The sequence below is a fragment of the Labilibaculum filiforme genome (genome assembly GCF_002843315.1).
GTDB lineage: Bacteria > Bacteroidota > Bacteroidia > Bacteroidales > Marinifilaceae > Labilibaculum > Labilibaculum filiforme.
In genome coordinates this window covers 1-57,671 of record NZ_MVDD01000024.1, presented here as the reverse complement: position 1 = coordinate 57,671, position 57,671 = coordinate 1, and the positions used below count along the sequence as shown (strand labels likewise).

The 57,671-nt window shown below is 34.5% G+C and carries 46 protein-coding genes, 2 rRNA genes and 1 pseudogene; 27 read left to right on the top strand and 22 right to left on the bottom strand.

From position 1 onward, the window contains the following. Positions 1 to 35 precede the first annotated feature (35 nt). The 10 genes from BZG02_RS19060 to BZG02_RS19015 all read left to right on the top strand — a co-directional run bounded on the left by BZG02_RS19060 (position 36) and on the right by BZG02_RS19015 (position 10,207). The gene (locus BZG02_RS19060; protein WP_101263343.1) at positions 36 to 1,061 is read left to right on the top strand and encodes an SIR2 family protein; all 1,026 of its coding nucleotides are present in this window, start codon (positions 36 to 38) and stop codon (positions 1,059 to 1,061) included. A gap of 9 nt (positions 1,062 to 1,070) precedes the next feature. Then, positions 1,071 to 2,819, top strand: coding sequence for an ATP-binding protein (locus tag BZG02_RS19055; RefSeq protein ID WP_101263342.1), 1,749 nt, complete (start codon positions 1,071 to 1,073; stop codon positions 2,817 to 2,819). 9 nt (positions 2,820 to 2,828) lie between these two features. After that, positions 2,829 to 3,320 (top strand): hypothetical protein, encoded by a 492-nt coding sequence (locus BZG02_RS19050; protein WP_101263341.1) that lies wholly within the window; start codon positions 2,829 to 2,831, stop codon positions 3,318 to 3,320. A 470-nt stretch (positions 3,321 to 3,790) separates the two neighbouring features. Further along, the gene (locus BZG02_RS19045; RefSeq protein WP_101263340.1) at positions 3,791 to 5,134 is read left to right on the top strand and encodes a hypothetical protein; all 1,344 of its coding nucleotides are present in this window, start codon (positions 3,791 to 3,793) and stop codon (positions 5,132 to 5,134) included. A gap of 1 nt (position 5,135) precedes the next feature. Then, the gene (locus tag BZG02_RS19040) at positions 5,136 to 5,546 is read left to right on the top strand and encodes a hypothetical protein (RefSeq protein WP_143470522.1); all 411 of its coding nucleotides are present in this window, start codon (positions 5,136 to 5,138) and stop codon (positions 5,544 to 5,546) included. Positions 5,547 to 5,549: 3 nt separating this feature from the next. Beyond that, on the top strand, positions 5,550 to 6,143 hold the full coding sequence (locus tag BZG02_RS19035) for a CHAP domain-containing protein (RefSeq protein ID WP_101263338.1): 594 nt from the start codon (positions 5,550 to 5,552) through the stop codon (positions 6,141 to 6,143). A gap of 593 nt (positions 6,144 to 6,736) precedes the next feature. After that, complete coding sequence (locus BZG02_RS19030) at positions 6,737 to 7,462, top strand: CPBP family glutamic-type intramembrane protease (RefSeq protein WP_101263337.1); 726 nt, start codon at positions 6,737 to 6,739, stop codon at positions 7,460 to 7,462. Between the two features lie 256 nt (positions 7,463 to 7,718). Further along, the gene (locus BZG02_RS19025) at positions 7,719 to 8,441 is read left to right on the top strand and encodes an SIMPL domain-containing protein (protein ID WP_101263336.1); all 723 of its coding nucleotides are present in this window, start codon (positions 7,719 to 7,721) and stop codon (positions 8,439 to 8,441) included. Further along, on the top strand, positions 8,423 to 9,424 hold the full coding sequence (locus tag BZG02_RS19020) for a hypothetical protein (RefSeq protein ID WP_143470521.1): 1,002 nt from the start codon (positions 8,423 to 8,425) through the stop codon (positions 9,422 to 9,424). Before BZG02_RS19025 ends, BZG02_RS19020 begins: the two co-directional genes overlap by 19 nt. Positions 9,425 to 9,508: 84 nt before the next feature. Further along, positions 9,509 to 10,207 (top strand): DUF5715 family protein, encoded by a 699-nt coding sequence (locus BZG02_RS19015; protein WP_101263334.1) that lies wholly within the window; start codon positions 9,509 to 9,511, stop codon positions 10,205 to 10,207. Between the two features lie 58 nt (positions 10,208 to 10,265). On the opposite strand, the gene hemN is transcribed toward BZG02_RS19015, so the two are convergent. Further along, positions 10,266 to 11,630, bottom strand: a complete 1,365-nt coding sequence (hemN, locus tag BZG02_RS19010; RefSeq protein ID WP_101263333.1) for an oxygen-independent coproporphyrinogen III oxidase — start codon at positions 11,628 to 11,630, stop codon at positions 10,266 to 10,268. 305 nt (positions 11,631 to 11,935) lie between these two features. Between hemN and buk the strand changes: the two genes are divergently transcribed. The 4 genes from buk to BZG02_RS18990 all read left to right on the top strand — a co-directional run bounded on the left by buk (position 11,936) and on the right by BZG02_RS18990 (position 18,959). Continuing rightward, positions 11,936 to 13,009: a butyrate kinase gene (buk, locus tag BZG02_RS19005; protein WP_101263332.1), complete on the top strand. Its 1,074-nt coding sequence runs from the start codon at positions 11,936 to 11,938 to the stop codon at positions 13,007 to 13,009. Positions 13,010 to 13,287: 278 nt separating this feature from the next. Then, a complete protein-coding gene (locus tag BZG02_RS19000; protein ID WP_101263331.1) occupies positions 13,288 to 13,653 on the top strand; it encodes a peptidase associated/transthyretin-like domain-containing protein in 366 nt (121 codons plus the stop codon). A 26-nt stretch (positions 13,654 to 13,679) separates the two neighbouring features. Beyond that, positions 13,680 to 15,989 (top strand): FISUMP domain-containing protein, encoded by a 2,310-nt coding sequence (locus BZG02_RS18995; protein WP_101263330.1) that lies wholly within the window; start codon positions 13,680 to 13,682, stop codon positions 15,987 to 15,989. Between the two features lie 189 nt (positions 15,990 to 16,178). Then, complete coding sequence (locus BZG02_RS18990; protein ID WP_101263329.1) at positions 16,179 to 18,959, top strand: PAS domain S-box protein; 2,781 nt, start codon at positions 16,179 to 16,181, stop codon at positions 18,957 to 18,959. Positions 18,960 to 19,054: 95 nt separating this feature from the next. Here BZG02_RS18990 and BZG02_RS18985 read toward each other — a convergent pair whose 3' ends face one another. Next, positions 19,055 to 19,744, bottom strand: coding sequence for a hypothetical protein (locus BZG02_RS18985; RefSeq protein ID WP_101263328.1), 690 nt, complete (start codon positions 19,742 to 19,744; stop codon positions 19,055 to 19,057). 376 nt (positions 19,745 to 20,120) lie between these two features. Next, positions 20,121 to 20,876 (bottom strand): lysophospholipid acyltransferase family protein, encoded by a 756-nt coding sequence (locus BZG02_RS18980; RefSeq protein ID WP_101263327.1) that lies wholly within the window; start codon positions 20,874 to 20,876, stop codon positions 20,121 to 20,123. Between the two features lie 595 nt (positions 20,877 to 21,471). Between BZG02_RS18980 and BZG02_RS18975 the strand changes: the two genes are divergently transcribed. Continuing rightward, on the top strand, positions 21,472 to 22,035 hold the full coding sequence (locus BZG02_RS18975) for a hypothetical protein (RefSeq protein ID WP_101263326.1): 564 nt from the start codon (positions 21,472 to 21,474) through the stop codon (positions 22,033 to 22,035). A gap of 194 nt (positions 22,036 to 22,229) precedes the next feature. Here the strand turns inward: BZG02_RS18975 and trpS are convergent, their stop codons facing one another. Both trpS and BZG02_RS18965 read right to left on the bottom strand, forming a co-directional pair. Next, a complete protein-coding gene (trpS, locus tag BZG02_RS18970; protein WP_101263325.1) occupies positions 22,230 to 23,219 on the bottom strand; it encodes a tryptophan--tRNA ligase in 990 nt (329 codons plus the stop codon). Positions 23,220 to 23,371: 152 nt separating this feature from the next. Beyond that, on the bottom strand, positions 23,372 to 23,818 hold the full coding sequence (locus tag BZG02_RS18965) for a YqaA family protein (RefSeq protein ID WP_101263324.1): 447 nt from the start codon (positions 23,816 to 23,818) through the stop codon (positions 23,372 to 23,374). Positions 23,819 to 24,027: 209 nt separating this feature from the next. On the opposite strand from BZG02_RS18965, the gene rbfA reads away from it, so the two are divergent. The 4 genes from rbfA (at position 24,028) to BZG02_RS18945 (ending at position 27,101) form a co-directional block, all read left to right on the top strand. Then, positions 24,028 to 24,363: a 30S ribosome-binding factor RbfA gene (rbfA, locus tag BZG02_RS18960; RefSeq protein WP_101263323.1), complete on the top strand. Its 336-nt coding sequence runs from the start codon at positions 24,028 to 24,030 to the stop codon at positions 24,361 to 24,363. A 126-nt stretch (positions 24,364 to 24,489) separates the two neighbouring features. Further along, entirely contained in the window at positions 24,490 to 25,632 is a 1,143-nt protein-coding gene (locus tag BZG02_RS18955) for an ABC transporter permease (protein ID WP_218972304.1), read from the top strand. A gap of 141 nt (positions 25,633 to 25,773) precedes the next feature. Then, positions 25,774 to 26,442 (top strand): hypothetical protein, encoded by a 669-nt coding sequence (locus BZG02_RS18950; protein WP_101263321.1) that lies wholly within the window; start codon positions 25,774 to 25,776, stop codon positions 26,440 to 26,442. Positions 26,443 to 26,453: 11 nt separating this feature from the next. Next, on the top strand, positions 26,454 to 27,101 hold the full coding sequence (locus BZG02_RS18945) for a hypothetical protein (RefSeq protein ID WP_101263320.1): 648 nt from the start codon (positions 26,454 to 26,456) through the stop codon (positions 27,099 to 27,101). A gap of 51 nt (positions 27,102 to 27,152) precedes the next feature. On the opposite strand, the gene BZG02_RS18940 is transcribed toward BZG02_RS18945, so the two are convergent. Beyond that, entirely contained in the window at positions 27,153 to 28,751 is a 1,599-nt protein-coding gene (locus BZG02_RS18940) for a sulfatase (RefSeq protein WP_218972303.1), read from the bottom strand. Positions 28,752 to 28,937: 186 nt separating this feature from the next. Next, on the bottom strand, positions 28,938 to 29,933 hold the full coding sequence (dusB, locus tag BZG02_RS18935) for a tRNA dihydrouridine synthase DusB (RefSeq protein ID WP_101263319.1): 996 nt from the start codon (positions 29,931 to 29,933) through the stop codon (positions 28,938 to 28,940). Positions 29,934 to 30,205: 272 nt separating this feature from the next. On the opposite strand from dusB, the gene BZG02_RS18930 reads away from it, so the two are divergent. Further along, on the top strand, positions 30,206 to 31,132 hold the full coding sequence (locus BZG02_RS18930) for a CPBP family intramembrane glutamic endopeptidase (RefSeq protein ID WP_101263318.1): 927 nt from the start codon (positions 30,206 to 30,208) through the stop codon (positions 31,130 to 31,132). Here BZG02_RS18930 and BZG02_RS18925 read toward each other — a convergent pair. Beyond that, positions 31,088 to 31,855, bottom strand: a complete 768-nt coding sequence (locus tag BZG02_RS18925) for a hypothetical protein (protein WP_101263317.1) — start codon at positions 31,853 to 31,855, stop codon at positions 31,088 to 31,090. The two genes, BZG02_RS18930 and BZG02_RS18925, sit on opposite strands and share 45 nt — an antisense overlap. A gap of 220 nt (positions 31,856 to 32,075) precedes the next feature. Here BZG02_RS18925 and BZG02_RS18920 point away from each other — a divergent pair, with 220 nt between their 5' ends. The 4 genes from BZG02_RS18920 (at position 32,076) to BZG02_RS18905 (ending at position 36,675) form a co-directional block, all read left to right on the top strand. Further along, entirely contained in the window at positions 32,076 to 32,879 is an 804-nt protein-coding gene (locus tag BZG02_RS18920) for an energy transducer TonB (RefSeq protein ID WP_101263316.1), read from the top strand. Positions 32,880 to 32,928: 49 nt separating this feature from the next. Continuing rightward, entirely contained in the window at positions 32,929 to 34,401 is a 1,473-nt protein-coding gene (locus BZG02_RS18915) for a hypothetical protein (RefSeq protein ID WP_101263315.1), read from the top strand. A gap of 599 nt (positions 34,402 to 35,000) precedes the next feature. Continuing rightward, positions 35,001 to 36,116 carry a hypothetical protein gene (locus tag BZG02_RS18910; protein WP_101263314.1) on the top strand — a complete coding sequence of 372 codons (1,116 nt, stop codon included), beginning with the start codon at positions 35,001 to 35,003 and terminating at the stop codon, positions 36,114 to 36,116. Positions 36,117 to 36,216: 100 nt separating this feature from the next. Then, positions 36,217 to 36,675, top strand: coding sequence for a septal ring lytic transglycosylase RlpA family protein (locus BZG02_RS18905; RefSeq protein WP_101263313.1), 459 nt, complete (start codon positions 36,217 to 36,219; stop codon positions 36,673 to 36,675). Between the two features lie 234 nt (positions 36,676 to 36,909). On the opposite strand, the gene BZG02_RS18900 is transcribed toward BZG02_RS18905, so the two are convergent. The 4 genes and pseudogenes from BZG02_RS18900 to BZG02_RS18885 form a co-directional block, all read right to left on the bottom strand. Beyond that, a complete protein-coding gene (locus tag BZG02_RS18900; RefSeq protein WP_101263312.1) occupies positions 36,910 to 37,671 on the bottom strand; it encodes a succinate dehydrogenase/fumarate reductase iron-sulfur subunit in 762 nt (253 codons plus the stop codon). A 45-nt stretch (positions 37,672 to 37,716) separates the two neighbouring features. Further along, positions 37,717 to 38,069, bottom strand: a pseudogene (locus BZG02_RS18895) (four helix bundle protein). Between the two features lie 49 nt (positions 38,070 to 38,118). Beyond that, positions 38,119 to 40,059: a fumarate reductase/succinate dehydrogenase flavoprotein subunit gene (locus BZG02_RS18890; protein WP_101263311.1), complete on the bottom strand. Its 1,941-nt coding sequence runs from the start codon at positions 40,057 to 40,059 to the stop codon at positions 38,119 to 38,121. Between the two features lie 22 nt (positions 40,060 to 40,081). Continuing rightward, positions 40,082 to 40,738, bottom strand: coding sequence for a succinate dehydrogenase cytochrome b subunit (locus BZG02_RS18885; RefSeq protein WP_101263310.1), 657 nt, complete (start codon positions 40,736 to 40,738; stop codon positions 40,082 to 40,084). A gap of 549 nt (positions 40,739 to 41,287) precedes the next feature. Between BZG02_RS18885 and BZG02_RS18880 the strand changes: the two genes are divergently transcribed. Further along, entirely contained in the window at positions 41,288 to 42,079 is a 792-nt protein-coding gene (locus BZG02_RS18880) for an alpha/beta fold hydrolase (RefSeq protein WP_101263309.1), read from the top strand. 171 nt (positions 42,080 to 42,250) lie between these two features. Here BZG02_RS18880 and BZG02_RS18875 read toward each other — a convergent pair whose 3' ends face one another. The 5 genes from BZG02_RS18875 to BZG02_RS18855 form a co-directional block, all read right to left on the bottom strand. Continuing rightward, the gene (locus tag BZG02_RS18875; protein WP_101263308.1) at positions 42,251 to 42,730 is read right to left on the bottom strand and encodes a hypothetical protein; all 480 of its coding nucleotides are present in this window, start codon (positions 42,728 to 42,730) and stop codon (positions 42,251 to 42,253) included. A gap of 246 nt (positions 42,731 to 42,976) precedes the next feature. Beyond that, on the bottom strand, positions 42,977 to 44,713 hold the full coding sequence (locus BZG02_RS18870) for a bifunctional metallophosphatase/5'-nucleotidase (RefSeq protein WP_101263307.1): 1,737 nt from the start codon (positions 44,711 to 44,713) through the stop codon (positions 42,977 to 42,979). Positions 44,714 to 44,834: 121 nt separating this feature from the next. Next, on the bottom strand, positions 44,835 to 45,701 hold the full coding sequence (locus BZG02_RS18865) for a periplasmic heavy metal sensor (protein ID WP_101263306.1): 867 nt from the start codon (positions 45,699 to 45,701) through the stop codon (positions 44,835 to 44,837). 185 nt (positions 45,702 to 45,886) lie between these two features. Then, positions 45,887 to 47,491 (bottom strand): S41 family peptidase, encoded by a 1,605-nt coding sequence (locus tag BZG02_RS18860; protein ID WP_101263305.1) that lies wholly within the window; start codon positions 47,489 to 47,491, stop codon positions 45,887 to 45,889. A gap of 17 nt (positions 47,492 to 47,508) precedes the next feature. Beyond that, positions 47,509 to 47,958, bottom strand: a complete 450-nt coding sequence (locus BZG02_RS18855) for a deoxycytidylate deaminase (RefSeq protein ID WP_101263304.1) — start codon at positions 47,956 to 47,958, stop codon at positions 47,509 to 47,511. 444 nt (positions 47,959 to 48,402) lie between these two features. On the opposite strand from BZG02_RS18855, the gene BZG02_RS18850 reads away from it, so the two are divergent. Further along, positions 48,403 to 50,406: a gliding motility-associated C-terminal domain-containing protein gene (locus BZG02_RS18850; protein WP_101263303.1), complete on the top strand. Its 2,004-nt coding sequence runs from the start codon at positions 48,403 to 48,405 to the stop codon at positions 50,404 to 50,406. Between the two features lie 18 nt (positions 50,407 to 50,424). Further along, entirely contained in the window at positions 50,425 to 52,002 is a 1,578-nt protein-coding gene (locus BZG02_RS18845) for a PorP/SprF family type IX secretion system membrane protein (protein ID WP_101263302.1), read from the top strand. Positions 52,003 to 52,102: 100 nt separating this feature from the next. On the opposite strand, the gene BZG02_RS18840 is transcribed toward BZG02_RS18845, so the two are convergent. The 5 genes from BZG02_RS18840 to rrf (BZG02_RS18820) form a co-directional block, all read right to left on the bottom strand. Continuing rightward, positions 52,103 to 52,549 (bottom strand): hypothetical protein, encoded by a 447-nt coding sequence (locus BZG02_RS18840; RefSeq protein WP_101263301.1) that lies wholly within the window; start codon positions 52,547 to 52,549, stop codon positions 52,103 to 52,105. Positions 52,550 to 53,096: 547 nt separating this feature from the next. After that, complete coding sequence (locus BZG02_RS18835) at positions 53,097 to 53,774, bottom strand: 4-hydroxythreonine-4-phosphate dehydrogenase (RefSeq protein WP_101263300.1); 678 nt, start codon at positions 53,772 to 53,774, stop codon at positions 53,097 to 53,099. A gap of 885 nt (positions 53,775 to 54,659) precedes the next feature. Further along, complete coding sequence (locus BZG02_RS18830; protein WP_101263299.1) at positions 54,660 to 56,198, bottom strand: hypothetical protein; 1,539 nt, start codon at positions 56,196 to 56,198, stop codon at positions 54,660 to 54,662. 1,126 nt (positions 56,199 to 57,324) lie between these two features. Beyond that, positions 57,325 to 57,435: ribosomal RNA gene (gene rrf / locus BZG02_RS18825) — 5S ribosomal RNA — on the bottom strand. Positions 57,436 to 57,565: 130 nt separating this feature from the next. Then, positions 57,566 to 57,671 (bottom strand): 5S ribosomal RNA (gene rrf, locus BZG02_RS18820); the annotation flags it as partial.

Genomic DNA, 57,671 nt, shown 5'->3' with positions numbered 1-57,671 from the left:
CAAAAATAAACCAGAGAACTAACGAAAAACATTGAATGGAAAAAGAAGCTATATATAAACAACTCCAAGCTTGGACAAATAATATTCCGCTGATAATTCTTGGAAGTGGAGCTTCTGTTCCTTTTAGGCTTCCTTCAATGTGGGTTTTAGGAGAACATATAAAAAACTCAATTAATTTTGTTGAGTCAAATGACCAAACGCAATTCGAAGAATTTATAGTAGAGTTTGATAAAACTGGTGATTTAGAATCAACACTTACAAAACTTCAACTAAGACCAAATGTACTTGCTGAAATTGTAAATAAAACATGGGGTTTAGTGAGCCAAGCAGATTTAGAAGCTTACGAACATTTCATTAAAAAAGATGTTGATTTCCCTTTAGCAAATCTTCTAAAATATTTTTTAAATACAGCAGGTAAAAAGGCTTCAATAATTACGACAAACTATGATAGATTGGCTGAATATGCGTCAAGTATAGCTAAGGCAATTATTTGTACTGGATATTCTCAAAACCTTATAGGGCATTTTTCTAATAGTATACAATCAAACAATTTAGCTTCTTTAAAAGGATATAAGGGACAAGTAAATATTTGGAAGGTTCATGGCTCGTTAGATTGGTTTAAATCAAAAGAAGATGATATTATTCAATTACCAAATAGACAAAATATTCCCCAAGATTATCGTCCTTTAATAGTTACGCCTGGTTTAAGTAAATATTCAGAAACACATAACGAACCCTACCGAACTATATTCACACAAGCTGACTCCGAAATTGAACAAGCTAATGGATTCCTATGTATTGGATATGGATTCAATGATATTCATGTGCAACCAAAATTAATTACACAAATCAAAAATAATAAGCCAATTATTGTAATAACGAAAGAACTTACTTCAAAAACAAAACAATCAATAATCGACAATAAATGTCATAACTATATGCTTATTGAAGAAGCAAATTCAAAAGACACAAGATTTTTTTCTTCTAAATTTGGAGAGGTTATAATTGAAGACACTTGCTATTGGGAATTGGGCGAATACTTAAAATTAATAATATCGTAAAACAACGTTATGGCAATATTTACATTTGAAGAATCGGCAACAATCGGCACTGTTTTTAGCGTTGATACTGCCACAATTATTGTAAAAGTTGACGAATTAGACAAACTTCGTAAACTTCAAGTAAATCATTTAATTGCAGTAAAAAGCTCAAAAGCAGGACAACACTTAATTGGTATAATAAACCGAATTACAAGAAAAGTTTCGGATGACGAAAATCCTGTAACTGAAGATTTAGGAATATCTAATTTCTTGCTAACAGAGAATATTGTAAAAGTAAATTTAATTGGAACTTTAATTGACAAACACGGAGAAAAAGAAAATGTATTTAAACGCACTTTAGATACAGTACCAGAAATTGAGGCAAATTGTTTTCCTATAGACGGAGAAAACATTACAAAATTTATGCGTACCATATCTTCACAAGAAAATTATGCAGTGCCACTTTCTTTGGGTAAATACTCAATTGATGAAAATGCAGAAGCATTTTTAGATGGAGACAAACTCTTTCAAAGACATGCGGTAATTGTTGGTAGTACTGGTTCAGGAAAATCTTGGTGTGTTGCAAAATTAGTTGAGCAGATTGCAAAACTCCCAATGGCTAATTCAATATTATTTGACATTCATGGAGAATATAGTGGAGAAGGTTTTAAAGCTGATGGAATTCAACATCTAAAAATTGCGAATCCATCAGATTTAGGAAAAAAGGGAAATCTTGAAAATAATATTTTAATGCTTCCATACTGGCTTCTGACCTATGAAGAGATGTTAGCAATGTTATTAGATAGAAGTGACAGTAATGCACCTAATCAAGCAATGATTTTTTCCAAAACAGTTTTTAGTGAAAAAGTTAAGTTCTTAGAAAGTATAGGAGATACTACATTTAAAGACAGTATCACAATTGACAGTCCAATTCCATATAAAATGGAAAATGTCTTAGCCGAAATTATTCGTTTAGATAATGAAATGGTTGAAGGAGCAAGAGCTAATTCAGAAAAACAAGGGCCATTTAATGGGAAAATGACAAGATTTATTCAGCGTTTGGAAGCAAAAAGACAAGACAAGAGACTTGGTTTTATGTTTCAAATTTCAGATGATGAACTTGAAATTGATTGGATGAATAAATTATGTAATTCTTTAATGCACGGTACCAGTAATAATGAAAAGAAAGCTGGGGTAAAGGTCATTGATTTTTCAGAGGTTCCTTCTGACGTTTTACCATTAGTTATTGGATTAGTTGCAAGATTAATTTTTACAGTTCAACAATGGACTACAAATGAAAAAAGACACCCAATTTGCTTATTATGTGATGAAGCACATTTATACATTCCTGAAAGAACAAGCCAAGATTCCGCTTCGGAACTAGGACTAAAGAATTTTGAAAGGATTGCCAAGGAAGGTAGAAAATATGGAGTTAGTTTAATTGTTATCAGCCAACGACCTGCAGAAGTAAACAGAACTGTCCTCAGTCAATGTAATAACTTTATTTCATTGAGGTTATCCAATGCAGAAGACCAAGCTGTTATAAAAAGACTTCTTCCAGATAACCTTTCAGGTTTAACTGATGTTCTACCAATTCTCGATATTGGAGAAGCATTAATCGTTGGAGACTCATCGCTTTTACCTACAAGAGTAATAATAGATGAACCGACAATTAAACCTCAAAGTGCAACAATTAAGTTTTGGGAAGAATGGAGTAATGATAAGGCTGAACAAGATATTTCAAGTGCAGTAATTGGCTTAAGAAAACAATCGAAATAATAAAGAGTTATGTGTGAGAATATAAATGAAATTCAAGAAACTAGAGCTAGATTAAAAAAGATAATTCTTGAGGACGTAAAGCCAATTCGCAAAAAATTAGATGGTCTACTTAACGAACAAGCTGTGCTATTATGTCCTTTCAAAATAGATGATATAATAACTCTAGACAATGGTAAAAAAGGAATCATTAAAGAAATTTCCCACCATTCATTAAACTATGATTTCATGCCTTCAGAAGAATTTGAATTCTTTGATAAATTTGATGAAATTACATCAATATATGCTTATTCATTGGATGATAAAGAATTTACAATTACTTGGCAATGTTCAGGTTTAAGAATGATTCAAAATGATACAGTCGTAGGAAAAGTAACATTTAGCGATATTTCTCCTGATAAATTTGATATTGATGTTGACAATAAAAAAGTCACTCAAAAAAGCTTAAATTCATTAGTTGATAATATTGACTTCCTTACTGATTTATCAGCTATAGTAAAATAAGCACGAAAGCACAGTCGAGTAAGCTAGGGGAATTCCACCCCTAACTTCTCACAGCCTTGTCCCGTAAAAACGGGACAGGCTGTATACGGTCCCGAGTGATCGGGATTAAGTTATGGGGAATAAAGAATCACGTCTAACAGGCGTGATTTGTTTGTAAATGTCGAGCATCGATTCATAACCTCGCTTCTTCAACCTTTCAAGTGTAATGGTCGTTCTCAAAATTGGACTCTGAGCAATGACTCGTAAAATAATTTTATAGTAAAGTATTCGAGAGGGCGTCGCCGTAGCCCAACCACCTTGCTCTCAAATTTCGGGACTAATGCTTCCAGTAGTCACCCTAGTGCATAAGGGACTTACACCCTCTGGACTTTCTTTTATAAAACTTAACATTATAAAAGAACTTTTATTAAATTTACCATTCAAGGCCACACGCGGTATAAAACATTAAAACAGACTGCAAATAATTAATCATGAGTGATAATACGATTCAAATGCGGGAAAAAGAAAACCCGCCAAGGAAGAAGGAAGAGTTTAGTAAACTGACAATTACAGTAAGCATAAATGGAGAGCCCAAGAATGATAAAACATGTAAAAGTACTTCATTGAAAATGCCAAAGCCTTTAGTGAAAAAAGTAGAAGGACCATTTAATGAACAAGGAAAACTTGTTGAAGAAATGATAGAAGGTCAAGAATACATTTTTAAGGCTACAGAATTTCAAAAATCTACGATGTCACCAATAAAACATATTTGGTGGGCGGAAAAAATTGATGATGGAGAAATAACTGACTTAGAATATAAAAAAGGTGAGAATCCTTATTTAGATAAAGAAGGTGTAGTTTGTTTTAAATACAAAGCAAAGAAAGCTGAGAAAATAAGGATATATGCTTATGTGGCAAGTCCTGCAGAAAGTGTTAGTGTGATAATTAATATAATTATTAAAGAAACGATCATAATCGTTGGAACAGAACAACACTCAGCGAATTCTGCAAATAAATTAATGTTTCCAGCACAAGCTGTTAGGGAGGTTAGAGAAAACTTAAATGAATACCCTTATCTAGAAATACTTATTTTTAAAGATGGGTACACCAAAAATCAATTAGATGCCTTTTCTAAGGCAATACATTCTTACAACGAAAAAGCAAGAGTTATACAAATTAATAATGTAGAAGAGCTAATTAATTTCATTAATGGAGGTTCTATAAAAATTAACAAGGAGAGTAAATATCGAGAGTCTAAAAAAATATCTGAAATTAAAATTTTTGCTCATGGTTATGTAAGAGATAAAACTAATGAAGGTGTAATTGCTTTTGGTCTTGATGGAAAAAATGCTAGTAAACAGGAATTAGACAACAAAATTTTTAGTGAAATAAATGAGAATGTTTTTCTAAAAAATAATCAATCTCATTTATACTCTTATGCTTGCAGAACAGGCATCGGTGTTTCCTCTGAAATTGTAAATAACCCATTAAAATCAAATAGTTTAGCTCAAAAAATGTCAAATCACAGTCAAATTATAGTTCACGCATATATGAAAAGGTCTTTATATGAAGATACTTGGGGGACTCAAAATCATAGAGACACATATATTTCAGATAATAATAAAGGAGAATCATTTGTGGAAAACCTAAAGACAGACATAAAAGATGTATTTGTTGATGACCCAAATGATATGAGTTTGTTTACTACATATATATCTACAGAGAAGAAAATTGATGGAGCTATTTGGAATTCAAAAGGCGCATATTTACCAGTAAAAGCTGGAGACTTTCCTAAAGGAATTTCAAGTAGTTATGAAACTTATAAACCTCAATAAAATGTATAAAGAAAAAATTAAAAATGCATTAACAATTAGCTTACTGTGTGCCATATTTGGCGCATTACAAATGTATTGGTTTCTTCCTGATGGATTATCTTGCATTGACGCTAAAAGTGGTGTTATAGAGGCAATTTTTAAATTTATGGGTATTCAATTTTTAGTTATCTTTTTTATTCTATTATTAAAATCAAGTTTTAAGCTTTATATCATTGCTGTATCTTTATGTATTTTCTGGTTTTTTATTAATAAAAATGAGTTTACTTACAGATATGCATGCTGGTCAACATTTTCTAGTTCGGATATACTATATTATTCATTGAAAAACTCTACAGTACCTATAATCACTTGCTTAACAGTTTTAATACTAAGTATTTATTTTTATAAATCAAAAAGTAAAAATTTACATTAAAATATGCTTAACATTAAATTTCAGTATACTATAATTTCGTTATTCATATTAGGAATATTATCCTTTTGGCTTTTAAAAAACTTGAACTTAAATCGGAAATACCATATTGGTGAAGAAATAGATAGTTTTAATGGAATAATAGTCTATCATAATGGTGGGGTCAATAATGATAGTGGTCGTAATATTTCAAAAACTGGTTATAATATCGGATTAAAATATCAATGCGTAGAATTTGTTAAAAGGTATTATTTAGAATATTTAAAACATGAAATGCCAGACAGCTATGGTCATGCCAAAGATTTTTATGACAAAACACTAAAAGACAATGAATTAAATAAAAAACGTGATTTAATACAATTTAGTAATCCTAGTATAAAAAGACCTGAGATTAATGATATAATTATTTTTGACAGTAACATATTCAATAAATATGGTCACGTTGCCATTATAACAGAGGTGAGTGATGGTTCTATTGAAATAATACAACAGAATTCAGGAGCCTTGGGAAATAGCAGAAAAAAACTCAAAATAGAAAAAGGACAAGTTAAATGGAATATATTAGACAATAGTATACTAGGTAGATTGAGAAAAAAGTAACGTTTTGTAATTGAATAGCCCGCCCCACTAGTAATCACTAGCAGGGAGAGGCTTTCACACCACCAGATACTTCGCAGGCGCCGCATAAACCAAGCGGGTCTTCCCGATAAAAATCGGGACAGGCTGTATACGGTCCCGAGTGATCGGGATTAAGTTATGGGGAATAAAGAATCACGTCTAACAGGCGTGATTTGTTTGTAAATGTCGAGCATAGATTCATAACCTCGTTTCTTCAACCTTTCAATCGTAATAGTCATTCTCAAAATTGGACTCTGAGCAATGACTCGTAAAATAATTTTATAGTAAAGTATTCGAGAGTGCGTCGCCGTAGCCCAACCACCTTGCTCTCAAATTTCGGGACTAATGCTTCCAGGAGTCACCCTAGTGCATAAGGGACTTACACCCTCTGGACTTTCTTTCATAATATTTAACTACATAAAAGAACTTTTACTAAATTTACCATTCAAGGCACACACAATGTAATAAAACCTATGGTGGTTCGATATAATTTCTTGATTCTTTCAAACAGAAATTCGCTACAACAATCATCACTAAATCATATACGTAACACTATAAATGATTAATAAAATATAATGATAAAAATAATATTTGCAGATTTTTTAAAATTTTTAATCAATCCAAATTCGCAAAGAATAGAATTTAATTCAAAGAAAGGAATACATATAAAAAGAATTTTGATAGTAATTTGTTTAACAATGACTTCTGCAATTACAGGATTAGTTCTATTAGTGTTTAGCAATCTTATTCTAACCAAATTAAATATTATGCCTCCTGATGTTGAAAACATAGGGAAAGCGCTTGCGCTTAACAGCTTTAATACTTATCAGATTTTCTTTCTTGCTGCAATTTTGGCCCCATTTATTGAAGAAGTAATTTTTAGACTTCCTCTAAAATTTAATAATCTATACTTGGCGTTCTCCATCTCGTTTTTTTATTTACTCGTAAAACTTCTTGCAAAAGTAGATTTTTATCTAGGAAATTATGATATTAAATATATAACATCTCATATTGTAACAGGAGTTAGTTTGTTTATAGTTACGTTATTAATTTTAAAGATAAAGAGAGTTAAGAATGCTTTATTATATGTTTATAAAAATAAATTTGGATTTCTATTTTATTCTGTTGCGGCTGTTTTTGGTATAATACATTATCCAGGAGAATTATCTATATACATGTTTACATTAACAATTCCTCAGACTATTGCGGGTGTTTTCAATGGATATGTGCGACTTAAATTTGGATTTCAATATGCGGTTTTAATGCATTTTATTACTAACTCGTTTGTTGTATTGACATGATTTTAGAATTAAAAATCCAGACCACAACAACTAAGCCTTCGTGTGGCAGAAACTGCCCAATAAGCAGTGTGAGTTGACAGAACCGATGGCAGAATTGCTGTTTTACGGAGAATAGTCTAGCTTGAGGAATTTTTAGAAAAGGAACCTACTATGGTAAATCAATTTTATCTCAATAACTAAGTAGAGTCAAAAAATAGAGTAAGACTGGAGAATACATTAATATATTCTAATCCAACAAACTAAAAAATAACAAACTATGAGAAAGAGTATATTGACATTTATAATTTTAGCTTTGAGTTTAACTTGCTTAGCTCAAGCAAAAGAGAATGTTTTGAAAGTAAAAGGAAATGCGATTTTATATCAAATTCCTGAAATTATGTATGTGAATATTCCTATCCAAGTTTCTGATTCTCTTTATGAGAATTGCTCTTTTAAGCTTGCTCAAATACATAAAGAGTTGAAACAGCGTTTAATCAAAAATGGAATAAAGAAATCAAATATAAAAACAGATGATTTAAGTATAGGTGAGAAAACTAAATGGACAAGAGAAGGTCGAATTCCGGATGGTTTTCAAGGTTCTGTTTCTATGAAAATTGAGATGACGTATTCTCTGGAGAAACTAAGTGTTGTGATTAATACATTGAAAGATGAAGTATTTAATTTTGGTTACAATGTTAACTTTGGGTTAAGTGAAGAACAAAAATCAAAGACACTTGAAAAATCAATAGAACTTGCAATAAATGATGCACAAGTAAAGGCTTCTATCATTGCAAAAAAATTGAATATAAAACTTTTAGAAATAAAAGAAATCAATTTCGGATATTCTGCGGGAGATTTTGACATCTTAACACCTGAGGATGATGTTGTTTTTTGTATTGTTGATGAAGATCAGCCTGAAGAAACAATTAAAATTGATATCAATCCAAAGAAAATAAAGATAAACAAAACTATCAATGTTATTTGGAAAATAGAAAGATAACGTGCTACAACAAAACCGTAATTTCCATAGATGCGGATGAGCAAATAAATAGGAAAACTCAATTTATAAAAACTAAAAATTTATATACAACACAAATGACAAGGACTATTCTATTTTTAATACTCTTTTTTATGGGTGATTTATGTTTTTCGCAAGGATTTAAAACCCTAGACATTGAGAAAAGAAATATTGACAGTAATAATGATATCTATAAGATTGGAAATGTTTTTGTATATGATTATGTGATAATTGAAAACAATACCGAATATAAACTGAACTATATTGCTGGACTGCCAAACAACAAATTTGAACTTATTAAAAAAAGTAACGACACAATTGCTTCTAAAATACACCTCATAATTCCTAAACTCAAAAAATCAGACAGAACAAATAGAAATCAGACAGAAATTAAATATTTATATGCTCCTGATTTTTCATTTATTAGTGGAACAGGAGTTGTAGAAAATGAAAACAATATATGGTTACACCCACCTCGTTCTGCAATTTTTGCTGCTTTAGAAACATGTCCGTTTCCTTATGTAAAACTTCCTATTGAAATCGGAAAAGAATGGAGAGAAAAAATGACTGTTAATGAGCACTGGAGTAATGAGAAATGGGGAGTTTGGAGCAAAAAATTATCTTTATTTTATAATTACAAAATCACAAAAAAGACAAAGCTTAATACCGGTTTTGGAGAAATAGATTGCTATATGATTGAAAGTATTGCTGAGTCGAAAATTGGAGAATCGAAATTAACTAGCTACTTCTCAGAAAAATTTGGATTTGTTCGCTTAGAATATGAAATGGTGACTGGATTGAAAATAAACTACTGGTTAGAAAATTATAGCGAAAATAACCATTTAGAAGGGTTCGAAAATATTTTAAAATATATTGATGAACAGAAAAAAACGATTGCCAAGCGAACTAATTTACTTGAAACCCAACAAGACCGTTTACCATCCCATAACACAATTGTTAATTGAATCGAATTTATGTCACAAAATAAAAGGCAGTTGGTAAATGATTACAATTTGGTTTTTTTACTTTTGTGTGCGTAAATTTTTAAGATGGCTAAAAGAAAATTAAAACCCAAAGTTCGTAAAGCGTTCATCCTTTTTGTGCTATTTATAGCGGTACTAATTATCGTTCTAAACCTAGGCCCAAAAGGCAAAACCGAAGCCAAAGTCTCTGTTCCTGTTCTTAGCAAAGAGGAAAATAGTGCCTTGCGTCGCTACAACAACTCCTACCATCTTGAGCTTGCTCAGGCAAAAGGCCTCGAAAAACCTTTAGCCTCCAAAGACGAGTATACAAAAGATCCCGACGATTTTGGAGACCGTTATGATCTGGAAGAAATAAGCGATAACGAATACTACGAAATACCACATTTAACCAATTCACTTCCTTACCTGCAAGAACCTGCAGTAGAATTTTTAGAAGTATTGGGCGAAGAGTTTTGCGACCAACTAGAGGAATTAGGAATGAGAAAATATCGTTTTTCAGTTACATCGATATTACGCACCATTGCAGACCAAAAATCGCTGCGAAAAAGCAATGTAAACGCTACCCCAAATAAATCGTCGCATTATTACGGTCGCACTTTTGATATTTCGCAAACACGTTATTTTGAGAGAGGTAAAAGTGAACCGGTATACTCCTATCGCCTTCGTAACGTACTCCTGCGCGTTTTAATAAAAATGCAGGAGGAAGGCAAATGTTACGTTCTTTTAGAGGGCCAAACAAAATGCATTCATATCACCGTAAGGTAAAAGCATAAAAAAATCCGGCAGTCGAATCGATTACCGGATTTTTCTATTTTAGGCAAGTTTATATCGACTTCGAAAACATGTTGTCTTCACCACTTTTCGCCGCACGCAGTTTGTTATCGAAGAGCTTGGCAATATTTCTCAGAAAGATCATTCCTAAATCGGTAACCACTAATTTTTCATCGCTCCATGTAATAATTCCCTCATCGGCCAATACTTGCAGTTCCTCTTTAATTGTTGCCGGCAAATAAGCTTTTAAATCGTCGGTAAAAAACAATTCTCTTCGACAAGTAATATCCAATATCGCACGCTTCACGATCACATCCTCATCGCTTAAGAAGTAGCCCTTCTCCAAATCGAACTGCTTCTTCATCGAAGCCGCCTCGTAGTCCTTAATCAGCTTTACATTTTGTGCATAAGCATATTTTGCATCCGAAATCGACGAAGCTCCCAAACCAACTAACAATTCGGTATGCGAAGTGTTGTATCCCATAAAATTACGATGCAGTCGCTTGGCTTCTCGGGCAAGATACAATTCATCGTGAGGCAAAGAAAAATGATCCATCCCTACATCGCTGTAGCCTAGTTCTGCCAATTTCTCCTTTCCAAGATCGTACAAAGCACGTTTTGCAGCACTATCTGGAATATCAGCATCGGTAAAAATTCGCTGTCCTTTGGTTTTCCAGGGTACATGAGCGTAGGAATAGTAAGCAATCCGATCGGGTTTCAGCTCCGCTACCTTTTCAAAGGTATCTCTCACCGAACTCAATTTCTGCTTAGGCAAGCCGTAAATTAAATCGAAATTCACCGAATGGTAACCAATTTCGCGGGCCGCTAAAGTCACTTCCTTAACGGTTTCGAAACTTTGCGGACGATTAATTACCCGTTGCACTTCGGGATCGAAATCCTGAACTCCATAGCTCACTCTTCGAAATCCTACTTCGTACAGAGCCTGCAAATGCTCACGAGTGGTGTTGTTTGGATGGCCTTCGAAGCTAAACTCATGTTTAGGATGCAATTTTGCATTCCTTTTCAAGCCATTGATTAATTTTTTTAAATTTTCAGGATTAAAAAAAGTTGGCGTTCCTCCTCCCAAATGAAGTTCCCGAATAATTGGCTGCTCCTGAAAAGTATCCAAATAAATTTGCCACTCCTGCAGTAAAGCATCAATATATTGATCTTCTAACCCATGATTACGAGTAATCACTTTTGTGCAGGCACAGTAGGTACAAAGCTTTTCGCAATAAGGCAAATGAACGTAAATACTAATTCCTTTCGAAGTATTCGATTCATCAAAAGTTCGTTTTACCACCTTCAGCCAATCGGCCACTTCGGGACGCTCTTTTCCCCAAAAAGGAACCGTTGGATAACTTGTGTACCGAGGTACTGGTACATTATATTTTTCAATTAATGATTCTCTGTCCATAACGAAAGTATCTTTCGGATTAATACCGTACAAAGATATCTTTTTTTATAAGATAAGGCCACCAAAGCCTTTTACAATTACATGCAAACTTTGTAATTATGTAAGTATTTCAATTTTTATCGCCTTCGAAGACAAAAGCAATTCAAAACAAAAAATCTGTCTATTTCTGTTGCCATTAGCTCCAACAAGTCTGATATTTGTATCAGGAACCAATCCGCTAAAACAATGAAAAAAGAAATTCAGGAAGAATGCCAACTCAGTTACCTATCTTTCAAAATAATTAAGTAATTCCAAGTATCACACCTATGAAAACCAACGAAATTGTTGTAGTAATCAACCCAGGATCAACATCTACAAAAGTAGCACTATACAATAGATCAGGGCTTGTATCTGAACATATTATACGCCATTCGCAAAAAGAACTGGAGCCATTTCATAAAGTTACCGATCAATTTGATTATCGATACAAAATAGTAAAAGCAGCTTTGAACGATATGCTTTCAAAAATGAAAGTAATTGTAGTAGGAATTGTTGGCCGTGGCGGAATTGTTAAACCTCTCGAAGGGGGAACTTATAAAATCAATAACAGTTTCCTTGATGATGCAAAAACGGGCAAATATGGCGATCACGCTTCGAATTTAGGCAGTATGCTCGCGAATAAGCTGGCCAAACATTTTAATTTACAGGAAAGTTTTACGGTTGATCCTGTTTCGGCCGGAAATATTGCAGAAAAAGCTGTAATATCCGGTGTACCAGGTATTAAACGCAACCGAAGAGGGCATCCTTTAAACATGAAAATGACTGCTCGCAAGATCGCAAAGCAACAAAACATCAATTTTGATGAAGCCAAATATGTAATTGCCCATTTGGGTGGTGGGATTTCGATAGCTGCTGTTGATGGTGGCAAAATTGTTGATGTGAATGATGCTTTAATGGGAATGGGTCCCTTCTCTCCCAACCGAGCTGGAGCTTTACCAAGCCGAGGAGTAATTGATTTGTGCTATTCTATGCCAAGAAAAGAGGTGGAAAGTTTGCTCAGCAAAAACAGTGGCTTAAAAGGCTATTTGGGAGTGGATGATTTACGGGATGTTTTTAAGTTAATTGATTCTGGAAACGATAAAGCACAACTGATTTACGATGCTTTTGTGTATCAAATCGCAAAAGAAATTGGAGCTTACCATGTTGCCCTAAAATGCAAGGCGAATGGAATTATCATAACTGGTGGCATTGCCTATTCGGATCGCTTTATTTCCGATTTGAAAGAATATGTTGACAGCTTAACGAACTTCTTTGTTTATCCGGGAGAAAACGAAATGGAAGCTCTTGCAGAAGGTGCTTTTCGAGTAATCGATAAAAAAGAAGTCGCCTTAGAATATTAACAATATCTCACATTTATAAAGGGGAATTCTTTTAAATCCCCTCTTTTTCCTTCCAATTGGAGAACGACCTTTTCCGTATATCATTAAAATCAAACAAAACCACCCTTATTCAGAACGATTGACTATCTGCAACTTAATCGTTTTGACGTAGATATGTAGTACCCCTATTTCCGAAAATTTATCGATTCCACTATCTATTTTTTTAAGCTTTATTATTTCTTCGTACTTCATTTCCACAAACAATCGAAACTTAATAAATCCTTACATCTAAAAAATCTATGAAAAACTACTTTTTACTAATTGCCTTCGTACTGCTTTTAGGCTCCTGCACAAAAACAGAGCACATTTCAAATTCCCCCGAATTAGAAATATTCGTGACAGATGCAAACGACAATGCCATTGCTGAGGCAAGCATCTCACTTTATAACAATCGCGATGATTGGGACGAAAGAACCAACAAAATAGATTCTTTGCTAACCGACCAAAATGGCTATGCTATTTTTAAAGAATTGAATGAACTACAATACTTCGTTTTTGTTGAGAAAGATACTTTATCGAATAGTTATGGTGTAATTGGAGTAAAGGATAGTCTTCAAAATGACGAAATCCGAAGCTTACACATTCAAATTCAATACATCCAATAAATCGTTCCAATCAAAAAAAATAATCGATGAATAAAATATACACCTTATTCCTAATAGTACTTGTCTTCCTATCGTCATGTTCCGAGGACGAAGTTATTAATGATCAAATTAACACCGATGATGATGGCGTTATTTACGATCCAATTATTCCGGAAACTACAAAAACAATAAGCTCCGAAGAATGGTCTTCGTCTGTAAGCGAGATTGATACGGTGAAACAAACTATGAAGCTAAAAACTTCGGCAAATGCTCTTCTCCAATTAAATGAAGGAGATATTATTGTAAATGAAAATGACGGAGGATATCTTCTTAAAATTGAAAGCATTGAACAACAGGGAGATGAACTACTTTTGTCCACCTCGGAAGCAAGCTTGGAAGAAGCCATTGAAGAAGCCGATTTTTGGTACGACACTCCATTAGAAAATGCCAATGTAAGTGAAGTTGAAATGCTAACAGAAGGTAGTCAACTAATTTTTTCGGATACGAAATCGAATTCTACTAAAAAAGGCTTGTCCTTTACCATTGATGCTGAGCTTAAAGATGACAAAGACATTCTTAACATAGATTTTAATGGATCGGTATCCTTACTTTCGGATATTCGCACCAAACTAAAAATTAAACGATTTAAACTTCGGAAATTTGAAATTGGTTACGATGGAAAGATTATTACAGAATTAAAAGCTGAAGTAAAAATTAAAGCCGGAAAAGACTCTAGCAAAGTCACTAAAAAAGACTTGTCCACAGATGTTGCAAATGTAAAATTTAAAAAGATTGTAGTTTGGTGTGGAAGTTGTCCAATTCTTGTTGAGCCTGTGCTACAAATATCGATTGGAGCACGTCTTTCGGCTGCTGCTAGTGCAAGTATTGGCGTGTCGGATACGCTTGCTTTTGGCGCAGGAATAAAATATAAAAGAGGCGATGGATGGAATAAATATGGGAACTTCGATCACGGCTTTACTTTACTTAGACCAAGCGGAGAAATTGAAGTAAAAGCAGAATGTTTTGTTACTGCAAAACTAAAATACAAAATATACAAAAAACTTTCCCCTTACATCGAATTTCCAATCTATGGCGGTGTTAGAGCAGGTGTTAACACAAGTACAGGATTTTACTATGACCTTTACGGTGGCGTTTCCATGAGTGCTGGAGCCAAAATGAAAATATTTGGCAAAAAATTAATCAATTACAATGCTGAATTATTTACCATCGAAGAGTATATTAATCAGGCACCAGAAAAACCTTACGATCCAACGCCAGCAAATGAAGAAGATATCGACTACAATGAATCGATAAAGCTTATGTGGGAAGGAAAAGATTACAATAAAGAAGATGCCTTATCCTACACTGTTTACGCTTCGAATGAAAAATCGAAAGTGATGGAGAATGCAAAAATTAAGAATACTAAAAAAACCTATTACGATTTAACAGATGTCAGTTCGGATCAAACAATTTATTGGAAAGTAATCGCAAAAGATAGTAAGGGGAAACAAACTTCGGGGCCAATCTGGTCTTTTAAAGTGGGAACCGCCAAAATAGCGCCAAGTATTCCCGAATTAATTGCACCCCTTTCAAATCAAAAAGGCATCGACCCCAATTCTTTGGATTTTGAATGGAAAACTGCCGATAAAGATGAAACTAAACCTGAATTTACTATCCTAATTGGAACCAGTGAGTCTAATTTACAGTCGGTATTTAAAGGGAAAATAGCCAAAGCAAATGGAGTTTTTAACTATTCTATCACGAGTAGTTTAAATGCAAATACGAACTACTTTTGGCAAGTAATTTCTACGCACGATGGACTAAGCGAAAAAAGTGATATTGCCACCTTTACTACCTCAATTGCAGGAGCAATAAGCTTTACGGATACTCGCGACAGCAAAGAATATCTTGCAGTTAAAATAGGAGATGACTATTGGATGGCGGAAAATTTAGCCTATTTCCAAACAAACTCCACTAACTATTCAAAAATTGGCAACGAAGTGTTCTACAAATCAACAATTATTAATGATGCTTGTCCTGCAGGATGGCACATACCAACCATCGCTGAATACGAAACACTATGTGCTACTATTGATTTAGAAAACAAGGGAACGTATTCCTTATTAAATCCCTCCTCCTTTAGCAATGGAACCAATTCAACAGGCTTTAATGCTCTATCAACCGGAACCAATATAAATGGCAGCGTTGAAGGAGAAGAAGCAGCATTTTATTTGCTAGATCCAAACAGTCAGGCTGATGATTGGCCGGTATTTATGTATCTGGATGACCAGGTTAGTTATTGGGATAATTCAGATCCCGACAGCAAACTTACTATTCGATGTGTGAAAAATAAATAGAATTTAGACCATAAATAATTCTTTTAAGGTGCTTGTATCAAATGCAAGCACCTTTTTTATATAATTTTAATTAAACAACTAATTCGGAGTACCTTCCTTACTTTGAATGTAACTAAATAACAAACAAGGATATATAATCGCAGGTATTTTTTTGTATATTACTAAGACTTCAACCAAAACTACTGTGCAATGAACATCCCCAAAAAAGAGCACGCCGTTATATCTCATTCATTAATCCAAAATTCAGGAGACGCAATGTATTTGTCGAACCTTGATGGAAAATTGATTGAAGTAAACAAACAGGCTTGCATAAATTTGGGATATACAAGAGAAGAGTTGCTCAAGCTATCCATTTCTGATATAGATACCGAGCATAAAAGTGACGAACAGGTTCAGGAGTACTTCACTATTTTGGAACGCGATAAATACAACAAATTAAGCACCTACCACCAACGCAAAGATGGTTCTACATTTCCGGTTGAAGTAAGTGTTTCCTTATTAAACGAAAACGGCAATAAATTTGTGCTTGGTATTTCCCGCGATATCACAGATCACATAGAAGCAAAAAATAATCTATTTTCCTACATCGATACACTCGAAAAAATACATGAAATTACAATAGTTGCTGAAGATATCGAGAAAATGATTTTCGATGTTCTTACTATTGTTCAGGAGGTTTTTAAGACCGATCGAGCTTTTTTTCTTTCTTCATTAACTGTAAAGGAAAAATTTCAGTTGCCACCAATTGTAATTACCAAAGATGAAGCACCTTGCATTTCAATAAGTAATACCAACAAGTTAACAAAGAGTTATCAGCAAGAACTTTTTGAAAAAAGAAACTATGTAAAAAATGAAGTACACGTATCCGTGCACTCCAATGTGGCAAAAACGCCATCCTACATTCAGGAGCTACATATAAAGTCAGAAATGCTTATTCCGATCACTAACAGCGATAATACCAACTATTTATTGGGAATTCATCAGTGTTCGAAAGCAAGAGAATGGACTCCGTTGGAGAAAAAATTGTTTATAGAGATCAGCCGAAGAATTGGAGATACAATAAACCGACTGCAATTTTATTATACCTTAAAAGAGAGTGAAAAAAAATACAAAACTCTTTTCGATAATGCTCCTCTCTCCTATCACTCGCTAAATACCGAAGGTAATATTATTGATGTAAATGAAACATGGTTACACTTTTTAGGATACCAAAGAGAGGAAGTAATTGGAAAAAATTACGGAGACTTTCTTCACACTAAGTGGCAACATGTTTTTGATACCAATTTTCCAAAATTTAAAGCTCGCGGTTATGTAAATGATGTTCATTTTAAAATCAGACACAAAAAAGGGCATTATAAATACATCTCCTTGCAAGGTTGCACTGGTTGCTATCCCGATGGCTCGTTTAAGCAAACCTATTGCGTTTTTCAAGATATATCGGCAAGAAAAAAAGCAGAAGACCAACTAAAACAAAGTGAAGAAAAATACCGATTATTAATGGAGCAATCGCCTTTTATTGTAGAGGTATATGATTTAGATGGACTTCAGATTTCTGTAAACAAAGCATACGAAGAACTTTGGCAAATACCTAAAGAAGTCACTCTTTTTAAGTATAATATTCTTGAAAGTAAGGAGGTCCTTAAAACGGGTATGTTATACTTTATTAAACGTGCTTATGCTGGCGAAACCTTAGATTTACCGGATCATTTATATAAGCCTGAAAATGAAATAAAAGGAAGTTACAAAAGTAGAAGTCGTTGGCTGCGAACCAAGGTTTATCCAATAAAAGATGAATTCGAAACGGTCACTCATATTGTGCTGGTTCATCGCGACATTACCGACCAAAAAGAGGCACAAGCTGCTTTAATAAAAAGTGAAAGTCAGTTTAAAACTTTCATTCAGCAAGCTCCAATTCCCCTCAGCCATGTCGACAATACAACGGGACTAATTAAATATATCAACAACCAATTTTTAGATGTATTTGGATATTCTCATGCTGATATTCCAACCATGGAAAAGTGGTGGAAATTGGCTTTTCCCGATCCTAAATATCGAAAATTTGTAATTAAGCATTGGAACGATGCTGTGGCACTATCAAAAAAAAAGAATGCCGATATAGTTCCGGAAGTTTACGATATGACTTGTAAAGATGGAAGTGTGAAACAAATATTGGTATCGGGAATTACGCTTGGTGACGATTTTTTATCGATGTTAGTAGATATAACTGCTCAGAAAAAAATTGAAAACGAACTAATTGCAGCCAAAGAAAAAGCAGAGGAAAGCGAGAAACTAAAAACCGCCTTTTTAGCCAATATGAGTCACGAAATTAGAACTCCGATGAATGGTATTCTGGGCTTTGCCGAATTGTTGAAAACACCCAGTTTAAGTGGCGAAAAGCGAAAGAAATTCATTCGAATAATTACGGATAGTGGAGAGCGGATGCTTGCCACCATTAATGCAATTATCGAAATTTCGAAAATTGAAACAAAACAAGTTGTACCAAATATTTCGAAAGTAAATATTAACGAACTATTGCAAAGTCAACTTAATTTTTTCTTGCCTGAAGCCCATAAAAAAGAAATTAAACTTAGCCTTACAAATAGCTCATTAACAGAAGTTTTTTCCTTATTTACTGATTATGCGATGCTAAATTCGATTCTTACCAACTTAATTAATAATGCCATAAAATATACCAACTCGGGCACCATTACATTTGGCTACTTAAAAAAGGAAAATTCATTAGAATTCTTTGTGAAAGATACGGGAATAGGAATCCCCAAAAAAGTGCAAAAAACCATCTTTGAACGATTCACCCGAGTCGATCATGAAAGTACAAAAGCTATTGAGGGTTCGGGACTTGGCTTGTCCATTACCAAAGCATATGTTGAATTACTAAAAGGAACTATTTGGGTGAAATCGGAAGAAGGAGTTGGCTCTCAATTTAATTTCAGTCTTCCCATTAAAAGCTAAACACCATATTATTTGATAATGTTAATGAAAATTTAAACTCCAAAAAGGGTTATTGAGTGATATCAACAACCCTTTTATTTATTGGAATTTTTTAATTAAGCTACATTATCCCAGATATCCATTATTTCAGCACATGCATTGATAAACTTTTTCATATAAAAATCTAAATTTTCAGGTGCTTGATAAGTTTTCTGTTCAAAAACATCAAGAACAATACACAATGAAGGAATTACTACTTCACTTTCTGTAGCAACGATATCATTCATAAAACGATATAAACCTGTAGCCGCTACTCGGCCAGCAGATCCCTTAAACACTCCACTTTTCGAAAAATGAAGTTTTATAGCTCCTACAATCTTCTGTCCATTAATCTCACCACATATTACTAAATCAGGTGAGATACCAATTGTTAATCCGTTAATGGAAATTGATTTCAGTTTTGATCGAAATCTCTCAAAAGTAAATTTCTGCAAAGAAGAATCAAGATTTGTCGTAAGAAATGATTCCAATGCTTGAATTTGACAATTTCGGTTATTGGCCTGAAATTCAGTAGAACAAACCTTTTTAGCCAATTCATTTATTTTAGCTTTAACACATAATGGTTCAAATTCATCTTGAGCAAAAAAGTTTTTTATTGCACTCTTAGCACTAGAATATCTTGCATAAATAAACTTCTTAGGTTTTTTCTGATTTCTTATAATTGATCTTTTTCTAGCTTTTGTAGCTTCACTATACTCCCCTACCATATTCAATGATAGGTAAGGGATTTTATCACTTTCTTCCATATTCTATTTTTTTATATGGATAAAACATTAATTAATTATCCATTAATGTTCAAAGTAGGAAACTCTGAATAGAGTGTCGATTGTTAATAAATGTTAATAAACATTCACTTTAATCAAATTAATATATACATTTGTCGACACAAACGGTGCAGTTTGTCATAGTAAAGGTTGTTAGCCTCGAATTCTATTTCTATTTAATAGGTTTATTCTAACAATTGATAAATTTATTTTATAAAACAATATAACCAGATGATCCGGACAATAACCGTGCCATCTGGATTTTTTGGATAAACAGTCAATATGTCACAAAAAACATGACAAATAAAAAATGCCAGCTCTTACGAGTTGGCATTTTGTCATGTATATGATTCTGATTTTATGAAACACCATATTTTTCGTGCAATGGCTGGTTAATTACCGCTCGTAATTGCTCCGACAGTGCTTCTGCATCCTGCTTAGACAAGCCTTTTGTAGGAATAAGTGGATGTATAATAACATTTGCAATACCCGGACTAGCATTTCCTTTAAACATGGTACCCCGTTGTAATCTTTTCCAATTGGTAGTTTGTGTAATTGGCAGAATAGGAATTCCCATTTGTATAGCAATGGCAACTGCTCCCGGTTTAAACTCTCCTAAATTTGGCGCATTTTCGGGAATGGTTCCTTCGGGTAAAATTACTAAAGGATATCCCTCTGTAATTACATCCATCATTTTCTTAAAACTTTTTAATGCTCCCAGGCGATTGTGCCTATCCACCAAAATATTCATTCCCGAAGTATAAAAAATGTGAAATAAAGGCCATTTTTCAATCTCTTTTTTCCCGGTAAACACAAAGTACTGATCAAATATAATATACAGGGTAGCCGGATCGATAAAGGAGCTATGATTAGAGCAAATTAAGAAAGCCTGATCGGTAATTATATTCTCTCTTCCCTTCACCCGCAAGAATATTCCTGATCCGTAAAGCCAGACCTTCGCATATACTTTTATCACTTTAAAAGCCATTGGAAACCGCTCCTTCTTCGATAATAAATACTTAAATATTGGATAGAAGAGCACCAATGTTAATACAAAATAAAGAAAGAAATAAACTTTGTATAGAAACCTGATTGGGAATATTAAAAAATTCATTTTTGAAGAACCGTTTTAATTGTAATTACAGTAAAATTGAATACTAAGGAAAATTGTTTTACCAAATTCTGTATTGTTTAATGAGCCAAAATTAAGATTTATTATCAGGATTCACCAAATCAAAATTAAATAATGGTCTTTCGCCTCTCTCTTTCGCTCTTTAAAAGCCTATTTACTAATTGCAAGCTATTTATAATTATTAGCAGTTGTTTTAATCCTTATTGCTATTCATTTCTTGCCTTAATCAGTTAATAGCTGCTCTATCTTACCTATTTTAAAAATACTAGGTTTTTAAAAGGCGAACAGATAATGAAAAGAATAATAACCTGAAAATGCAGTGAAAATGCTACTTTCAATAAACTATAGTCTGTTATCCATAACTTTTTATAGCTGCACTCATCTTTCGGTTTTTTACTTGTGATATATTTCACATAAAAACTGGCCTTTATTTAAAACATAAAACATTAAAGCGCGTATTAAATAGATTAATACAGAGCTATCGCAAAAAATCCAAATAGATATAGCTCCTATTCATCAATCAAAAACTTTTTATTTAATCGCAAAAATTTACAATATTCTAATTAACTTATTAACAATGAAAAAACTAGTGCAATTACTAATCATTTTCACTCTAACTTCAGGAGTGGCAAATGCTCAATATGGTTCCTACAGTGGCTCTTTTAGAACTTTTAGAGTTGATTTTGGAGCAGCCTATTCAAATCCGGGTGGCGATGAACTCGATGCTGGAATTGGCTTTTATGTAAATCCTAAATTTCATATGAACGATAATTTGCTCTTAGGAATTAAATATGAAACTACTGCAATTGGTGCCACCGATGATGATTTTTTAGATGTATCGTCGATTGTATGTTATGCTTCCACAATAGATTATTACGTTAGTGACAATAACTTTCGTCCCTTTGCTGGTGTAGATATTGGAATTTATGAGCTAGGAACGCTTAGTACAACAATAATGAACAACACAACAGAAATAGAATTAGGATCTAAATTCGGAATTGCTCCAAAAATTGGTTGTAGCTATGGACATTTGGACTTTACGCTTCAGTACAATCTAATTTTTGACCAAGACGAACGTTTTAACGATTTCAACCACGCATCTATAAAAATAGGTTTCCACCTTGGTGGTGGAATAAACTAAATAGTAGATGCATATATGAGTGCGTTAGGGCTCCGATAACTATCGGAAAAAGTGAATGCCCCACAGCTTATTGTTTGCGAAGCAAGACAATTAGCGAGGAGTAAAAACGGAAGGTCCACCCCAAGGGGAACGCCCTAAAAAAGAAATGCCACTCCTTAGGGAATGGCATTTCTTATATCAAAGTTATTGTATTTTTAAAATTTACGGAAACCGAATAATCTGCGAACTTCTGCTAAAGTTTTAGCTGCACTTTCGCGTGCTTGTTCTGCTCCCTGCTGAGTAACTTTTCTTAGGTAAGCTTCATCTTGAGAGATATCCAGAAAACGCTCTCGGATTGGAGCTGTAAAGTTAATGATATCTTCGGCTAATTGTTTTTTAAGATCGCCATAGCGAACTTCGCAATTGTTGTATTTATCGTTAAAAAAATCGTAAGTATCCTTGGTCGAAACCGCATCCATTAAGCTAAATAAATTCTGAATAACTTCTGGTTTTTCTTGATTCATTTCAGTAGGTCCACTATCCGAAACAGCTTTCATTACTTTTTTACGGATATCTTTCGGATCTTCTACCAATCCAATTGCATTTCCTTCCGATTTACCCATTTTTCCAGATCCATCTAATCCAGGAATTTTCACAGATTCGCCCGTAAAAGAATAAGATTTTGGAATTGGGAAAGTTTCTTCGCCGTAGGTATTATTGAATCGCTTCGCAAATTTACGCGCCATTTCTAAATTCTGCTCCTGATCTTTTCCAACTGGCACATACTCTGCTTTATGAATTAAAATATCAACAGCCATTAAAACCGGATAAGTAAGTAATCCAGCATTTACATTCTCAGGGCTTTTACGCGCCTTATCTTTAAAAGAAGTAGTTCTTTCTAATTCTCCTAAATAGGCATTCATATTCATTAACAAATACAACTCAGGAATTTCTGGCACATCACTCTGCACATAAATCGTTGCTTTTTCAGGATCAATTCCGCATGCTAAATATTCCGCTAAAACTTGTTTTACATTTAAGTGAAGATCAGCAGGAGTCGGATGTGTAGTCAAGGAATGCCAGTCAGCTATAAAGAAAAAGCAATTGTTATCGTTCTGCATTTGCACAAAATTCTTTATCGCTCCGAAATAGTTCCCCAGGTGTAAATTTCCTGTAGATCGAATTCCACTAACTACTGTATTCATGATCTGATTTTATTAATAGCCCAAGCTTGAGCCGTTTATATTTAAAAAAATTATCCCGCAAAATTATGAAACGAATCCGACAAAAAAAATATTGAAGGCTTGAAATAACGTTAATCTCTTAATTAGAAAAAGATTTGTCCAGATTTGCTTTCCTAGGCATTAATTATTTGTAGCGTAAACCATGCCCAAACAATATACCGACAGATTTTGCCTAGTGCCATAAAAAGAGCTACCCAAATAAGCTTACTTCTCAACAATCCCAATCCTAAGGGAATAATATCTCCCACAATTGGTAAAAAGGCAAAAAAGGCCAGAATACTTCCTTTATTCTGCAGAAATGCTTTCGTTTTTTCGGCTTTATCCTGCTTAATACGAAGAAATTTTTCAATCCACTCCCACTTACCCAAATAGCCTAAATAGTAGGTTAGCATTCCCCCCAACCAATTTCCAAAACTTGCAATTGCAACGGTTAGGGTAATATCGTAGCCCGAATACACAAAAAGACTTAGAATAGCTTCGGAGCTAAAAGGCAAAATAGTTGCAGCCAAAAAGCTTGCAAAAAACAATCCCCAATATCCATATTCAAACCAATCTGCCATAAGGCGCAAAGGTAGCTATTCAATTAGTGATTAAGAATGATGTATTAAAAATAAAGGCTAAAGAAAGAAAAAGTTTAATAGACATGACTCCTACAAGAACTCAAAACTATATTTTACTCCTTTCCACATTTTACTTTTCAAGACTTTTATGACTTTTCCTCTCTTCCAGACTTTTATTCTATCTTTGTAAAAAAATTAGAAGATTATATATGGAAACTACAAGACAAAGCAAAGTTTCAAGATTGTTGCTAAAAGATTTAAGTGAGATATTTCAGATGGAGTCGAGAAATCTTTTTGGTGGCAAAATGATTTCGGTTACAACGGTTCGAATTAGTCCTGATTTGGGACTTGCAAAAGTATATCTTAGCATTTTTCCTTCGAGCGATACAGAAGAGACTCTTAAGCTAATTAAAATGAACACGAAAAACATTCGTAGAATTTTGGGAAACAAAGTTGGAAAACAACTTCGCATTGTTCCTGAATTGGCATTTTTTGTTGACGATTCATTAGATTATATCGAAAATATTAACAATTTACTTTCCTAAATCCAGTTTGCTTGCTGCAAACAGTACTTCTCTTAAGTTTATTTAAATAACTTGAACCTTCCCTTCCATATTGCGAAACGCTATCTGTTTTCGAAAAAAAAACAGAACGTAATCAATATCATTTCGATGATATCGGTTATTGGTGTTGCAATTGGTACCATGGCTCTGGTTATTGTTCTTTCGGTATTTAATGGTTTTGATGGATTGATTCGTGACCTTTTTGGCAGTTTCGATCCTGATTTAAAAATTCTTCCCAGTACTGGTAAAACCTTTGTTCCTGATGCTACTTTCGAGCAAATTAAGGCAATGGAAAATGTGGTTTTTTACTCCGAAGTCCTGGAGGAAAATGCCTTACTAAAATACGGAAATAAGCAACGCCCCGCAGTTATAAAAGGTGTAGATGAGGAATTTACACTAATGACCGGCATTGACACCATGATGGTGGATGGGAAATTTTTGCTGAACTCGGGAAAACATCAGTTTGCGGTGCTTGGCTATGGCGTTGCTCTGGATCTTGGTGTTGGTCTCACCTTTACCGATTACATTAAATTTTATGTGCCTAAACGAAATGCCAGCTTGGGAATAAACCCAATGGATGCTTTCAATACTGAATATTTATATCCTTCGGGATATTTTACCATTCAACAGGATTTTGATTCGCAATACGTATTGGTTCCTCTCGATTTTGCCAGAAAATTATTTGCCTACAATAAAGAGGTAAGTGCCATCGAACTATCCATTCAAAATCAGGCGGAGATTGAAAATGTTAAAGAAAAAATTCAACAACTTTTGGGAGAGAATTTTGTAGTGAAAAATAGATTTGAACTACACGATGTTTTATTTAAAATGATGCAATCGGAAAAAATGGCAATTTTCTTTATTCTAGCCTTTATTCTACTTATTGCCTCGTTTAATGTGATTGGCTCGTTAACCATGCTTATTTTGGATAAAAAACAAGATATTGCCACCCTGCGGAGTATGGGCGCCGAAGAAAAAACAATTCAGAAAATATTTTTACTGGAAGGTTGGCTAATTTCTTTATTGGGAGCAAGTATTGGCGTAGGCTTAGGACTTACCATCTGCTTTCTGCAAATGAAGTTTGGCTTAATTACTTTATCAGGAAACGGAGCTTTTATTATGGATTCCTACCCGGTTGATGTTCATTTTATCGATATTTTTATCATCTTTACAACGGTTGTTTCGATTGGATATGCGGCTTCGCGCTATCCGGTTCGCTACATCACCAAACGTTTCCTGCAATTCAATTAATAGAAATTGACCGGACACCAAACTACCTTATTCCGTATCAAGAGGCAAGATACAAGTATCAAAAATAGTCTTGAGTCGTGTCGCTTACGAAGAAATAAATACAAGAAACGAATTTCGTAAAACTGATTTAATACAATTAAAATGAGAAAAATTATTATTTTTTGCTTTCTGGCATTTGGTATTTCGATGCTAAGCCAAGCTCAAGAAACCGCTCTTACTTCCAAAGGAAAAGTTGTAATTCTTTACGATAACGGCACTTGGAAATATGCCGACCTAAGTGTTTCCGATGAAAATCAACAAATTGAAACCTCAACTCAAGGAAGTATTCCAAAACCAACTATTTCCGATAAACCGCTTGTGTTAAAAGAAGCGGAAATCGAAAAAACCACCTTTATTGAAGGTCCAAGCCCTAAGCTTGAAAAATATTTTAAGGACAAGAATATTGTTCGATGCGATTTTATTCTAAGTTCGAAAGATGGTAAAGCAAGTCTTAAAACCGAATGGAAAATTATGAATGGTGAAGCTTATTCGTACTTTGGCTTTATTAAAAAAGACAGTAAAATAAGTCTGGAATTGCTTGGAGGACAAAGTATTGATCTTATTTATACCGAGGAATTTGAACCTAAAGAATTTAGCCAATATGGATTCTCGACCTACTCGGCTCAACTCGATTTAACCAATGAACAACTTACATTACTTCAAAATAAAATTGTTTTGAAAGCTACCATGAACTGGAGCCGAAGAGCCGAAGAATACCCCGTTGTTGCCCCTTCGTACTTTCTTAAAGCGATTCCTCAAATCACAGAATAAATAGATTTAACATGAAAAATATTTTAATTCTTGTTGTTCTGTTCTTAGCTAATATTAACCAGATAGATGCACAATTAAAACTAAAAACTCCCGAAGGAAAAGTAGTTTTACTTTTTGATAACGGAACGTGGAAATACGAGGAAACAGCAAAAGTAGAAAAAACTAATGTTCCCATAAAATTAGTAGCCGAAACTGAAAAACCAATCACATTAATTGATGCAGAATTAGAATTACAGACTGTTATTAAAGGTGTTAGTGCGAAATTAAGCAAATTCTCGAAAACTAATAATGAGGTGAAAGCCGATTTTCAAATTATCTCGAAAGAAGGGAAAGTGTTCTTAAAAACCAATTGGAAGCTTATGGATGCCGAAGGATTTCGCTTTTTTGGATACATCACCAAAAAATCGAAAATGCTTTTTGCCCTTTCGAATGGGGAACGCATTGAACTTCAGTACGAAGGAGATGCTGCACCAAAAGAATATCCAAAATATAAGTTTACAACCTTTACTGCCGAGCTGGAATTAAACGAAGCGCAAATTCGTAAGCTGCAAAATGCCTATCTCGAAACAGTAGAAATGTACTGGAGCAGAAGAACCGAAAGTTATGAAATTTTTAACCCAGACTATTTCGTGAAAGAACTTCCTAAAATAATGAAATAACAAAAAAAGACGCTTCGGCGTCTTTTTTTTTCCTCTCCAAACAAACTGAAGCTAATCAATTGTAGCTGTACTTCCCCACCAATTATTCTTCGGATCAAAATCTTTTTTCAAAAAATTTAATCGTTGTTTTTCCAATGCTGGCAATTTCTTCTGCTCAACACTCCTTAAATACGCTCGTTCAATATCTTCCTTGTAAGTGGTATCTTTCTCAGGATATTTAGCACCAACACCGTTTAAATAGTTAAATAACTCAGTATGAAGATCGACTACCTTTTCGGTTTGCAAACCTGCCAAATCATTTTTTTCTTCTAAATCGCTTTCCAAATTGTATAACTCTTCCCGATTATCTTCATAATAATGAATCAATTTCCATGCTCCCCTTCGAATTACCGACGATGGATCTCCACCCTGATTGCCATAATGCGGATAGTGCCAAATTAAAGCCCGCTCTGGACAAGTTTTCCCTTTTAGTAAGGGTAGTAAACTAATGCCATCCATATGCTCTTCAGGCCTTTGTTTTGCTCCTACCAAATCAAGTATTGTTGGGTAAAAATCGGTTCCTGAAACGGGAACTTTACATGTTTCTCCCCCTTTGGTTAAACCTGGTACTTTAATAAAATAGGGCTCTCGAATGCCACCTTCAAACTGATAGCCTTTCCCTCCCCGCAAAGGAAGATTCGAAGTTGAAAATGAATCTCCGGCAGAAACACCACCATTATCGGAAGTAAATATCACAATCGTATTTTTATCCAATCCCAATTCTTTCAACGAGCTCAACACCAGACCAATCGCCTCATCCATTTGTTCCACCAATCCGGCATACACTGGGTTATCCTGAACCTGACGAATTGGTAAAAAATGCCCCATTTTATATCCCGATTCCGCAATTCCATTGGCCACTGCTTTATCTCGGTATTTTTCCCATTTCTTACGGCTTGTTTCAATAGCACCATGAACAGCATAAAACGAAAGGCACGCAAATACAGGTTTACCCGATTTTTTGGGATTATTCTCCTTTAAGAAATCAACTGTTTCCTGAGCCAAACGCATCGACAAATTCTCTCCATTTTTTCCATCAGTAAGATTTGGGTTTTGATAGGGTGAAAAATAACCACCTCTCGGACCGCCTGCATCCCATCCTCCCTTATTAATATCGAAACCATGATCTTCGGGCCATGAGCCTTTCTCTCCAATGTGCCATTTTCCCGCAAAAAAAGTTTGATAACCTTCCTCTTTTAAGGCTTCAGGTAAAGTAATATATTCCAAAGGTAATTTATGACGATAGGCAGCAGGCAATAATTTATTGTGCCTATTTTGATCTCTCCATTTTTCTCCACTAGCAGCTCCAATCCAGTCGGTGATACCATGGCGTGCAGGAAATTTTCCAGACATGATACTTGCACGCGATGGACTACAAACTTGACAAGCAGCATATCCATTTGAAAAAATCATTCCCTCTTTAGCTATCCCATCAATATTTGGAGTCTCATAAAACGTACTTCCCATACAACTCATATCCTGATAACCAAAATCATCTGCCAACAGGAATAAAACATTCGGTTTTTCGGGCAATGGCTCTTTTAACATCTGACAACTTGCAAAAAGCAGGTAAGCAACTAATAATCCCATTCTATTACTCCACATAGTCATAAATTTTACTTTCTAAATCCATTTTAACAAGGTACATTTTTCCTGTACTTCGAAATGATCTCCAAAAATATTACTTATTACTGATAATCAGGTGGGTTAATTTGTCATTAATAGGGCGCATATTGTTCAATTTTTACTTTTATAGAACAAAATGGAACAAAAAAGACGCTAATCAGCGTCTTTCATTTATTCATCCTCAATTTGCAGATTGCCCCATTCCATCGCAATCCGATCTAATATCGGCATTAAATCGGCATAATGATTGGCTCTAAGCATATCAATTCTTGTTTGCTTAAAATTCACCAGTCCTTTAAACATGCCCGCCATATGTCTTCTCATGTGTAAAATGCCACGTTTTTCGTCAATCCACTCAATGGCAGCATCAATTTGCTCTTTAAGCATATCTACTTGTTGTGCCACTGTAGCTGGAGGCAACAATTCGCCCGTAGTAAAATAATGCTTTATATCTCTAAAAATCCAAGGTTTACCAACCGAAGCACGGCCAATCATAATGGCATCTACACCATATTTGTCGAAAGCTTCCTTTGCTTTCACTGGGTTAGTAATATCACCATTCCCGATAATCGGAATGTGCATGCGTTGGTTATTTTTCACATCGCCAATCAAAGTCCAATCTGCCTCCCCTTTGTACATCTGACAACGAGTTCTTCCATGAATGGTTAATCCTTGAATTCCCACATCCTGCAGTTGTTCTGCCAGCTCAACAATAATTTTTGAATCCTCATCCCATCCCAAACGGGTTTTTACCGTTACCGGGATATTTACAGCCTTTACCACGGCTTCGGTAATTTTTAGCATTTGCGGTACATTTCTCATCATGCCCGAACCTGCTCCTTTTGTTGCCACCTTACGCACCGGACAACCAAAATTCAGATCTAAAAATTCTGGATTTGCAGCTTCGACAATTTTGGCAGCCTCCACCATTGGATCTACATCCTTGCCATAAATTTGAATGGCAACAGGACGCTCCTCGTCCAAAATGGTCAATTTCTTCATGGTTCGATTTACCGAACGAATTAAAGCATCTGCCGAAATAAATTCAGTGTACATTAAATCCGCTCCATAGCGCTTACACAAAACCCGAAACGGCGGATTGGTAACATCCTCCATTGGTGCCAATAATACCGGTCTATCTCCTAAATCCAAATTTCCTATCTTCACTTTCTTTCTTTTTTTTTATCAGGCAACAAAGATAATAGAAAGTCTTGAATGAGATGTGAGATATAAAATATGAGTAGTGAGATTGACTTACAAAATGTGTATTTACATGGATCCATTCATTAATAAAATCACTCTAAAGACAGGCATTATAAGCCAAGGCTAACTTCATCAAATAACAGGTACAATACTTTTGTCCTAAACTTTCTCTATTCTCATTTCTCACATCTCATATCTATTATTACTTTTGTTCTTCAAATAAAATTAGAAAGCATATGCTAAAAGGATCCTTAAGTCACTACTCTCCGCTTTCACAATTAATGATGAGTTTACTTGTTGTTGTTGGTTCTTTTATGCTGTGCATGTTCGCCGGCAGTATTTTGGCCTATCTTATTTTCGATGTCAATATCTTCACCGACACAACAAGTCTGGATATAAATGGAGATGCTGTAAATGTTTCTGTTCTTAAATTTTATCAATCGGTATATTCTACCGGGATGTTTATTATTCCCCCGTTTATTATTGCTTGGCTGTTGAATAACAGGGCACTTAACTATCTTTTTTTAGACCGTAAATTTTCTACTTATCAATTTCTATTGGCAAGTATCACCATTGTAATTGCCTTGCCGGCGATTAATCTTCTTGCAAGCATCAATTCTCACCTGCAATTGCCCGAATTTCTTTCGGGAGTAGAACAATGGATGCGACATAGCGAAGATCAGGCTGCAATTATCACGAAGAAATTTTTGGCGATGGAAACTCCCTTCGACCTGTTTGTAAATTTGATTTTAATTGCAGTAATCCCTGCATTGGGTGAGGAACTCTTGTTTCGAGGCGTTATTCAACGAATTTTCTCGAGCATGACTAAAAATGTACATTGGGGAATTATTATCACAGCTTTTCTTTTCGCAGCACTACACATGCAGTTTTTTGGTTTATTACCAAGAATGGCAATGGGTATTCTATTTGGCTACCTGCTAGTGTGGACAAAGAGTTTATGGGTTCCTATTTTAGCACATTTAATCAACAACGGAATGGCAGTATGCATGTCCTATTTCATTAACAAAGGCAAAATTCCCGAAGATATTGAGCAATTTGGTGGAAACCATGCTGGTATCTGGGCAAGTGGATTAATTTCTCTTAGCATTCTTGCTCTTCTACTGTTCCGTCTTTACAGATTGCGAGAAAGGCAAAGTGAGTGAATCCTCGGCTGCCTGTTTTAAATGAGCCAACCTTTCCCTTTCTCCTTTACGCCAAACATAAACAACTCCATATTCCGAAGCTTTCTCTCTTTTCTCTTCATCTGATAAATCCGAAAATTTAGCTTCTATCTCATTCCAAAGAGAAAGAATTAAACTATCCGCTTCGGCACGATATTCTGCTACTTTTTCCGAAAAACGCTGCGTATTATTTTGTAAGGTTTTCTGATTGTTAAATGCCTGACTAAAATTTTCGCAATTTACCCGTACCAAAGCAATAGAAGGACTATAAATTGGATTTCCTCCAGTTCTCATTCGCTCCTGCTCCCCTTTTATCAATTTCTCTCCCCACTCAATTACTTTTGCATCTTGCAATAAAGACGGCGCTGCTTTCGAACTAATTTTAAGACCATAAAATTCTCGAACCTCGGGCTTTAATTCGCCTCTAATAATTGTAAAATTTAATACCTGAATAAAATGAGAAACATACAATCGTGCCTTTCTTAATTTCTCGTTGTATTCTTTACTTCGAATAGATTGTTGGCTAAGAGCCTGACGCTGATTTCGAATTGCCAACTCATAGTGAGGTAGAAAGGTTTCTACCTTCTGTAAAAGAATGAAGGAAAAAGCAAGATCGAAACGATTTGTTTGATAGCTAATCTCAAGAGCAGATTTTAACGCACGTACACGCGCAGAATCAGTATTTGGTAGTCTTCTATAGGGCATTTAAGTAATTGTTTAACAAATAACAGGCTATTGCTTACTACGAAGGTACAAAAAATAAGAAAAGGCAAACAGGTATTCGCAAGCAAAACTTTTCCTTTTTTACGAAATCTTATTTAACAGATATCAACATAAGCTTACACACGAGGGAATTCGCCTACTGTACCAAAATATGTAAATAAATAGTACATTTGTATTCCTGTATTATACTAAACACAAATTTATGAGAACTGTTTTAAGCTTTCTATTCCTACTAATTAGCACACAATTTGCATTCCCACAACAAGATACTATTGTTTATTATAAAAAATATATACCACAAACAACATGCGAAGGTGCAGATCAGCAAATTGTTATTCAAAGAAAAAATAAGCTGTCCTCAATCATGATGACTTGTTCGTGGAAAGAGAACAAGTGGAAAGTAGATAAAACCGAAATAATTAAACTGCAAAAAGACGGAAGTTATAAGATTAGCAATGGTAGCTATTGTTACCAACGATCGTATAAAAAAATAAACGATGGGTACGAGGTACAAGAATTTAACCACAAGGGCCAATTAATAAACAAAGGCTTAAGCAGAACTAGGTTCCCACTGCATAGAGTTGGACAATGGCAAAATTTAAACGATGGTGATATTGTTGGCATTAGTATTTACAAGGAAGAAACAATGACAAAATCGTACATTATTTCGAATGAAAAACACTTACCTACTAACACATACGCTAATGCGGATAGTTTAGCCGTATATACCGGTGGCGAAGAAGCTTATTCCAAAGCTTTGGCTAATAATATTGTGTATCCAACAATTTGTCAAGAAAATGGAATTACTGGTCGGGTTTTGGTTGTTTTTGCGATTAACGAGCATGGAATTCCAACTGAAATTCAAATTCTAAAGGGAGAAAATCAATATTTTAATGAAGCGGCCATAAGTGCAATTCAGAAATGTAAGGATTGGACCCCTGCTTTTAAAAATGGCCAAGTTGTAAAAGTATACAATATTGCACCTGTTAACTTCAAGTTGCAATAGTAAATACAATTCAAATTTGCCAAATTAAAAAGTCAACAATACTAGCTCAATGAAAAAATTTACCCTTTTATTTCTTCTACTATTATTTGTTAATAGTTCCTATTCTCAAGATATTCTACTAGAACAAGATATATACCTTCGGTCTTACCTATCCGATAAAAGAGATGTATATCCGGTAGTAGATGATTTTTCAGGAAAAATTACATTATTCTTAATTGATAGTGATACTATTAATGCATTGACTTATAATAAAACTTATAAGCCATTAAATACCTTCAAGTGCCAAAGGCCAAGCGGAAAATTTAAAATTTTAATTGGGCATACAGTCGATCAAAACAATTACAATCTTTTTTTTACGAACAAACGAAACAAAGAATTCTTAGTTAAGTCTATCGATTTAATAAACAATACAAGTAAGGAATACAGAATTCCTTTCAAACTCAACACCGAAGAATATCTTCAATCTATCTGTTACAAAAACAAACTCTACATTTTAAGTCGAACCAATTACTCTTCGATATACAAGTTACGGGTATTTGAGGATAATAAACTTGGAATTTGTATTGAGCATGATTTTACAGAAATACTTTCGCCAAATTCAGAACCCTACCGTATTGCTGACGATTTATATGACTCTCCCGATAGATCAGCAACAATGACAAGCTTTAAAAAAATCGAATACAATAATCCTAATTCACTAGATATAACATCGGAACAATACAAAGTTTATTGTTACGATGATCAAATTGTATTGAGCTTTGACAATGAAAAGGACAAAACGAAACTAATAACCATTAACCTCAACAATTACACCTACAAAATAAAAAACTACAATCAAGACCCTCTTGACCATTCAAATAGAACCAATGCATTATCTAATTCATACATCCATATGGATAAGCTTTATCAGCTAATTGTAAACAAAAAAGAGTTATGCTTAACAATTAACAGCCTTAAAACCGATAGCTTACTGAAAACATATAGAGTAAAAGGCGAAGATGAAATCTCCTTCAAAAACTCTGCATTAATACAAGAAATAGATGGAAAAGGGTTTACTGATAGCGAAAGGGAGTTAGGAAAAACGAAACAGGTATTAAGAAAATTGCTTGCTGGTTCTCTAGGAATTAGTGTATATGAAACAGGTAATAAACTTGAAGTATTATTGGGAGGAATTAAAGCATCTCCTTCTACAGGAAATATGATTGCTATGGGACTTGTTGGAGCTGTTGCTATACCTTTAGCTTCTGGTGGTGCTTACTATGCTGTTCCAAATTATACAATGAATTCCTATTCTTCCTATACAAATAGCCGTTCAGTTTATTTCAAATGCTTATTTGATAAACAAAACCTGGAACATATAGTTGGTGATCCCAGTCAAAATCCTTTCGACAAAATAAAAGAGTTTCTTGATACTATTAAAACCCCTCAAACGACTCAAACCATATTCAAAATTAACAATCATTTTGTTCTAGGGTACTACCTTTCAGACGAAAAAAAATACTACCTCCGTAAATTCGAGTAAGCAATCCTAATTAATTCAATTTACCAAATTTCCTGATTAAACAGAGACTAATCACATTAAAAAGCATATCACAACGCTTATTCCAAAATATATTCATTCAATTGTAATTAAGTAATTTACCAACCTACTTAACAGATACAAAACATTATGAATTACATTCTAATTTTAATTGCCGGCTTTTTAGGGATGCTAGTTGTTCGAATAGCTATAAAAGCTATTTATACGCTTCTGATTAATGCTTTCCAAAATTTGAAAAACTTACTTAACAGAAAAAAGGAATAACAGTTACTACTAAGAAATCCACTCCACAATTACCCGCAAAATTTAATCACAATCTTTGTAGAATAATTCTACACAAGCATCTACAATTCTCTACAAATATAAATTGAGATAAGCTATCAATTGACTTTTATCCAACTCACATTAAAGCTTGCTTTTAATTCATTACTAATACATTACGTTACTCGTGAGGAATATCACACCCACAACAAAGAGAATTGGTATTGAATTTGCACAAGCAACTAGCGTTAATTTTAAAACAAATTTTGTAGCAGAAGCACTACAATCTGATTTAGAAACTTAATTTAAATTTTTTTGATATGAAACGAAACATTGTTGCCGTTGGTGTATTATTATTTTTCTCAACAGTTCTTTTTAGCTGTTCGGATAGTTCAGATAATAATCAGGAGAAAGATCTTACTTTGGAGCAATCCTTAAAAGAAAAGACCGTAAGTTTGAGCAATGCAGTAAACGAAATCACAAGCTCAAAAGGATTTGGTATCGTAACCATGAACGAACCAGCCACTAAAACAGGTTCGGAAGAAGAAGGGGACGATACAAAGTTTTCTGCAAATATAACTCTCGATGATGTAAAAGGTGTTTATGAATATAGTCCTGCTATACCAGAAGAAACATCAGCAAACAAAATGTATTTCCAAACTAAATTTACAAAAACTGGTGACAGTGAAAAATTTATTGTCAAATTGCCAAAAGAAAAAGCCGGTAATCCCTGGAATCTATATTTAGAGGAAGAAGGCGACGAAGCTTTGGTTAACGATTTTGTAATTACTACCTCGCAGTACAACTATTCTTTTTCTGCTGATCAAGGATTTAGTTTTAACTACCTTTTAAATTCTGCTATTGAAGTAGCAGGAGAAGATGCCGGAGAATTATATGTTGATTGGGCGATCGCCAGCAATCAAAATTTTAAGTATGAGTCTAAATATTCGTTTACCGATACCTATTCGGTTGGGGTTGAATTTTCTCATGGTGATACACTTTCCTATTCCTACAACTTAAAAAAAGGAGAAGATGTGCTGTTTAAAGAAGAGGTAGAATTTGCAAAAGGAGATGGTGAAAATCGTGGCTCTTTTGAGTATGCACTTTCTATTGGAATTATTAAAATTGTAAAAAATTCAGAAAACGATGATTATCAAGTGTATCGTGACGGAACTTTAGAAGAAGATGCTGTTATTGAGGTGGTTCAAGCTACTGCTGAAACAGAGGAATCGGAGCTTGCTTTCTGTAAAAAAGGTCTTGATCTAAAAATCACTTTTGCTGATGAATCTGTTGTTGTTCTTTCGGAACTGTTAGGACAAGATACTTTGGATAAAATGGCTGAGATATTCAGCTCTATGTACGATATGTATTTTGTGAATCACGTAGTGAACAAAGTAGCTCATGAAGCATACTATATGAATCAGTCTGCTAGCTAATAGCCATTACTAAGAAATTAAAATCCGGTTTCGTAACCGGATTTTTTTTTCTTCAATATCAATTTTTACAAGTAAACCATTTATTCAATATCTTTCTGACATGTGTAGACTTTCTTCTTTGCCACAACTTATTCTATTGGTTTCATTTGTACTTTTAAATCTTAATTCTCACGCTCAAAACCCACCCGAATCCAATCAAATTGGAAAAGCCAGTTATTATGCAAACAAATTTGAAAAAAAACGAACATCTAGTGGTGAATTATATCAGCACGAAAACTTTACAGCGGCGCATAGGAGCCTTCCTTTTGGTACTTGGGTAAAAGTGACTAATACCGAAAATAACAAGGCTGTAATCGTCCGAATTAACGATCGCGGACCATTTGTGAAAGGCAGAATCATTGATCTATCCAGATCGGCAATAAAAGAGATTGGTAATATTAACCAGGGAGTTTTTTCTGTTTCGGTTGAAGTTTATCAAAAGGATCTTGAAATGATACCAATTCAATCTATTTTAAATCCAATTTCTTACAAAGAGAAAATCTTATTTGCTTATGAGTAAGCCATAAATCCCATCGAATAAGAAATTGCGATGCTCTGTACCTTAAAAATACTACCATTTATCTATCTGTAAGTGCTACGCGAATCTGTCGCTAAAAAAATCCGATTCTACAATTATAATATGGCGGTGCAGAACACCAAAATATTCGCACTGGTATATCATTCTCAAAAAATACTGCATAAAAAAGAGCGTCACCCTTAGGTAACGCTCTCGATATTTGGATTACAGTCTAAATTAATCCTTAATTTTTGCTACTAAGAACTCACGGTTCAAACGAGCGATGTTTGCGATAGAAATTCCCTTAGGACATTCTACTTCACAAGCTCCGGTATTGGTACAGTTACCAAATCCCATTTCGTCCATTTTTGCAACCATACTCTTCGCACGACGAGCTGCTTCAATACGTCCCTGAGGAAGTTTAGCAAGGTGAGATACCTTTGCTGAAACGAACAACATTGCCGATGAATTTTTACAAGTCGCAACACAAGCACCACAACCAATACAAGCTGCCGCATCCATAGCTTCCTCAGCATCATCCTGAGAAATTGGAATAGCGTTACCATCAGGTACACCACCAGTGTTTACAGAAATATAACCTCCTGCTTGAAGAATTTTCTCGAATGCAGTACGATCCACAATTAAATCTTTGATTACTGGAAATGCTCCGGCTCTCCAAGGCTCAATAGTAATCGTTGCTCCATCTTCGAATTTACGCATGTGTAACTGACAAGTTGTAATGTCGTCATCTGGTCCATGAGCACGTCCATCAATGAACAAACTACACATTCCACAGATTCCTTCTCTACAATCATGATCGAAAGCAATCGGCTCCGTTCCACCGTTAATCAACTCCTCATTCAAGATGTCGAGCATCTCCAAAAATGAAGTTCCTGTTGAAATATCGTTAATTTTGTAAGTTTCAAACTTACCTTGGGCTTTAGCATTCTTTTGACGCCAAACCTTTATCGTTAATTCTTTTAATATCTTGTCTGCCATTTTTTTTAGATTTGAGATACTAGATTTGAGATATTAGATAATGAGCTACTTTGTTAATTTTTGCTTCAAAGAATAAATCATTTTTTGAATTTCCTGATTAAGCTTTTGAGAATGAATTAAATCCTGCTCTGAAAAATAGGATAAGTCTACACATAAAATGAGTAAGGTTTCCAATTCAAAAGAACTCCCATTCGCGATATCAAGAAATCTACAAAAATCAATATTGGTTTTCTTCCACTCCCTTCAGCAATATTTGCAGGAATGGAAACTGATACGCGATTTATTTGCGAAATCAAGCCAAATTTTTCATTATCTGGCAAGCTAGAAGTCAATTGATAAACTTCTTTTACCAATTCTCTTGCTTTTTGCCAAACTATAAAATCTTTGAACTTATGCATCATTCAACCATTTCAGATTTCCTCATTTCTCACATCTCCCATCTCATACCTATTTATATGAGCGTTGAGTTAATTTCACATTCTCGAATACTAATTCCTCTTTGTTCAAAACAGGAGCTTTACCTTCGCCTTGATACTCCCAAGCCGACACATAAGTAAAGTTCTGGTCATCACGTTTAGCTTCACCATCCTCGGTAGTTGATTCCTCACGATAATGACCACCACAAGATTCTTTACGATCCAGAGCATCACGTGCCATCAATTCACCTAAATCAATGAAATCTTCAACACGACCGGCTTTTTCCAATTCAATATTCATTGCATCGTAATCGCCGGGAACACGTAAATCTTTGTAAAAATCTTCGCGAAGTGTTTGAATTTCTTTAATCGCTAATTTCAGACCATCTTCGTTACGAGCCATTCCAACATATTCCCACATAATGTGGCCCAAACGCTTATGGAAAGAATCAACCGACTTAGTACCTTTGATATTGTACAAACGAGTCATACGATCGGTAACAGCTTTCTCTTTCTTAATAAACTCTTGGTGATTTACATCGATACGAGGAACTTGAATCTCATCAGCAAGATAATCTCCAATTGTATAAGGCAATACGAAATATCCATCAGCTAAACCCTGCATTAAAGCAGATGCTCCTAAACGGTTAGCTCCGTGATCAGAGAAGTTAGCCTCTCCAATTGCGAATAAACCTGGAACATTAGTCATCAAGTTATAATCAACCCAAATACCACCCATTGTGTAGTGAATAGCAGGGTAAATTTGCATTGGCAATTCGTAAGGATTTGATGCTGTAATTTTTTCATACATCTGAAACAAGTTACCATAACGAGCTTCAATTACATCTTTTCCTAATCTTTCGATAGAATATTTAAAGTCCAAATAAACTGCTTTTCCAGTTTCGTTTACACCAAAACCTTCATCACATCTTTCTTTTGCTGCACGAGATGCAACATCACGAGGAACCAAGTTACCATATGATGGATATCTTCTTTCCAGGTAAAAATCACGATCTTCTTCAGCAATATCATTCGCTGTGATTTGTCCTTTTTGCAATTTAATTGCATCTTCTTTTTTCTTTGGAGTCCAAACACGACCATCATTACGCAACGACTCCGACATTAAAGTCAGTTTTGATTGCTGTTCGCCATGAATTGGAATACAAGTTGGGTGAATTTGCACGTAACATGGATTTGCAAAACACGCACCATTCTTATATGCCTGCCATGCTGCACCACCATTACATCCCATTGCATTGGTTGATAGGAAAAATACATTACCGTATCCACCTGTTGCAATTACAACAGCGTGAGCACTATGACGCTCAATTTCGCCAGTAACCAAGTTACGGGTAATGATACCACGAGCTTTTCCTTCGATAATAACGATATCTAACAACTCGTTACGTTCGTGCATCTCAATTTTTCCTTGTCCGATCATACGATTCATAGAAGCGTAACAACCTAACAATAACTGTTGTCCGGTTTGACCACGAGCATAAAAAGTACGACTTACCAATACTCCACCGAATGAACGATTAGATAATGTTCCGCCATACTCACGTGCAAAAGGTACACCTTGAGCAACACATTGATCGATAATGTCACCACTAACTTCAGCTAAACGATGAACGTTTGCCTCCCGTGCGCGGTAATCACCACCTTTAATTGTATCGTAAAATAAACGATGAACTGAATCGTTATCGTTCTGATAATTTTTTGCAGCGTTAATACCACCCTGAGCAGCAATAGAGTGAGCTCTACGACCTGAATCCTGATAGCAAAATGCTTTTACGTTGTATCCCATCTCTGCCATAGAAGCGGCAGCAGATCCACCGGCTAAACCAGTTCCTACAACGATAATATCTAATTTTCTCTTATTCGCAGGACTAACCACCTTAATGGCAGCTTTATGGTTTGACCACTTTTCAGCTAATGGTCCGGCTGGAATTTTTGAATTTAATACTGTCATAACCGTTTTTTATTATTAGCAATTAAGCAAAAAAGTGTAAATACAAAGGAATGATTGTGAATCCAACGGCAACAAAGATTGCATAGATATAACCAACTTTTTCCAATCTTGATCTCCAAAGTTTGTTGCTTAAACCAACCGACTGGAAAGCTGACCAAAATCCATGTGCCAAATGCAATCCTAATAAAATAGCACCCAAAACATAAAGTCCTGTGTACACCATTCCCATAGAGCCATTTGTAAATAGATTTTTCACTAATTGATAATCATCATGTACATTCCCTTCAATTTGAATAGGAATAAAGAAATGCATTAAGTGCATTGCGATGAAAACCAAAACCAAACCCCCCAAAACAAACATGTTTCGTGACGACCAAGTACTGCTTTCTTTCAAATCCTGAGATGCATACTTCTCTGGACGAGCTTTCTGATTCTGGATCGTTAAAATTATCGCATAAATAATATGGATAATAAAACCACCAGCCAATACTGGCTGTAAACCAAAACGAATAGCCGGCATAGCCATAAAATGTGCTCCGGCATTAAACAGCTCACCTGTGCTGTCAAACATTAAAAAGGAGTTCAATATCAGGTGTACTAAAATAAATAGTACAAGAAAAAGTCCTGATAAACTCATTACCAACTTCTTCCCAATAGATGAACTTAAAAAACTGCTCATAAGTTTAAAGATTTAATTAGACTGTTTTTTTTGTAAGCTTTACTATATTAATTGACAAATGTAAATGCTCCTGAGTGATCAAACGATATTTAGGAACATATGCAAATTATTTAGACTGATTCTACAACAAATCAATTCTTTAGGTTCCTTAAAAACAAGTGCGCTAAAGCTAGATATAATTCTAATTTTAAACCAATTACAGAATTAATTCATTAATTGAACACCAATAAAGTTCGCAAGTTATCAAATATTTGTATGTTATAGAACAAGGTTTTGAGATATTGTTTTAATTTAGAATCCACAATTTAGTTGCCTGTTTTAATTTTAGATGGTAAAATACAGCATAATTTACAGTACAACTACAAAAATAAGACTAAATTTTTGTCGAAAAAACACAAACCCGAGAAGTGGATAAAAATAAAATGAGGACCAACTATCCAATATCAATGTTTTAACCTGCAAAACCTCCTATTTTTGAAAAAGCAAAGTTCCTAAAAGAATATTTGCACTAAACGTAAGCTTGAAAATTAAAAAATACTTTCGAAAAACATGGATCAATTTTTACAATTAAAAAACTACAATCTGCGATACCGTGACCAAGGAAAAGGAAACACCGTGGTGCTGCTGCATGGATATTTAGAATCGCTGGAAACCTACGAAACTTTTGCCAACGATCTTTCTAGATTGGCACGAGTAATTACACTCGATTTACCAGGACATGGATTATCTGATTTAAAAATTAAAACCTGTAGTCTAGAAGATATGGCCGAGGCTGTAAATGACTTAGTTGTCCATCTTCAACTCAAAAAAATTAATATTATTGGGCATTCAATGGGCGGATATGTAGCTTTGGCTTACGCCGATAAATACGTAGAAAAACTCGATAGTTTCTGCCTGTTTCATTCCTCGCCAAATGCGGATACCGATGAAAAAAAGAAAAATAGAAAACGCGAAATTGAGCTGGTAATAGAAGGAAAAAAGGAACTAATCTGTAAAAACAGTATTCCAAATACCTTCTCCACTAAGAATCTCGATAAATTTGCACATGAAATAGAACGGGTAACTCAAATTGCCTGCAAAACACCCGATCATGGTATTATTGCGGCTTTGGAAGCCATGATGAACCGACCCGACCGCAATCACATTTTGAAAGCCCTCGATATGCCAAAAGTGAGTATTATGGGAAAAGAGGATAATTTTATTCCTTTAAAAGTAGCGGGCGAAATTGCCAAAGAAAATGGCTTAACTCCTTTTGTGCTTCAAACCTCAGGGCATATGGGATTTATTGAACAACGACAAGAATGTTTGAGAGAGATATTTCGAATTATTTATGAATGTTAGGAATGAATGCAGATTTCGCTGAGAAATATAATTTAAGCAGATTGATAATAAAAATTTACCACAAAGAATACACGAAGTACTTTCACAAAGTACACGATGGAAAAAAAAATCAAATACAAAAGGATGTCAATAATTGACATCCTCTTCATTTTTGTATTTAACAATACAGTCTCATTTTTTTCCACCACCAAAATGGAATCCAAGTTTAACTGACATGTAGTTATAATCATCATATCCCTCTTCTTGACCGAAAATCAAGTTGTACTGAAGAGCCATATCAAAATGACCGTAAGAAAAACCAACTTTTGGAGCAATTCCAAATTTAGATCTAAGATCATAATCTCCAGTAACATCTAAAGTATTTCCACCGCCAAAAGCCGTACTCGAATCAAACTCAATAGTTCCTAATGAGTAAATCCCAGCATCCATACCAACGAATGGACGAAATGCATTGGTATTAAAATAATAATCGAAAGTTGCAGCATAAGAAACAACAGCCGAAACATCAAATGCATCCTCATCAGCAGATGCCAAAACTGCACCTTCCACTTTTGCACCCAATAAAATTTGATCTGTAATTTGATACTTAGGATTCAAATAGTATCCAACACCAGCATCTAAAGCATCCCCACCTGGAATAGCATATAACAAACCTGCATCTACACGAAACGATTTAAAAGAATCTGACTGTTAGTATATTTAATAAATATAAATTAGCAAATTAACAGCATACATAATAACAAAAAAGGTTTTGCTGTTTGAAACAACAAAACCTTTCATTCATATGATTATAATTTAAAATTTTTGCCATATGGAACTTAGCATGTTGGGATAATCATTTCCCTGTGTGTCAAAATTGCATTGACATGGACGTTTCATATGACTATTAAATAGAAACTATTTCTCTCCGTAAAGCAACTTATATTCCCGCTTTTTGGCTTCCTCGCACCAATCCTCAGGAATTACTTTCCAGTTATTATTACACTGAATATCAACAGTCCCCTTTTCTTCAATCCATTTCATTAAATAGTAACGCAAATCTTTGGTGGTGGCATTTACCACACGAGAGGTTAACTCCTCCTTTGTAAGCCCTGCGCCTTGAGTTAAGTGATTTCCCCCACCGTTTCCACGATACGAATTCAATGCTACACGATACATTTTAGCCTCCTCAAAAGGCTCTCCATTGGTCATCTTTAAAATAGTCACTTTTTCGCCATAAGGTTTTCTTAAATCAACCACATAGTCGATACCTTCGGCCGAACTATAATTAAAAAACATCGTAGTAAATTTGCTTCCTTTTTCTGTTGTTTCAATAAATAGCATCGGATCGCTTGATTTTTCCATCTGTTGAAACCAATCTTTATAACTAAACTCCAAAAAACCACGAATCTCTTTCCCAGTTAAATTCATGGTGTACAACAAATTTTCGAATCGATATAAATTAAATAAATCGCGCACTTGAAGCTCTCCAGAATCGATAATTGCATTGAATGAAAGTGGAGAAGCAAAAGAAACATCCGCATCCGCTAAATCTAATTGAATATTTTGCACCAAATCAATAAAGGGTGAATCCCCAAACATCGCATCTTTTGTCGAAATACTGGTTTTAAAAGTCCCCACCGGACGAGAAACATAACTCTTTACCTCGTCAAACAATGGTTGAAAGCGCTCCACATATTCCTTCGATGATGGTAAATCTTTCCCCTCAATTAAATTCGGAGTCAAAGTCTTTTGGTATTTTTTTGCTTCCTTATTCCAACTAAAATCAATATCAACTTCGGCCAAAAAATTAGCTCTACTCTGTGGATTAATAAGCAAAACCTTTTCCTTGTCAGGATTTTCTACCCACAAAATATTTTCCTGATGATCGTGACCACAAATTATCATATCAATACCCGAAACTTTTTCTGCAATCAATACGGATGCATTTTCAGGATTATCCTGCAACTTCTCCTCTTCCTCTCCGGCTCCGGAATGAAACAGACCGATTACAAAATCAGGCTTTTCTTTTTCTTCAATAATTTTTATCCATTTCTGAGCCGACTCAAGCATCGGTTCGAAATGCATACCCGACCAAATTTTTTCGGGCAACCATTTCGGAATTGCCGAAGTTATTAAGCCTAAAACCGCAATTTTCACTCCTTGTTTTTCAATAATGGTATAAGGCTGAAAGTAGGGTTCCCCATCTGAGTTTCGGACCGCATTTGCAGCCATCCACGGAAACTGATATTCTTTCACCAATCTATCATACACCTCATGACCAGGCTCAATATCATGATTTCCAACTGTTGCAGCATCGTACTGCATAAAATTCATAAGCTCGGCACAAATATGAGTAGTTTCAGTCTTTTCAAAATTAGAATAGTAAACCAAAGGATCGCCTTGAAGAATATCTCCGTTATCTAATAAAATAACTTCCGAATCGCCTTTCTTACGTTGCTCGTCTACATAGGCAAAAACTTGTGCAAGCGACGACGAAGTTGCCTTATCGCCAACCAAATCGTAGGGGAAAAGAGCCCCGTGAACATCGCTTGTGCCAAGTACTTTTATTTTAACATGCTCTACCTTTTGTTCACCGCAGGAACAAAGAATAAAAGCGGTAACGAATAGTAAATAAATATAGGATTTTTTCATTTTTATTTTTTTTAAGTCTGATAAGATACTACAAATATATATACAGTTTTACAGGATCATATTTTTCTCAAAAAAAAAGGTCCCAAATTACTTGGAACCCTTACTCACTGATGCATAAAAACTAATTGTTCAAACTTCTATGTTGTTGTCTTTTTCCGGCTCCTTTGCGAATTCCTGAGTGACTTAAAAACAGAGTCAACTGATCTTCAGTTAGGAGCTTACGAACTTCCATTTTGTGATCAATCTTCATTTTTGCTAATTGATTTTGTATTCCCGATAACTGATCCATATTTTCAAAAACCATTCCTTTATCAATAGTTTCAGATGTCATGATTTGCTTTTGCTTTAACTGCAATATTTCCGCTTGATCCCTTAATTCTTTCGATTCTTTTTGATGCGCAATACGAAGCTCATTCATTTGTACCTTTTGCTCGTCGGTAAAATTCAACCAATTATTATTTGGTCGGGATGCTTGCATTCCTTTCAATCCAAACTCTGATCGATTTTCCATTTTACGACCTTGCTCTCTACCATCTTTATGCATTTTTCCATTTTGCATCTTGCCCTTTTCGTTCTGTTTCCTTCCCCGATTTTCCATTCTGCCATTTGGCATCTGTGCTTTTTGCTCATCGGTTAAAACCGATTTTATTTCCATCCTCATTGCAAATTGCTCTTTTCTTAAACGGTTTTTTAAATCCGATACCTTATCAACATTAGCATAAATAGCTTTCATGTCGGGCTTGTCAGCAGAAATTAATGTTTTTTGCTTGGCGCGAAGTTCATTCATTTCATTATTCAAATCCTTTGTTGCCTTGGCAAATTCAATTTTCGACTTTTGAATTTGCTCTTTTTGTTGCTCGCTGAATTCAATTCTTTTAGAACAATCGTTCTTCGAACGCATATTATTTTGAGCGTTTAAATGAAAGCCTGTACACATCAGTAAGCCAGAAATTCCAACAACTGCGATATTTTGTTTTATATTTTTCATGTTCTTTTTTTTATTACAATTACAAATTTATTTTTTGTAAAAACTCAATGTTCGTACTACTGCACTTCTGTAAATCGATTACGGATTTTAGACTTGATCTTTTCGAAAAGGTTTAAAACCAACTTTTAGAAATAAAAAAAGACCTGCAAAATTGCAGGTCTTCCTTCTAGTATTTTATTTGAAAACTACTTAAAAAGGACTTCAGCTTCCAGTAAGGTTTTATCCAAATCTTTAATAATCGGATAAAAACCCTCGTCGTCGATTACATCTCGCGCAATATATGCTTTTAGCTGAATTTCAATCACATCTAATGATTGAGCCAAACCTTGTGGATCTGGTTTTACGCCTTTATTCTTAGCGTAAGCAACCAATTCCTTAACTACAGGTTGCTTATTTATAAATGCAAGTACCGACTTGTAATCTTTCAATTCCAACATCTCTTTGCGGTGATCGTCAACAAAAGAGAATGCATACTGATAGATTACTCCTTTTGTTCTTAAATCTCTAAAATAATTTGAATAACCAGAAGTATCAACAGGAATAAATACATCGGGCATAATTCCGCCACCTCCATAAACAATGTTACCTCCTGGCGTCTTATATTTTAAGGAATCATTAAAATGAATCGAATCTTGTTTTTCAAATTCACCATTCAAAAAACGATGATTTAAATCATTATAGTAATCCTCTTTCCCATTCTCGTATGATTTTTGGATACAACGACCTGTTGGCGTATAATATCTAGCAACCGTTAATCGCAATGCCGATCCATCAGGAAGACTTCGTTGTTCTTGTACCAATCCTTTTCCAAAAGATCTTCGACCAACAATTTTACCTCTATCGTTATCCTGAATGGCTCCTGCAAAAATTTCACTTGCCGAGGCAGAGGCTTCGTCAATTAAAACCATTATCGGAAGGTCCTGAAACTTTCCATTCCCATTAGACAAATAATCTGCCTTCGGTTGCGATTTTCCGTGAGTATAAACAATCATTTTACCTTCCGCTAAAAACTCGTTAATCATGTTTGTAGCCTCGGAAAGATAACCACCAGTATTTCCCCGTAAATCAACAATCAGCTTTTCCATTCCTTGAGCAGCTAATTTTTGAAGCCCTTCGGAAAACTCAAAATAAGTTGTAGCAGCAAATCGACTCACTTTTATATATCCTATATTACTGGAAAGCATATAAGCAACATCCACACTCGCAACGGGAATCGAACCTCGCAATAACTCTTTATCGATAATTGCTTTCTCTCCCCGTCTATATATTCCAATCTTTACAGGAGTTCCTTTCGGGCCTTTCAAACGATCAATAATATCGTTATCGCTCATTTCTATACCAGCAACCAACGAATCATCCACCATAACAATTCTATCGCCAGCTTTTATTCCAGCAATCTCCGAAGGACCGCCAGGAATTACTCTTACAATAGCAACCGTATCCTGATAGCGAATAAACTGAACTCCAATTCCCCCAAAATTACCTTTCAAATCCTCGTTTACACGTTGTAGATCTTTAGCAGGAATATATACCGTATGCGGATCCAGATCTTTCAAAATAGCTGGAATGGCCTTTTCAACCAATTCGCCAGACGATACCGTATCCACATAATCTTTCTCAATCATATCCAATACCACATCCAACTTACTGCCTGAACTTGGCAAATTAAAAATACCAGGCTCAACCCCTGATCCCTTTTGAAAAACGGAATTCAACACCATTCCTAATACTACAGCAAAAGCTAAAAGTATTGGAAATAATATTGCACTTCTTTTGTTATCAATTCCCATGAAAATTATTTTAAAATCTATTCTTTTATATTAACGTACTTCACTTCAATCCCCGCTCTTTCTAGCAATTCTTTTCCATCTGTGCTATGATATTCTTCCGAATAAACTACTCGAACGATCCCAGCTTGAATTATCAATTTTGCACATTCGATACATGGTGTAGCAGTAACATAGAGCGTAGCATTTTGGCTACTATTACTCGATTTTGCAACTTTGGTTATTGCATTTGCCTCTGCATGCAAAACATAAGGCTTTGTTTGAAAGTTTTCGTCCTCACAAACATTCTCAAACCCAGAAGGAGTTCCATTATATCCATCCGATATAATCATTTGATCCTTTACAATCAATGCTCCAACTTGTCTTCTTACACAATATGAATTTTCAGCCCAAATTAAAGCCATTCTCACATATCTCCTGTCTAATTTATCTTGTTTTTGGTCTAATTCCTCCTGTTTCGCATTTTGCATACAAATTCTCTTATTTAAAATGGTTCAAACAAATGTATAAAAATATATTGGGAGAACTTCTTCTGTAGAATATAGATTCAAATAAATTTAAACACCATTCCTTGCCATAATATATTTGCTTTTTTATCTCCATTTTAACGCAGTTTGTCAAAGTAAAAGAATAAAAAATATAATTTACATCAAACTTCTGCATATCAAGTTAATACGAAATAGACGGATCTACACTCCATTTCGATCTTTGTTGAAAACCACTGAATTTGGTATGATTTGCTGATAAATAAATATACGTACTGAAAACCAATGATTTCAATCCTTTTTCTTAAAAAATCAAAAACATCTCTCCTGAATTGTTAATTTTTCTTAAAAGAGCCTTCTTTGCATGCCACATTTTACCAATTAAGCAAACTAAAACATGCTACAGGCATGCTATAATTCAAACAAGGAATGAATCAGATATACATGCAATTAAGATTCGTCTTACTAATTATATACATTGCATTTTTGCATCATCCACATGTCAGCTATTCTCATCCTAAAAATAGTCTGAATCCATCAGCAACAATTGATAATTCATTAACAGTCAGCATCGACAAAGCTGTCCTATGCGAGGGAGAGCTTACTCAAATCCATATCGCCACAAGTGAAGCAGGCATTAGCTATCAACTTCAATCGGAAGGTATCAACATCGGAAGTGCACAAACAGGAAATGGTGCTACTATACATTTCACCATAAATCCTAAGCTTTCGAGCTTATACGAGATTACTGCAACAAATACAACAACATTAGAAAGTAGTAAGCTGGCGCAAACTGTACATGTAAAAGTAATTAACAAACCATTGGCTGATCTCACAGTAAATATATCCGAAGATCAAATCTGTGTTGGTGAGAAAACAATTATATCGATAGAAAATAGTGAATCTGGAGTCCACTATCAACTATTCGATGGCACCTACGTTCAGGAAAACTCGATTGAGGGAAATAATTCCAATATTTCATTTCCCGAATTTTCCCCTTTTCGTTCTATTATTTATCATATTATAGCAACCAGTACTATTTGCTCCTCTACTTCCACTCTACAACAAACCGCTAAAGTTTTGGTTGGTTTGCCTCCAGAGGATCATTTGCACCCAACTATCGATAAACATACCATTTGTAAAGACGAAGAAGTTACTATTTCGTTAACTCCTACCGACCCATCAGTAACCTATCAACTTTTTAATGGAGATACTCCCATTGGATCCAGCTTGACAGGAAACAGTGAAGTCTTAAATTTTGAGCCAACCATTCCTTCTGCCTCTGCCACCTACCGAATTGAAGCTTTAGGAGATAAATGTATTAGTCCAATAGATATTAGATATACTGTTAATGTAGACGTACACAATGCCCCAATAAGTAATCTTGAAATTTTTGCCTCCCGAGAAACCATTTGTGTCGGCGAAACAACAATTCTATCTTTAAAAAACAGCGAAGATGGAATTTTCTACCGATTACATAATGGAGATAATTTTATAGGGCCAAATATCATTGGCAATGGAAGTTCTATTGATTTTCCATCTGTAAGTCCTATCAAATCGACTTTCTACCAAATTTATGCGCATGAATCTGTTTGTACAAACAATGTTATTTTAGACAATAGTAAACAAATCAATCTATTGGATATTAAAACGCTTTCGCTGGAAAACTTTGTTACTCCAGCAGAAATATGCTTAGGAGAACTAGTTGATATCGAGCTACCTACCTCTACTTTAGGGATCGAATACATGTTGCACGATGGAGATGAAGAGATTGGCAGCATAATTGGATCTGGGGAAGCTCTTGTTTTTGAAGAGATAGAACCCAACGAACAACCTAATTACAAAATAACAATTGGCAATTGTATTGATGAATTAATCGCTGCAAAACCGGAAGTAACAGTTCACCTAAATCCAAAACTACAAATACTAAGCAAAGATGTTCGTTATGCAAATGATGGACAACTTACAATTAGTACAACCGATGGAACGCCTCCTTACCAATTTATGATAGACCCTGGCGACACCTATTCCACCAGCAATAATACTTTGGAATTAACCAATTTAGCAACAGGAAGTTATCAAATACTGGTTGTTGATGCAAACTATTGCCGTTCTTCGGATGCGGGTCAGTTAGTCGAAATACATTTCGAAGATGGTAAAAATATAATCGTTGGGAATGCACTCACACCTAATGGCGATGGTATTAATGATAAATGGTTGCTTCAATACGAGTCGGATTTACAAGCTCCCGAAGTAGCCGTTTTCAACATTTACGGACAAGAAGTTTATTATTCTAAATCTTATCAAAACGACTGGAAAGGCAATTATAACGGATCCAATCTTCCCAATGGAGCCTACTATTACCTAATCGATTTTAAATCTGAATCCATAAAACCAATTAGAGGCACATTATCTATTCTTGGTAAAAATTAAGCGGAACAAATCCTTACTATGAGAATTCAAATAAAGCTAATCACATTTATTTTAACACTAATAGTACTTGCTGATTTTTCTGCAAAAGCACAACAAGTACCGCTTTTAGATCAGTATTACATTAATCCTGTTGTATACAATCCGGCAGCTTCGGGAGCGAACGGATTATTAAATTCTTACCTAATTCGCAACCAAAAATTCATGGGATTTGATGGTGGTCAGGTAACTCATGTTTTTACTACTGATCTTGCTTTAAATGAAGGGAAATATGGCATAGGATTAAACCTCACTAACGACGATGTAGGAATTTTTAGTAACACGCAAGCGTTACTCAGCTACTCCTATCGTTTAAAATTCGACAATAAACACAATCTTCGTTTTGGTATTGCAGCTGGTATTTCCGATTTCCGAATGGATATGTCAGGAATTATTGCAAATTCTACCGATCCGTACCTACTCAGCAATAAGGTCAAAAACACTGAGTTCATGGCAAACTTAGGTGTTTACTACACCTATAATAAGCTTGTAATGGGAATCACTGTTCCCCAATTACTCAACAATTCAATCTCTGAATCGAGTGGCAACAAACAAAGCACCTATCAACTAAACAGACAATTATTACTAAGTAGCGGATATAAATTTCCAATTAATATGGTGAAAGATCTCAGTATTACGCCTTATTTACTATTTAGATATGCCAACAGTACTCCTTTTCAATACGATGTAACCGTAATTGCTGATTTAAAAGACAAAGCCTGGTTCGCAGTTAATTACCGTGACGATTTCTCGGTAGGTCTTAATTTAGGTGTAAAAATTCTAAAAAATTTTAAAATTGGATATTCTTACGATCTTGGCATCCAAAAAACCGGTCGATACGCTTCCAACAATCATGAGTTCTTGCTTGGTTTTAGTCTCCCTATAACTTCAAGCAAAAAAACCGATCGAATTTTAAACAACGACAGCAGTATCCTTAAAACCTTGCTCGCCGAAAAATACAAGAAAATTGATTACCTAAGACAAGCCTTGGAGGAAATGGAGAAGAGAGATAAACAATCGGATCAAGACAGAGATGGCGTAGCGGACGAATTGGATCAATGTCCCAATACTCCTCCCTACTACATAGTTAACGAAAATGGCTGTCCGGTAGATACAGATGAAGATGGAATTGTTGACAGTGAAGATCTTTGTCCGGAAACACCAGGAAATTATGAAAATAAAGGATGTCCAGAACAAAAGGAAGAAAAAATAGAGATAGAACAGCGTTTAGAAAACATCTATTTTTCATTTGGAGACTTTACGCTTACAGAGCATTCTAGAAATAAACTAGCTACTTTAATAATTATCCTGCAAAAGAACCAGAATTACACACTTAAAATGCACGGACACACCGATGACATTGGCTCTAACAGTTCGAACGTAGAATTGGCTTATAAGCGTTTATTAACGGTTAAAAACTATTTAGTATTAAACGGCATACCCGACAATCAGATTATTGTTGTTCCTCATGGCGAAAGTCAACCCATAGTTGCAAATACCGATACTAAAAGTCGCGCAAACAATCGCAGGGTTTCTTTCGAGATATACACATATGAGTAAACGATAATAACTCTTCATCAAAAAATATTAGTTATTCAAAAATAAAAATCCTGTCAATATATTAATTGACAGGACTTTAAATATTTTATCAGCCTAATTTCTATTCGAAAAGAAACACTTTTCTCTGCTGAGTTCCCGGTCTACCAATAATATTTTTAAGGTAATCATTCACTTCCGATAAAACTCCTGCTTTTTGAATGTAGCCTTTTCCCATTGGCATGCATGCTCCCCATGCACCACTTGGACTACAATCCTCAAAATTGCTAATCTTAACAATAGTATGCTCTCCTACTGTAATAATACAAGTAGCATAGTTTTTTGCATCCTCTAAAACCTCAACAATATTCTCCTTGGTTAAATCTGCAACTTTAGATGCTTTAGTAGTAGCCAATTCGTTAAAAGATAAAATAGGTTGTTCTAAATCAACAGCTCCTGCATCTAACTGAATGCTTCCTTTTAAAAACTCTTTTAGCACCTCAACCTTAGTGTTTTGGGCACTCATAGTGAAACCAACAAACACAAAAAGTATTAAAATATATTTTTTCATGATATAACTATTCTAATTAATGAATGAATAAAATTTATTTCTATGTAATGTCAAATCTACAAAATATGTTTACTATTCCTATCAAATAAGCTTAATAAAACTTAAATAACCGGATTTGTTAACACAAAAAAAACATGAAATTACTACTGCTATAAAAAATCTAATCTCTTCAATATAAAATGAATTCCTATAAATGAAAAAAGTCTGGGCATCACACCAGACTTTTTCACAAACCACTAATTACTAACCTAAATCTTTAATCTATAAAAAAAACTACTTACTAGCTTTAATCTGTTTTAAAGGTAAAACATTAAGATGTTAATTGCTTGAAAAAGAAGTTAAAGAAGCTTAAAAGAGACTTGGTCAATTTATATGGTAAGTTGAAGTGTGGGGTAAAAAAGAAACCCGGTGTTCGGCCGGGTATCGATTTATTTAAAATCCTAAATCTAATCTATGAAAAATCCTAATCTTTAATCTCTATGGAACAAATCTAGTATAAATTGAAGTTAACAGATTGGAACAAGTGTTAAAGAATCGTAAAAAAACCTTAGTTACACATAAGATCCAGGATCTTTTTCACCTGTCCTCCTATTCCTGGTTTATCAGCTGGAAAAGCAAAATTAAATACTGCTGTTCCTACCGTAAAGGCAGAAGCTCCACTTGTCATCACAACTTCTATTCTCTCCTTTTTATTAATACTACCAGCTATAATAACCGGTTTTTTTGATGAATTACAAACCTCTCTAATTAATAAAGGAACATCCGTCCCTGTAAATCTGTAAGCCAATAAGTCCAAACCATCAACTCCATCGATACTTGTAACTTGTTTGGCATGTGCACATATTTCAGCAATTGAGCCTTTCAACACGCTTGGATGATCAACTACATCCCCAACAAAAGGAAAGTATTTTAAATCATGATTTTTTACAATAGGTGCAATAATATTGGGTCTTGTCCCTCCCAATAAATAATCAACATTAAGCTCCATAGCAAGCCTTGCAGATTTTTTTTCACTCTCCGCATCTAGACTTACAACCTCAAAATACACTTTTACCCCTTCTTTTCTTAAATCAAGTGTAAGCTCTTTTAATTCACTAAAAGGCAAACCAATATCTTTAAAACCAATATGTTTTACACCTTCTGCTACAATTTCTTTCACATAGTTTCTAGCATCTGTAACAGTTTTATCATTACTAGTTAGCATAAATATTAAATCAACACTCATTTTAATAATTGTTTATTGTATGTTAGTATTTGTGTTTATTGTTTCTGTCTAAATTTATTTTTCACATCTTAAAACTGATAACCAGATAGATACTTTAAATATCCACTTTCATCAGGCAATTAATACCAGCTTCTCTTAAACGAAAAACTTGTTCGTACTGGTTTCCATAACTAAAATCGCGAGAAAAGAAAATAGGAATACAAATATACAGATTCTACTATACCTACGTTCCTAACGGAACTAAAATTGGCGGAATCCAAATCAGATTACAGAAAAGGAAAGTACGGAGAACTGATAATAGGATAGAAAATAATAACCAAAACTTTAAAAGGACAACAGATGAATTAGTAAATACACAGTAAAATTATTTTACAATACCAGCATTTTGAACGAAGACTTTAGAAAGACCCGAAAGTTAGTCCCGATAGCGATCCAGATGCTTCGAAAATCACCTGATCGCACTTAAGACTGAAACAGATCAGGAAAATATTTAATAAGTAGCCTTGAAATTCTTTAGTTCGTTTCTTGTTTCAAGACAAGAATTGGAGTGTAGCGGTTGAATGCAAATGAAATCATATACTGAATGAACAAAATGGTGTCGGGTTTGAGTGGAAAACCCAATTACATAAAATCATTTAAGACAAGATTAATTTTAAAAACCAATCAAATGTTTTAGACGAAATTAATATTGCAAAGGTTTTTGGGAACTATACCAATACTTAGTTTAGGCATCCGTTAGCGGATTAGATATTTATCACGTAATTAACAGAGTCAAACTAGAATTCAATACCCTTAAAAATAGAATTAAAAAGCACCTATTAAACCTAAATTTAACAAGTGCTTAAAATGCTTACCTCTTATATACAACTATTCAATTAAATATCATTATAAACCAGGACTAGTCGTTGTTGGTATAGAACCATATGCATTACTAGTACAAGCTTCAGGTGTATCATACAATACGTTTCTTAAATTGGACCCAAAGCCAATAGCATTACCACTCACAATAATTACGTAGTTACCATTGCTTGTAGTACCGTCAGTATTATCAAACCTTAATCCCATAGAGGGTCCATAATATTCAAAACCACTACCCATTCCGATATCCGTTGGTCTTTTTATTTTAGTAGTCCATTCATTACAAGGAAAAAATGCCAGATATGTTTGTTTTAATTTAGCATCGGTTGGTCTATAAAAAGCTTTTACCTCTGATATAGTAGTATTTAAAAATATTCCACTTTTTAAAGTGCCAATTTGAGTCTTAATATACGAATCGAGAGTTCCATTAATTGAAGCATCTGAAAGTCTTATAGCCCACTGATCATTGTTATTCCCTCTTTTATACTGAGCACCAACAAATTTATTACTACTTCCAACACCAGAAATTTTACTTGCTATAAAATTTCTAAATTCTATTCCTCCAGCCGTAGTTGGAGCATATGCTTTGTTAGTATCGAAAACTTCAACAAATCCTTGTTCCACTCTAACTGCAAAAGCACATCCCACGGCAGTTATCGATTTGGCATGTATCATCCCATTTTGCGAAAAATGAGGAGAAAGCATTAATGGACAAATACCAGATGTACATCTAATCCCATAAGCATACACTTCGTTCAATCCAAATGCTTTGCCACCATCTTTTACTGCTCCTTTCATTGTTCGATCATCTGTCTCTAATCTAAGAGTAACACCACCAATACAACTTAAGTTTTTAAACAAAACCTTCGATGCAGAATATCCCTGTACTAATCCATAACCAGTATGAGAAATACCTATTTGGTTAATCTCTTCAATAACACCATTTTTTGGAAATGGCTCATTATCGATATCAGATTTGATGTAACTTACCAAAATAGATGCTAAAGCTGTCCTTCTTTCTTTGATCCTAAAATTAGCTATCCTGAAGTTAGAAACTCGTCCTACCTTTACAACAGCCATTTGTTTGTTTAAATTAGCACTTGCAGATAAATCAACTGTAAATTTACCTCCATCACCAACGATACTAACATCTGTAACTCTTTCACCAGTTCCGTAAATACCAATACTAAAAAGTCGTTTCACAGAATTATTAAGAGGTTTAATTATTGTATTTTTTTCTATTTCTAATTGTATTTTGGATCTCAGCTGTACCTCTCCCCAAGCGTATATGTTTTTAGGAATTTTAATAATAGCTCCATGCTCTTTGTTGTTATCTATTAACATTTGTAACTCTGTACTAGTAGTACCAGTAAAATTTTTCACTGGTAAATCACTTGGTTTTTCAAAATAGTTTTCAGAATCATAATCGTTATAAGAAACACTTTTTAGTGCAACTTTAGAATTAGGTGCATCAATTGCATTTAATTCTACTTCATCTTCCTTTGAACAGCTTAAAGTCAATACTGCCAAAAATACCAAACTAATTTGTTTGACGGATTTAATCATAACTTTTAAATTTTAAGTAGTTTAATAAATGTTTGTAAATTGTAATAAGCGTAAGTATTTATTATACGATATCAAATGCGATTAGCATTTGATATTATTCTAATACTGAACGTATTTATGTATAACTTAACAACTAACATTTTCCTAATAAAACCAGTATTTCTACCCAAAACTATGTGCTATAACAAATCAATATGAAAAAAAGTATTGTACTATTCATTCGAACCTATCATCCTAACTATACTAGTATCACCACCATCAATAAATGAAATACTTTATAAAAACAATATAACATTAACCACAGTCTTTAAGCATTTTATAATTTTTTGTCATTATCATAAATTTAATATAATTTCAAATACTTAAATGAGTTAAATTTATCCTGTAGTAATACTACTTTACCCTATTATACATTTTAATAAGAAACCAACACTAATAATCAACCAGGGTTAGTATTTAACGAAATATACTATGTAATGATGTTATTTAAACCTTCATTATTTATAACAGGACATCCCCCCTTGCCCAATTAGCTGCAATTGCCTGCGGAAACCACTAATTTGTTTTTATTGCTAGGAATTCCATTAACTAAAGCACACTTATCAGATGGTATCCTAACTAACAAAGTATCCATCATAACACCTTCCTTGTTGGACTTTATTTTCAATTACGGTCAGTACAAGCTGAGCAATCAGCAAAGCTTTTTCCGAAGTGCATTTTCGTTTCACCATAAAAATAATCCAACCGAAAGTTTAGCTTCATCTTTTTGAAAAGCAATTCAATTCACTATGCTTTCTTTAAAAAAATACCACTTCATGCACTGGCATTTCAAAACCAGTTGTTAAAACTCTAAATAACGATTCTGATCAACTTGATTAGCTACTTTTCAAAGTCTCACTGACTGCTTAATTCTGTGCTAAGTTTAGTCATACTCATTCTCTGGATAGTATTTTTTCTAAGGTTTGGCCTTTAAAGACAATGCCATCAAAGGCCATTATTAAGGCGTTATAAACTACTTTAATCAATACTTGTAGCGAATCCCTAAATCGAGTCTACTAATGCAATAGAAAGGTGCTTTTAGGACAAAAAAAAGAGTCTCATTCCAAATGGAATGAGACTCTTTTAAATTTGGCGTCGACCTACTCTCCCACCTTTCGGCAGTACCATCGGCGCTAACAAGCTTAACTACTCTGTTCGAAATGGGAAGAGGTGGAACCTTGTTGCAATAAACACCTTAAATCGTGAAATCAATTGTGCCTTGTTAAAACAATATTAATTCGAATATTTTGTTTGCAAACGAATAATCATTTTCAAAATGTTTCATAAAAAAAAGAGTCTCATTCCATTTGGAATAAGACTCTTTTAAAAGTTGGCGTCGACCTACTCTCCCACCTTTCGGCAGTACCATCGGCGCTAACGGGCTTAACTTCTCTGTTCGGAATGGGAAGAGGTGGAACCCCGTTGCAATAGACA

Excerpts from the sequence above, each read along its gene's own strand:
- BZG02_RS19060 (WP_101263343.1), top strand. The coding sequence starts at position 36 with ATGGAAAAAGAAGCTATATATAAACAACTCCAAGCTTGGACAAATAAT.
- BZG02_RS18925 (WP_101263317.1), bottom strand. The coding sequence starts at position 31,855 with ATGCCCTATAGAAGACTACCAAATACTGATTCTGCGCGTGTACGTGCG.
- BZG02_RS18945 (WP_101263320.1), top strand. The coding sequence starts at position 26,454 with ATGAAAAATATTTTAATTCTTGTTGTTCTGTTCTTAGCTAATATTAAC.
- buk (WP_101263332.1), top strand. The coding sequence starts at position 11,936 with ATGAAAACCAACGAAATTGTTGTAGTAATCAACCCAGGATCAACATCT.
- BZG02_RS18860 (WP_101263305.1), bottom strand. The coding sequence starts at position 47,491 with ATGGGAATTGATAACAAAAGAAGTGCAATATTATTTCCAATACTTTTA.
- BZG02_RS19015 (WP_101263334.1), top strand. The coding sequence starts at position 9,509 with ATGGCTAAAAGAAAATTAAAACCCAAAGTTCGTAAAGCGTTCATCCTT.
- BZG02_RS18955 (WP_218972304.1), top strand. The coding sequence starts at position 24,490 with ATGATATCGGTTATTGGTGTTGCAATTGGTACCATGGCTCTGGTTATT.
- BZG02_RS18900 (WP_101263312.1), bottom strand. The coding sequence starts at position 37,671 with ATGGCAGACAAGATATTAAAAGAATTAACGATAAAGGTTTGGCGTCAA.
- BZG02_RS18880 (WP_101263309.1), top strand. The coding sequence starts at position 41,288 with ATGGATCAATTTTTACAATTAAAAAACTACAATCTGCGATACCGTGAC.
- BZG02_RS18910 (WP_101263314.1), top strand. The coding sequence starts at position 35,001 with ATGAAACGAAACATTGTTGCCGTTGGTGTATTATTATTTTTCTCAACA.
- BZG02_RS18905 (WP_101263313.1), top strand. The coding sequence starts at position 36,217 with ATGTGTAGACTTTCTTCTTTGCCACAACTTATTCTATTGGTTTCATTT.
- BZG02_RS19035 (WP_101263338.1), top strand. The coding sequence starts at position 5,550 with ATGCTTAACATTAAATTTCAGTATACTATAATTTCGTTATTCATATTA.
- BZG02_RS19045 (WP_101263340.1), top strand. The coding sequence starts at position 3,791 with ATGAGTGATAATACGATTCAAATGCGGGAAAAAGAAAACCCGCCAAGG.
- BZG02_RS18885 (WP_101263310.1), bottom strand. The coding sequence starts at position 40,738 with ATGAGCAGTTTTTTAAGTTCATCTATTGGGAAGAAGTTGGTAATGAGT.
- BZG02_RS18850 (WP_101263303.1), top strand. The coding sequence starts at position 48,403 with ATGAATCAGATATACATGCAATTAAGATTCGTCTTACTAATTATATAC.
- BZG02_RS18870 (WP_101263307.1), bottom strand. The coding sequence starts at position 44,713 with ATGAAAAAATCCTATATTTATTTACTATTCGTTACCGCTTTTATTCTT.
- hemN (WP_101263333.1), bottom strand. The coding sequence starts at position 11,630 with ATGGACAGAGAATCATTAATTGAAAAATATAATGTACCAGTACCTCGG.
- BZG02_RS18845 (WP_101263302.1), top strand. The coding sequence starts at position 50,425 with ATGAGAATTCAAATAAAGCTAATCACATTTATTTTAACACTAATAGTA.
- BZG02_RS18890 (WP_101263311.1), bottom strand. The coding sequence starts at position 40,059 with ATGACAGTATTAAATTCAAAAATTCCAGCCGGACCATTAGCTGAAAAG.
- BZG02_RS18865 (WP_101263306.1), bottom strand. The coding sequence starts at position 45,701 with ATGAAAAATATAAAACAAAATATCGCAGTTGTTGGAATTTCTGGCTTA.
- BZG02_RS18975 (WP_101263326.1), top strand. The coding sequence starts at position 21,472 with ATGAAAAAACTAGTGCAATTACTAATCATTTTCACTCTAACTTCAGGA.
- BZG02_RS19025 (WP_101263336.1), top strand. The coding sequence starts at position 7,719 with ATGAGAAAGAGTATATTGACATTTATAATTTTAGCTTTGAGTTTAACT.
- trpS (WP_101263325.1), bottom strand. The coding sequence starts at position 23,219 with ATGAATACAGTAGTTAGTGGAATTCGATCTACAGGAAATTTACACCTG.
- BZG02_RS18965 (WP_101263324.1), bottom strand. The coding sequence starts at position 23,818 with ATGGCAGATTGGTTTGAATATGGATATTGGGGATTGTTTTTTGCAAGC.
- BZG02_RS18855 (WP_101263304.1), bottom strand. The coding sequence starts at position 47,958 with ATGCAAAATGCGAAACAGGAGGAATTAGACCAAAAACAAGATAAATTA.
- BZG02_RS18915 (WP_101263315.1), top strand. The coding sequence starts at position 32,929 with ATGAAAAAATTTACCCTTTTATTTCTTCTACTATTATTTGTTAATAGT.
- BZG02_RS18940 (WP_218972303.1), bottom strand. The coding sequence starts at position 28,751 with ATGACTATGTGGAGTAATAGAATGGGATTATTAGTTGCTTACCTGCTT.
- BZG02_RS19040 (WP_143470522.1), top strand. The coding sequence starts at position 5,136 with ATGTATAAAGAAAAAATTAAAAATGCATTAACAATTAGCTTACTGTGT.
- BZG02_RS19000 (WP_101263331.1), top strand. The coding sequence starts at position 13,288 with ATGAAAAACTACTTTTTACTAATTGCCTTCGTACTGCTTTTAGGCTCC.
- BZG02_RS18985 (WP_101263328.1), bottom strand. The coding sequence starts at position 19,744 with ATGGAAGAAAGTGATAAAATCCCTTACCTATCATTGAATATGGTAGGG.
- BZG02_RS18950 (WP_101263321.1), top strand. The coding sequence starts at position 25,774 with ATGAGAAAAATTATTATTTTTTGCTTTCTGGCATTTGGTATTTCGATG.
- BZG02_RS18930 (WP_101263318.1), top strand. The coding sequence starts at position 30,206 with ATGCTAAAAGGATCCTTAAGTCACTACTCTCCGCTTTCACAATTAATG.
- BZG02_RS18835 (WP_101263300.1), bottom strand. The coding sequence starts at position 53,774 with ATGAGTGTTGATTTAATATTTATGCTAACTAGTAATGATAAAACTGTT.
- BZG02_RS19050 (WP_101263341.1), top strand. The coding sequence starts at position 2,829 with ATGTGTGAGAATATAAATGAAATTCAAGAAACTAGAGCTAGATTAAAA.
- BZG02_RS18980 (WP_101263327.1), bottom strand. The coding sequence starts at position 20,876 with ATGAATTTTTTAATATTCCCAATCAGGTTTCTATACAAAGTTTATTTC.
- BZG02_RS19055 (WP_101263342.1), top strand. The coding sequence starts at position 1,071 with ATGGCAATATTTACATTTGAAGAATCGGCAACAATCGGCACTGTTTTT.
- BZG02_RS18840 (WP_101263301.1), bottom strand. The coding sequence starts at position 52,549 with ATGAAAAAATATATTTTAATACTTTTTGTGTTTGTTGGTTTCACTATG.
- BZG02_RS19030 (WP_101263337.1), top strand. The coding sequence starts at position 6,737 with ATGATAAAAATAATATTTGCAGATTTTTTAAAATTTTTAATCAATCCA.
- BZG02_RS18920 (WP_101263316.1), top strand. The coding sequence starts at position 32,076 with ATGAGAACTGTTTTAAGCTTTCTATTCCTACTAATTAGCACACAATTT.
- rbfA (WP_101263323.1), top strand. The coding sequence starts at position 24,028 with ATGGAAACTACAAGACAAAGCAAAGTTTCAAGATTGTTGCTAAAAGAT.
- BZG02_RS18990 (WP_101263329.1), top strand. The coding sequence starts at position 16,179 with ATGAACATCCCCAAAAAAGAGCACGCCGTTATATCTCATTCATTAATC.
- BZG02_RS18995 (WP_101263330.1), top strand. The coding sequence starts at position 13,680 with ATGAATAAAATATACACCTTATTCCTAATAGTACTTGTCTTCCTATCG.
- BZG02_RS18830 (WP_101263299.1), bottom strand. The coding sequence starts at position 56,198 with ATGATTAAATCCGTCAAACAAATTAGTTTGGTATTTTTGGCAGTATTG.